This is a genomic window from uncultured Alistipes sp. (assembly GCF_949296715.1).
In the GTDB taxonomy this organism is placed as follows: domain Bacteria; phylum Bacteroidota; class Bacteroidia; order Bacteroidales; family Rikenellaceae; genus Alistipes.
Genome location: NZ_CASFQD010000055.1, coordinates 1 through 56,552, shown reverse-complemented (window position 1 = coordinate 56,552; position 56,552 = coordinate 1). Strand labels below are relative to the sequence as shown.

At 62.2% G+C, this 56,552-nt stretch carries 48 protein-coding genes, 2 tRNA genes, 1 other RNA gene and 1 riboswitch (1 of these 52 running past the window's edge); of the genes, 15 read left to right on the top strand and 36 right to left on the bottom strand.

The window, feature by feature from the left end:
• Positions 1-304: the 3' end of a hypothetical protein gene (locus Q1Y33_RS08300; RefSeq protein WP_300799269.1), read on the top strand. Its footprint begins 932 nt before the window's first position; the window shows 304 of its 1,236 coding nt (coding positions 933-1,236); its start codon lies beyond the left edge, outside the window; the stop codon is at positions 302-304.
• Positions 305-383: 79 nt separating this feature from the next.
• On the opposite strand, the gene Q1Y33_RS08295 is transcribed toward Q1Y33_RS08300, so the two are convergent.
• The 8 genes from Q1Y33_RS08295 to Q1Y33_RS08260 form a co-directional block, all read right to left on the bottom strand.
• Positions 384-1,418 (bottom strand): alcohol dehydrogenase, encoded by a 1,035-nt coding sequence (locus tag Q1Y33_RS08295; protein WP_300799301.1) that lies wholly within the window; start codon positions 1,416-1,418, stop codon positions 384-386.
• A 180-nt stretch (positions 1,419-1,598) separates the two neighbouring features.
• Positions 1,599-2,342: a hypothetical protein gene (locus Q1Y33_RS08290; RefSeq protein ID WP_300799268.1), complete on the bottom strand. Its 744-nt coding sequence runs from the start codon at positions 2,340-2,342 to the stop codon at positions 1,599-1,601.
• Between the two features lie 10 nt (positions 2,343-2,352).
• A complete protein-coding gene (locus tag Q1Y33_RS08285; RefSeq protein ID WP_300799267.1) occupies positions 2,353-3,090 on the bottom strand; it encodes an MIP/aquaporin family protein in 738 nt (245 codons plus the stop codon).
• A gap of 42 nt (positions 3,091-3,132) precedes the next feature.
• Complete coding sequence (gene glpK / locus Q1Y33_RS08280; protein WP_300799266.1) at positions 3,133-4,629, bottom strand: glycerol kinase GlpK; 1,497 nt, start codon at positions 4,627-4,629, stop codon at positions 3,133-3,135.
• A gap of 50 nt (positions 4,630-4,679) precedes the next feature.
• Positions 4,680-5,906, bottom strand: coding sequence for an anaerobic glycerol-3-phosphate dehydrogenase subunit GlpC (glpC, locus tag Q1Y33_RS08275; protein ID WP_300799265.1), 1,227 nt, complete (start codon positions 5,904-5,906; stop codon positions 4,680-4,682).
• Positions 5,903-7,168 (bottom strand): glycerol-3-phosphate dehydrogenase subunit GlpB, encoded by a 1,266-nt coding sequence (glpB, locus tag Q1Y33_RS08270; RefSeq protein WP_300799264.1) that lies wholly within the window; start codon positions 7,166-7,168, stop codon positions 5,903-5,905. The genes glpC and glpB overlap by 4 nt, the downstream gene beginning before the upstream one ends.
• Positions 7,165-8,787, bottom strand: a complete 1,623-nt coding sequence (gene glpA / locus Q1Y33_RS08265; RefSeq protein WP_300799263.1) for an anaerobic glycerol-3-phosphate dehydrogenase subunit A — start codon at positions 8,785-8,787, stop codon at positions 7,165-7,167. Before glpA ends, glpB begins: the two co-directional genes overlap by 4 nt.
• 937 nt (positions 8,788-9,724) lie before the next feature.
• On the bottom strand, positions 9,725-11,227 hold the full coding sequence (locus Q1Y33_RS08260) for a glutamine synthetase family protein (protein WP_300799262.1): 1,503 nt from the start codon (positions 11,225-11,227) through the stop codon (positions 9,725-9,727).
• A 277-nt stretch (positions 11,228-11,504) separates the two neighbouring features.
• Here Q1Y33_RS08260 and Q1Y33_RS08255 point away from each other — a divergent pair, with 277 nt between their 5' ends.
• Positions 11,505-12,185, top strand: coding sequence for a DUF6624 domain-containing protein (locus tag Q1Y33_RS08255; protein WP_300799261.1), 681 nt, complete (start codon positions 11,505-11,507; stop codon positions 12,183-12,185).
• A 256-nt stretch (positions 12,186-12,441) separates the two neighbouring features.
• Here Q1Y33_RS08255 and thiD read toward each other — a convergent pair whose 3' ends face one another.
• From thiD to Q1Y33_RS08195, 12 genes are all read right to left on the bottom strand, one after another.
• Entirely contained in the window at positions 12,442-13,263 is an 822-nt protein-coding gene (gene thiD, locus Q1Y33_RS08250) for a bifunctional hydroxymethylpyrimidine kinase/phosphomethylpyrimidine kinase (RefSeq protein ID WP_300799260.1), read from the bottom strand.
• Entirely contained in the window at positions 13,260-13,910 is a 651-nt protein-coding gene (locus tag Q1Y33_RS08245; protein WP_300799259.1) for a TenA family protein, read from the bottom strand. The genes thiD and Q1Y33_RS08245 overlap by 4 nt, the downstream gene beginning before the upstream one ends.
• Complete coding sequence (locus Q1Y33_RS08240) at positions 13,907-14,617, bottom strand: methyltransferase domain-containing protein (protein WP_300799258.1); 711 nt, start codon at positions 14,615-14,617, stop codon at positions 13,907-13,909. Before Q1Y33_RS08240 ends, Q1Y33_RS08245 begins: the two co-directional genes overlap by 4 nt.
• Positions 14,618-14,621: 4 nt before the next feature.
• Positions 14,622-15,350: a HesA/MoeB/ThiF family protein gene (locus Q1Y33_RS08235; protein WP_300799257.1), complete on the bottom strand. Its 729-nt coding sequence runs from the start codon at positions 15,348-15,350 to the stop codon at positions 14,622-14,624.
• Positions 15,320-16,429, bottom strand: coding sequence for a 2-iminoacetate synthase ThiH (gene thiH, locus Q1Y33_RS08230; protein ID WP_295907750.1), 1,110 nt, complete (start codon positions 16,427-16,429; stop codon positions 15,320-15,322). The genes Q1Y33_RS08235 and thiH overlap by 31 nt, the downstream gene beginning before the upstream one ends.
• A gap of 12 nt (positions 16,430-16,441) precedes the next feature.
• Positions 16,442-17,209 carry a thiazole synthase gene (locus tag Q1Y33_RS08225; protein WP_296114133.1) on the bottom strand — a complete coding sequence of 256 codons (768 nt, stop codon included), beginning with the start codon at positions 17,207-17,209 and terminating at the stop codon, positions 16,442-16,444.
• The gene (locus tag Q1Y33_RS08220) at positions 17,206-17,832 is read right to left on the bottom strand and encodes a thiamine phosphate synthase (protein WP_300799256.1); all 627 of its coding nucleotides are present in this window, start codon (positions 17,830-17,832) and stop codon (positions 17,206-17,208) included. The genes Q1Y33_RS08225 and Q1Y33_RS08220 overlap by 4 nt, the downstream gene beginning before the upstream one ends.
• Before the next feature lie 12 nt (positions 17,833-17,844).
• Positions 17,845-18,435 carry a thiamine phosphate synthase gene (locus Q1Y33_RS08215; RefSeq protein ID WP_300799255.1) on the bottom strand — a complete coding sequence of 197 codons (591 nt, stop codon included), beginning with the start codon at positions 18,433-18,435 and terminating at the stop codon, positions 17,845-17,847.
• Positions 18,432-18,632: a sulfur carrier protein ThiS gene (gene thiS, locus Q1Y33_RS08210; RefSeq protein ID WP_300799254.1), complete on the bottom strand. Its 201-nt coding sequence runs from the start codon at positions 18,630-18,632 to the stop codon at positions 18,432-18,434. The genes Q1Y33_RS08215 and thiS overlap by 4 nt, the downstream gene beginning before the upstream one ends.
• A gap of 37 nt (positions 18,633-18,669) precedes the next feature.
• Positions 18,670-18,815, bottom strand: a riboswitch (TPP riboswitch).
• Positions 18,816-18,947: 132 nt separating this feature from the next.
• Positions 18,948-20,330: an efflux transporter outer membrane subunit gene (locus tag Q1Y33_RS08205; protein WP_300799253.1), complete on the bottom strand. Its 1,383-nt coding sequence runs from the start codon at positions 20,328-20,330 to the stop codon at positions 18,948-18,950.
• Positions 20,327-23,422, bottom strand: a complete 3,096-nt coding sequence (locus Q1Y33_RS08200) for a multidrug efflux RND transporter permease subunit (RefSeq protein ID WP_300799252.1) — start codon at positions 23,420-23,422, stop codon at positions 20,327-20,329. Before Q1Y33_RS08200 ends, Q1Y33_RS08205 begins: the two co-directional genes overlap by 4 nt.
• 3 nt (positions 23,423-23,425) lie before the next feature.
• Complete coding sequence (locus Q1Y33_RS08195) at positions 23,426-24,676, bottom strand: efflux RND transporter periplasmic adaptor subunit (RefSeq protein WP_300799251.1); 1,251 nt, start codon at positions 24,674-24,676, stop codon at positions 23,426-23,428.
• A 476-nt stretch (positions 24,677-25,152) separates the two neighbouring features.
• Between Q1Y33_RS08195 and rho the strand changes: the two genes are divergently transcribed.
• The gene (rho, locus tag Q1Y33_RS08190; protein ID WP_300799250.1) at positions 25,153-26,841 is read left to right on the top strand and encodes a transcription termination factor Rho; all 1,689 of its coding nucleotides are present in this window, start codon (positions 25,153-25,155) and stop codon (positions 26,839-26,841) included.
• Between the two features lie 641 nt (positions 26,842-27,482).
• Complete coding sequence (locus tag Q1Y33_RS08185; protein ID WP_300799249.1) at positions 27,483-28,253, top strand: S1/P1 nuclease; 771 nt, start codon at positions 27,483-27,485, stop codon at positions 28,251-28,253.
• Between the two features lie 162 nt (positions 28,254-28,415).
• On the opposite strand, the gene Q1Y33_RS08180 is transcribed toward Q1Y33_RS08185, so the two are convergent.
• From Q1Y33_RS08180 to Q1Y33_RS08165, 4 genes are all read right to left on the bottom strand, one after another.
• Positions 28,416-28,501 (bottom strand) — tRNA-Leu (locus Q1Y33_RS08180).
• A 128-nt stretch (positions 28,502-28,629) separates the two neighbouring features.
• Positions 28,630-29,529 (bottom strand): tRNA (adenosine(37)-N6)-dimethylallyltransferase MiaA, encoded by a 900-nt coding sequence (gene miaA / locus Q1Y33_RS08175; protein ID WP_300799248.1) that lies wholly within the window; start codon positions 29,527-29,529, stop codon positions 28,630-28,632.
• A complete protein-coding gene (locus tag Q1Y33_RS08170) occupies positions 29,513-30,031 on the bottom strand; it encodes a hypothetical protein (RefSeq protein WP_300799247.1) in 519 nt (172 codons plus the stop codon). Before Q1Y33_RS08170 ends, miaA begins: the two co-directional genes overlap by 17 nt.
• Positions 30,032-30,088: 57 nt before the next feature.
• Positions 30,089-31,069 (bottom strand): acyl-CoA reductase, encoded by a 981-nt coding sequence (locus Q1Y33_RS08165; RefSeq protein ID WP_300799246.1) that lies wholly within the window; start codon positions 31,067-31,069, stop codon positions 30,089-30,091.
• Between the two features lie 88 nt (positions 31,070-31,157).
• Here Q1Y33_RS08165 and Q1Y33_RS08160 point away from each other — a divergent pair, with 88 nt between their 5' ends.
• From Q1Y33_RS08160 to Q1Y33_RS08150, 3 genes are all read left to right on the top strand, one after another.
• A complete protein-coding gene (locus Q1Y33_RS08160) occupies positions 31,158-31,772 on the top strand; it encodes a nitroreductase family protein (protein ID WP_300799245.1) in 615 nt (204 codons plus the stop codon).
• Between the two features lie 171 nt (positions 31,773-31,943).
• Positions 31,944-32,019: transfer RNA gene (locus Q1Y33_RS08155), tRNA-Gly, on the top strand.
• A 247-nt stretch (positions 32,020-32,266) separates the two neighbouring features.
• A complete protein-coding gene (locus tag Q1Y33_RS08150) occupies positions 32,267-33,484 on the top strand; it encodes a site-specific integrase (protein WP_300799244.1) in 1,218 nt (405 codons plus the stop codon).
• An 86-nt stretch (positions 33,485-33,570) separates the two neighbouring features.
• Here the strand turns inward: Q1Y33_RS08150 and Q1Y33_RS08145 are convergent, their stop codons facing one another.
• From Q1Y33_RS08145 to Q1Y33_RS08135, 3 genes are read right to left on the bottom strand one after another with little or no spacing between them, the layout of a single operon-like run.
• Entirely contained in the window at positions 33,571-34,395 is an 825-nt protein-coding gene (locus Q1Y33_RS08145) for a hypothetical protein (protein WP_300799243.1), read from the bottom strand.
• An 18-nt stretch (positions 34,396-34,413) separates the two neighbouring features.
• Positions 34,414-34,764 (bottom strand): hypothetical protein, encoded by a 351-nt coding sequence (locus tag Q1Y33_RS08140; RefSeq protein WP_300799242.1) that lies wholly within the window; start codon positions 34,762-34,764, stop codon positions 34,414-34,416.
• Positions 34,739-35,689 (bottom strand): WYL domain-containing protein, encoded by a 951-nt coding sequence (locus Q1Y33_RS08135; protein ID WP_300799241.1) that lies wholly within the window; start codon positions 35,687-35,689, stop codon positions 34,739-34,741. Before Q1Y33_RS08135 ends, Q1Y33_RS08140 begins: the two co-directional genes overlap by 26 nt.
• 338 nt (positions 35,690-36,027) lie before the next feature.
• On the opposite strand from Q1Y33_RS08135, the gene Q1Y33_RS08130 reads away from it, so the two are divergent.
• The 4 genes from Q1Y33_RS08130 to Q1Y33_RS08115 all read left to right on the top strand — a co-directional run bounded on the left by Q1Y33_RS08130 (position 36,028) and on the right by Q1Y33_RS08115 (position 42,594).
• The gene (locus Q1Y33_RS08130) at positions 36,028-36,150 is read left to right on the top strand and encodes a hypothetical protein (RefSeq protein ID WP_262481252.1); all 123 of its coding nucleotides are present in this window, start codon (positions 36,028-36,030) and stop codon (positions 36,148-36,150) included.
• Positions 36,151-36,315, top strand: a complete 165-nt coding sequence (locus Q1Y33_RS08125) for a helix-turn-helix domain-containing protein (protein ID WP_087362780.1) — start codon at positions 36,151-36,153, stop codon at positions 36,313-36,315. It abuts the gene before it with no gap.
• Positions 36,316-36,317: 2 nt separating this feature from the next.
• Entirely contained in the window at positions 36,318-36,608 is a 291-nt protein-coding gene (locus Q1Y33_RS08120) for a hypothetical protein (RefSeq protein WP_300799240.1), read from the top strand.
• Between the two features lie 124 nt (positions 36,609-36,732).
• Positions 36,733-42,594 (top strand): DUF3320 domain-containing protein, encoded by a 5,862-nt coding sequence (locus tag Q1Y33_RS08115; RefSeq protein ID WP_300799239.1) that lies wholly within the window; start codon positions 36,733-36,735, stop codon positions 42,592-42,594.
• A gap of 474 nt (positions 42,595-43,068) precedes the next feature.
• On the opposite strand, the gene udk is transcribed toward Q1Y33_RS08115, so the two are convergent.
• From udk to Q1Y33_RS08100, 3 genes are all read right to left on the bottom strand, one after another.
• Entirely contained in the window at positions 43,069-43,692 is a 624-nt protein-coding gene (gene udk / locus Q1Y33_RS08110) for a uridine kinase (protein WP_300799238.1), read from the bottom strand.
• A gap of 74 nt (positions 43,693-43,766) precedes the next feature.
• The gene (gyrB, locus tag Q1Y33_RS08105) at positions 43,767-45,722 is read right to left on the bottom strand and encodes a DNA topoisomerase (ATP-hydrolyzing) subunit B (RefSeq protein ID WP_300799237.1); all 1,956 of its coding nucleotides are present in this window, start codon (positions 45,720-45,722) and stop codon (positions 43,767-43,769) included.
• A gap of 109 nt (positions 45,723-45,831) precedes the next feature.
• A complete protein-coding gene (locus Q1Y33_RS08100) occupies positions 45,832-46,569 on the bottom strand; it encodes an ATP-binding cassette domain-containing protein (protein WP_300799236.1) in 738 nt (245 codons plus the stop codon).
• 174 nt (positions 46,570-46,743) lie between these two features.
• On the opposite strand from Q1Y33_RS08100, the gene ssrA reads away from it, so the two are divergent.
• The 3 genes from ssrA to Q1Y33_RS08085 all read left to right on the top strand — a co-directional run bounded on the left by ssrA (position 46,744) and on the right by Q1Y33_RS08085 (position 49,013).
• Positions 46,744-47,146, top strand: a transfer-messenger RNA (tmRNA) gene (gene ssrA, locus Q1Y33_RS08095).
• A gap of 214 nt (positions 47,147-47,360) precedes the next feature.
• Positions 47,361-48,536 carry a formate-dependent phosphoribosylglycinamide formyltransferase gene (gene purT, locus Q1Y33_RS08090; RefSeq protein WP_300799235.1) on the top strand — a complete coding sequence of 392 codons (1,176 nt, stop codon included), beginning with the start codon at positions 47,361-47,363 and terminating at the stop codon, positions 48,534-48,536.
• 36 nt (positions 48,537-48,572) lie between these two features.
• The gene (locus Q1Y33_RS08085) at positions 48,573-49,013 is read left to right on the top strand and encodes a peptidylprolyl isomerase (protein WP_295906829.1); all 441 of its coding nucleotides are present in this window, start codon (positions 48,573-48,575) and stop codon (positions 49,011-49,013) included.
• A gap of 72 nt (positions 49,014-49,085) precedes the next feature.
• On the opposite strand, the gene Q1Y33_RS08080 is transcribed toward Q1Y33_RS08085, so the two are convergent.
• The 6 genes from Q1Y33_RS08080 to feoB form a co-directional block, all read right to left on the bottom strand.
• On the bottom strand, positions 49,086-50,273 hold the full coding sequence (locus tag Q1Y33_RS08080; protein ID WP_300799234.1) for an aminotransferase class I/II-fold pyridoxal phosphate-dependent enzyme: 1,188 nt from the start codon (positions 50,271-50,273) through the stop codon (positions 49,086-49,088).
• Positions 50,274-50,348: 75 nt separating this feature from the next.
• Positions 50,349-52,013: a putative transporter gene (locus Q1Y33_RS08075; RefSeq protein WP_300799233.1), complete on the bottom strand. Its 1,665-nt coding sequence runs from the start codon at positions 52,011-52,013 to the stop codon at positions 50,349-50,351.
• An 89-nt stretch (positions 52,014-52,102) separates the two neighbouring features.
• Positions 52,103-52,801, bottom strand: coding sequence for an LrgB family protein (locus Q1Y33_RS08070; protein WP_300799232.1), 699 nt, complete (start codon positions 52,799-52,801; stop codon positions 52,103-52,105).
• On the bottom strand, positions 52,794-53,162 hold the full coding sequence (locus Q1Y33_RS08065) for a CidA/LrgA family protein (protein WP_300799231.1): 369 nt from the start codon (positions 53,160-53,162) through the stop codon (positions 52,794-52,796). The genes Q1Y33_RS08070 and Q1Y33_RS08065 overlap by 8 nt, the downstream gene beginning before the upstream one ends.
• Positions 53,163-53,198: 36 nt before the next feature.
• A complete protein-coding gene (locus Q1Y33_RS08060) occupies positions 53,199-53,357 on the bottom strand; it encodes a hypothetical protein (RefSeq protein ID WP_300799230.1) in 159 nt (52 codons plus the stop codon).
• Positions 53,358-53,360: 3 nt separating this feature from the next.
• Positions 53,361-55,877 (bottom strand): ferrous iron transport protein B, encoded by a 2,517-nt coding sequence (feoB, locus tag Q1Y33_RS08055; protein WP_300799229.1) that lies wholly within the window; start codon positions 55,875-55,877, stop codon positions 53,361-53,363.
• Positions 55,878-56,167: 290 nt separating this feature from the next.
• Here feoB and Q1Y33_RS08050 point away from each other — a divergent pair, with 290 nt between their 5' ends.
• On the top strand, positions 56,168-56,341 hold the full coding sequence (locus Q1Y33_RS08050) for a histone H1 (RefSeq protein WP_300799228.1): 174 nt from the start codon (positions 56,168-56,170) through the stop codon (positions 56,339-56,341).
• Positions 56,342-56,552 lie beyond the last annotated feature (211 nt).

The window sequence follows — 56,552 nt, the reverse complement described above, 5'->3', positions numbered from 1 at the left end:
CAAGCCCAAGTGTCTGACGGTCGAGACCCCCGAGACGGAAAGCTCCTTCTCGAAGCAGCAGACCCCCTCGGTGCTCGAGTACATCTCGATGAGCACGGTGCTCGACTCGAAGGAGGGCATCTACACCAACGAGGATTTCGAAGCTGCGGCCGGCAATGCGACCGACTACGTGAATGCGCTGACCGACGGCTACGTCGGTACGATTCAGGGTGGAAAGACCCTCTCCGACAGCTTCTTCACGACTGCGGCCTACAAGGGTGCCGTCTCCGCATCGGACGACTGGACCGCCGGCTGGACGCTGTAACTCCTTTAGATTGCAAACAGGGACGGGCTGTCGCATGACAGCCCGTCTTTTTTTGCGGCCCCGCGAAGCGGCCGCGGTGTCAGCACTCGATGGCGATTTTGATGACGCCGTCGCCGCGGCTTTCGAAGAGACGGTAAGCCTCGCCGATGCGCCGCAGCGGAAAGCGGTGCGTGATGAGCGGCGTGGTGTCTATGCGTCCCGCCTCGATCAGGCGGAGAATCTCGGCACAGTCGCATCCGTCCACACCGCCGGTCTTGAAGGTCAGGTTCTTGCCGTACATCTCCGGCAGCGGCAGCAGCTGCGGGGTGTCGTAGAGCGCCACGACCGTGACGATGGCGTTCGGCCGGGCGCATTCCCACGCCATGCGGAAGGTGTCGTCCGCTCCGGCAACCTCCAGCACGCGGTCGGCGCCGCCGTGGTCGCTGTGTTGCAGCACGAATTCGCGGCACTGTTCGGGTGCGGTGACCAGCACGTCGGGGTAGTGCTCCTGCACGAAGCGCCGGCGTTCGGGCGACTGCTCGCAGACGATGATGCGCTTCGGACGGCGCAGCTGCACGCAGAGCAGCGTGCAGAGCCCCGTCGGCCCGGCCCCGAGGATGAGTACGATATCCTCTTCGGAGATTTCCGAGATGCGCGCGGCCCAGAATCCCGTCGCCAGAATGTCGCCCACGAAGAGGGCCTGCTCGTCGCTCACCGTGTCGGGAATGCGGTTCAGCCCCCGGTCGGCGTGGGGCACGCGCACCAGCTCCGCCTGCCCGCCGTCGATGCGGCACCCCAGGGCCCAGCCGCCGTCGGAGTCGGTGCAGTTGTTCACGTAGCCGTGCCGGCAGAAGAAGCACTCGCCGCAGAAGGTCTCGACGTTGACCGTGACGCGGTCGCCCGGGCGGACGGTGGTTACCGCCTCGCCCGTCTCTTCGACGATGCCGACCATCTCGTGGCCGACGGTGATGCCCCGAACGGCGCGCGGCACGCTGCCGTGCAGGATGTGCAGGTCGCTCGTGCAGATGCTTCCGAGGGTTACGCGCACGATCGCGTCGCGCGGGTCCGACAGGGTGGGGCGGGGCTTTTCGCGGAGCTCGAAGCGTCCGCGTTCGACGTAGGTCAGGGCTTGCATGGTCCGGATGTTTTTCTTCATGCAAAGATAGCGCTTCTTTTCGCACGTTGCACCGTTCGGCCGCCGATTTGTCGTCGTTGCGCACTGCCGCTACGCACCGGAGTGTACGGCACGGCCCCGCACCTTCAGGGTGCAGGGCCGTGTGCGGAGTGCCGCCGTGGCGGCTGCGGAGTTCCCGGATCAGAAGGCGAAGAGGTTGATGCCCACCTGCAGGTAGCCGTTCCGCGTGTCGGGATTCCACATCGCGTGGGCGAAGACCGGCATGTCGAAGCGTCCCAGCTTGAGGTTGTAGGTGGTCCTCAACGAAATCTGGTTGATGCCGTCGTGGCCGTAGAAGTTCGCGTGCCCGTCCGCATCGTCGCGGTTGAAGGCGAAGGTGCCGCCCAGCCCCACGTCGACCTTCCAGTGCTCGTCGCGGAAGACGCTGTACTCCGCGGAGACGAACGTCGAGTAGGAGTTCTCTTCCGCGGCATTCAGGTCGCGCCCGGCGAAGATCGTCGCCCAGTAGAGCCGCAGGGGAACCTGCAGCTTCACGTCGAAATCGTAGGCGACGCTCAAGTCCAGGAAGTGGGTCGTCGAGAACTTGTTGTAGTTGAAGATGTCCTTGCTGAAGGGCAGCTCGGGCGAGAAGTTGAAGATGTCCCACACGGCGACGGTGAAGCCTGCCCGCGAGTAGGAGAGGTAGTAGTCGAACTCCTTGTAGTCGCCCGTGAAGTCGGAGCCTCCCCACAGTCCGACCTTGAGGCCGTCGTCGAGGAATCCGATATTGAGGTCTGCGGCCAGGACGCCGCCGTCGGCGACCTGCAAACCGCGCCACAGGTGCATGTTCTGGAGCGTTCCGCTGAAATGGAGCTGCTGTCCGTAGGAGGTTGCGCAGCAGAGCATGGCGCATGCTCCGGCTATCAGGTATTTGAGTCGTTTCATGGCCGTGGATTTAGAAACAGTAGACAGCGCAGTAAAGTGCAGCGGCGAGGAATCCGCCGATGATCGGGCCGACGACCGGCACCCACGAATAGGCCCAGTCGTTCGAACCCTTGCCCTTGATCGGGAGCACGGCGTGTGCGATGCGCGGTGCGAGGTCGCGGGCCGGGTTGATGGCGTAACCCGTCGTACCGCCGAGCGACATGCCCAGGGCGACGATCAGCATCGAGACGGGGAAGGCGCCGAGTGCGCCCATGCCCATTTCGGGCGCGTTGCCGCGCGAGGCGAGGGCGAGGATGACGAAGACGAGCACGAACGTGCCGAGGATCTCGCTGAAGAGGTTGCGCCCGTAGTTGCGGATGGCCGGAGCCGTGCAGAAGGTGCCCAGCTTTGCGGCGGGATCGGGCGTGGCGTCGTAGTGGTCCTTGTAGAAGGCGTAGACGAGCACGGCGCCGACGAAGCCGCCGAGCATCTGTGCGATGATGTAGGGAACGACCAGGCTCCAGCTGAAGGTCTTGGCGGCAGCCAGACCCAGCGTGACGGCCGGATTGAGGTGTGCGCCCGAGTAGGGGCCGGCGATGAAGACGCCGAGCATGACGGCCAGACCCCACGCCAGCGTGATGACGACCCAGCCGCCGTTTTCGCCCTTGGATTTTTTCAGGCAGTTCGATGCGACGACGCCGTCGCCGAAGAGAACCAGAATGGCCGTGCCGATAAATTCGAACAGGCACTTTACGAACACTTCATTCATGTCAGTACGGGTTTTAGGTTTTACTTACGGTTGGTTTCGCGGTTATTTCTTCGTGTAGTCGCTCAACGTGCGCTTCACGGCGTCCTGCCAGCCTTCGCGGGCTTCGCGGACCTTCTCCTCCTCCCACGTGGGCTCGAAGACGCGGTCGATCTGCCACTGCTTGCGGATTTCGTCGATGCTCGACCAGTAGCCGACGGCCAGACCCGCGAGGTAGGCGGCACCCATGGCCGTGGTCTCGACGACCTGCGGACGGATGACGTGCGTGCCGAGGATGTCGGCCTGGAACTGCATGAGCAGGTTGTTGCGCGAGGCGCCGCCGTCGACCTTCAGCTCCTTGAGCGGGATGCCGGCGTCACGCGACATGGCCGCCGTGATGTCCATCGTCTGGTAGGCGATGCCTTCGAGCGCCGCGCGGGCGATGTGCGCCGTCGTGGTGCCGCGGCTGATGCCGATGATCGTACCGCGGGCGTACTGGTCCCACCAGGGGGCGCCCAGACCCGTCAGGGCCGGTACGAAGTAGACGCCGTTCGTGTCGGGCACCTGCGAGGCCAGCGTCTCGACCTCCGACGAGGAGTTGATGACCTTCAACCCGTCGCGCAGCCACTGCACGACCGAGCCGCCGACAAAGATGCTGCCCTCGAGGGCGTAGTTGACCTTGTCGCCGATCTTCCAGGCGACGGTCGTGATGAGGTTGTTCTTCGAGAGGATGGGTTTCTCGCCGCTGTTCATCAGCAGGAAGCAGCCCGTGCCGTAGGTGTTCTTGACCATGCCCGGCTCGGTGCACATCTGTCCGAAGAGGGCAGCCTGCTGGTCTCCGGCGATACCCGAGATGGGCACCTTGTGGGCGAAGATCGTGGTCTTCGTATGGCCGTATATCTCACTCGAGGACTTGACTTCGGGCATCATCGAACGCGGAATGCCGAACAGGTCGAGTAGCTCCTGGTCCCACTCGAGCGTATTGATGTTGAAGAGCATCGTGCGCGAGGCGTTGCTGACGTCCGTTACGTGCACCTCGCCGCGCGTCAGGCGCCAGATGAGCCACGTGTCGACCGTGCCGAAGAGTAGCTTGCCCTTCTCGGCGCGCTTGCGGGCTCCGGGTACGTTGTCCAGAATCCACTTGATCTTCGTGGCGCTGAAGTAGGCGTCGATGATCAGACCGGTCTTCTGGCGGATCATGTCCGTTACGCCCTGCTTCTTCAGTTCGTCGCAGTAGTCCGACGTGCGGCGGTCCTGCCATACGATGGCGTTGTAGACGGGCTCTTCGGTCTCCGAATCCCAGACGATGGTCGTTTCGCGCTGGTTCGTGATGCCGATGCCGGCCAGGTTCAGACCGTTGATGTCCATCATCGTGATCGCCTCGGCGATGACCGAAGCCTGTGACGACCATATCTCGTGAGGGTCATGCTCGACCCAGCCCGATTTGGGGAAGATTTGACGGAACTCCTTCTGTGCTACGGCGCACGTCGTGCCCTTTTCGTCGAAGACGATCGCGCGGGAACTGCTCGTCCCCTGGTCAAGCGCAAGAATGTACTGTTTCATGTTGCAAGTAGGTTTAGGTTGTTAAGGTTTGCTTCCTTGTGTGTGTCTGTTCATGCCAGCCGCGAGGCGAGGATCGTCAGCGGGTGCTCGCAGCGCTTGCTCGTGGACATCTCGATCTGCCATTTGCAGGTCTCGCAGTCCGTGGCCACGAGGTCGGCGCCCGAGGCTTCGATCTGCCGGAAGAGCCCTTCGCCCACGGCCTGCGACGTGGCGTAGTTCTCCTTCTTGAATCCGTAGGTGCCGGCGATGCCGCAGCACTGCGAGTCGAGCACGGTGACCTCCACGCCCGGGATCATCCGCAGCAGTTCGATCGAGTAGTAGGCCCAGCCCATCTTCTCCATGTGGCAGGGCGTGTGGTAGGCGATGCGCAGCGGGGCGGCGTCCTCGCGGAAGCGGAGCCGTGCGCCCTGCTCCGTGATGAGCCGGTAGAGGTAGCGCGTGGCCAGCTCGACGCGGTCGCGCACGTCGTCGTTCTTCATTTCGAGCAGGTGCGGATACTCGTCGCGCAGCGTGAACGTGCAGGTCGACGAGGTGGCCAGCACCGTCAGCCCGCGGTCGCTCACGGCCCGGCGGATCGACGCGAGGTTCGTCTCGGCCTGGCGCCGCGCCTGCTTGTAGAGCCCGTTGGAGATGAGTGCCACGCCGCAGCACTTCTCCTTGTCGAGCAGCTGCACGCCGTTGCCCAGGGCGTTCATGATGCGGATCAGGTCCTTGCCCAGCTGCGGGTTGTTGTAGTTGACGTAGCAGCCGTGGAAGTAGGCCACCTGCTTCGCGTAGGCGGCCTGCGCGGCGGCCGCATGCTTGCGGTACCACGAGGTGAAGGTCCCGTGGGCGTATTTGGGGAAGACGCGCCGGTGGTCGATCGCCATCACCTTGTCCATCACGTAGCGCACGGGTTTGAGCGCCACGGCCGAGTTGACGATCGGGGCGAACGGTGTGGCGAGCGAACCCACCAGGTCGGTGTTCGACAGCACGAAGTTCCGCAGCGAGGTGTTGCGCTGCGGCCCGTACTTGATGCGGGCCGACTGGATGATGTCGCCGATGCGCACGTTCGAGGGGCATGCCACCTCGCAGCGCTTGCAGTTCATGCAGTATTTCAGGGCGTTGTCGTAGAAGTCCGGTTGCTTGAGCCGCAGACGCTCGCCGTCGGGTCCCGCCTGCTTCGGCCCCGGATAGTCCGGGTTTGCGGCCGCCACGGGGCAGTAGACCGTGCAGATCGTGCACTTGATGCACTGCTCGAAGTTGTTTTCGCTGACGCTGTTCTGCTGTATGTTCATGACTGTTTGTCGTTTAATATCCTGTCCGCAACACTGAGAGCCGAGAGGAGCGAGACGCCGGCGCCGCATCCGTCCTGTACGGGATGGAATCCGGCGAGGCCTGCCCCCGCGCAATAGAGGTTTTCGATGACGGCGCCCTGCCGCAGCGCGTGCAGCGTGCGGTCGGTGCGCACGCCGAAGGCCTGGTAGTTCTGCCGGTCGAAGAAACGCAGCGTGTACCACTCCGCGCGGTCTGGCACGTACTGCGTGTCGACGCCGAAGACGGGTTCGAGAATCCGGTCGGGCGTGGCGACGAGGCCGCGGCTGAAGAAGCTGCCCGAGGCCAGGACGAAGTGGTCGGCCTCGAAGGGGATGTCGCCGTGGTTGGCCGTGTAGATCCGCTTGACGCTCGGCCCGTCGAAGTCGGCCCGGAGGACCGAGTCGCCGAGGAAGTATTCGCCGCCGAGGGCGCGGAAACGGTGCTGGAGCGCCTGCTGGGCCCGGATGCCGGGGATCGACGGCGGAAGCGTCGGCAGCAGGTAGACGGGCTGTGCGACCTGCCGGCGCAGCACCTCGAGCGAGTCGTTGCGCGTGATGCCGATGATGGCGGGCAGGATCACCGCCTCGCAGTCGCCGATCACCTCGCGGATGCGCGTGGCCAGCGCCTCGAGGTTCCGGTCGTGGTCGAAGACGCGGGCGATGTTGGCCGAGCGCATCTCGCTCGGGTTCTTGCGGATCTGCTCCAGGTCCGGGAGGTTGATCGTGCCGAAGCGGCATTCGACGCCGTGGTGGCGGAACTCTTCGGCGATGAATTCGGGATAGAAGTCCAGAAAGCCCTCCACGTTGACGATGCAGACCTTGCGGAAGGGCAGCTTGCCTGCTTCGGCGGCCGTGAGGTAGCCGTCGATGGTCAGCCACGTGGCCTTGGCCTTGCCCATGGGAGTGATGCGCCAGTGGTTGCGGCGGCAGTCGCCCGCAACGCGGATGCCGACCCGGCGCAGCAGCTCGGGCGCTTCGGCGGCGTAGGCGGCGCAGGCCGCGGCGCCGATCCGGGCATAGGGGTGCTCCGGATCGCTCTGTTCGAGCGAGGCGATACCCGCCAGCGGGTCGGTGACGGGCTGCCCGTCGGGCAGGCGGCCGAGCAGGTCGAACGATCCCGATGAAAAGTGCAGGGCGCTCTGTCCCTGCGAGACGATGGCGCATTTTTGTCCGGCTTCGGCCAGTCGGATGCCGCAGGCCATGCCGGAGAGCCCTCCTCCGATGATTACAGTATCGAATCTCATTTTGCAGCTGTTTTTTCCGTTTCGTCCGTTAATCCGCATACGCTTTCGTAGACCCACGTCGTGTATTCGCTCTCACGCAGCGTGTCGCCCCAGGCGATGGGCTCCATGCCTTTCCAGCGTTCGTTCAGGAAGCGCACCAGGTCGGCCTTCGCCTTGCGGGCGCAGATCGGGTTCCGGCGGCCCATGATGCCGGCGGCGCGGCAGGCGCACAACTCGCCCTGGCACGTGCCCATGCCGATGCGCGTGCGGCGGCGCAGGTCGACCAGGTTGTTCACCGAGAGGTTCTCCAGCGCATATTCCACCTCGCCGATCGAGACCTCCTCGCATTCGCAGACCAGGCTGTTGCGGATCGAGTCTCCGTCGCCGATCTTCGTGGCGAGGGCGCCGTGGCGCGCGATCGTCGAGCGGCGCTGGGCGAGGGGCTTGTTGCGCAACTTGCGGTCGACCTCCCTGCGGTTTTCGGTCGAGCCGGGCAGCGGGATTTCGGCCGTGCGGCACACGGCGTCGATGCCGAGTTTTTTGCAGACGAGGTCTGTGGCCCACTCGGCCATCAGACGGTAGGTCATCAGCTTGCCGCCCGTGATGGTGATGAAGCCCTCCAGGCCGTCGCGCTGCGCGTGGTCGAGCAGCACGATGCCGCGGCTCACGGTGCGGCCGCTCGGATCGTTGTCCGAGGCCACGAGGGGCCGCACGCCCGCATAGGCGCGCAGGATGCGCGTCTGGGCCAGCTGTGGGGCGAGCTTCTCGCCTTCGCGCAGCAGGATGTCCACCTCGTCGGGTGTGATGACCATGTTGTCGATCTGGTCGTAGGGAATCTTGCTCGACGTGGTGCCGATGAGCGAGATCGTATCGCCCGGCACCAGGATGTCGGCGTCGGCCGGCTTGCGGCAGCGGTTCAGCACGAGGTTGTTCACGCGGTGGCCGAAGATCAGCAGGGCCCCCTTGGCCGGGAGCATGTTCACCGTGATGCCCGCCTTGGCGGCGATGCCGTGGCCCCAGATGCCGCCGGCGTTGATGACCACCTGCGCGCGGAACGTCACTTCGCAGTGCGCGCGGTGGTCGTAGGCCTTGACGCCGACGATGCGGTCCTGCTCGCGCAGGAGCTCCCGCACTTCGGTGTAGGTGCGTATTTCGGCACCATGGGCCGTGGCGTCGAGGATGTTCGACGAGGTGAGGCGGAAGGGGTCGACCGCTCCGTCCGGCACGCGCACGGCGCCGACGAGCGCCGGGTTGACCGAAGGCTCGAGCCTCCGCGCCTCGGCCGGGTCGATGATGTCTGCCCGGATGCCGGCCTTGCGGCAGGCGTCAACGAAAACGGACTGATACTCCAGCCCGTCTTCGGGCAGCGAGATAAACAGTCCGTCGGTCTCCTCCACGCAGTGTGCCGCGATCCTGCGCAGAATCATGTTCTCCCGGATACACTCCACGGCAGATTCGTGGTCCGTCACGGCGTAGCGTGCTCCGCTGTGCAGCAGTCCGTGGTTGCGGCCGGTTGCTCCGGTCGAGATGTCGGAACGCTCCAGCAGCAGCGCCCGGATGCCCCGCAGCGAGCAGTCCCGTGCGATGCCTGCTCCCGTGGCTCCGCCGCCGATGATGATGACATCATACGTTTTGTCCATAGGTTGGTCGGTTAATTTACCGCAAATATAAGGGATTATTTCGGGAAAACAAATCAAAACGAAATATTTTTTATTTCATTTTGTTTCGATATGGCCCGAACGGGTGGTTTTATCTCGAAATATTGGGTGGTGTGTGGTGAAATAAAATCGGTATTATTTCGTTTCATAAACCGTTTCGGCGCGTTTGTGGCATATCCGGGCAGTCGGGCTGCCGCCGGGTTTGTGTCGGGACAAAAATTCCGGCAAGCATGGATTTTGCAGTTGTTTTTCGTATATTTATCACGACAAACCTCTAAAACCACCTGCCATGAAGACCGGAAGAGTGCTGTTGTGTCTCGGCATCGTGTTGTCGGGACTGTTGACCACCTCCTGTGCCGTCCGCCCTCCGAAGCCGGTGCCTGTGCCGCCGACGGCGCATCATCGGTACAAGCCTCCTCACGACAAGGAGCGGCCGCGGCCCCCGAAGCCGCATGACAAGCCGCCCCGGCCCGGACACGGCCCCGAGGTGCCTCCTCCGCATCCCGACGGCGATCCCCTTCCTCCGCCGCCTCCGGATGCGAACCCGCTGCCGCCCGGAGCGGGTCCCCGTGTGACCGCTGCTTCGGCACCTGCCGGGACGGGTACCGTTCCGCCTCCTCCCGCAGCACCGGACGATCCGGCCGCGCCGCCTCTGCCTCCGCCGCCGGGCGAAGTTCCCGGAACACTGCCACCGCCTCCTCCGGGCGGTGAAGCCGCAGTCTCTCCCGCATTGCCTGCCGGGACGGACCCCGTTCCGCCTCCTCCGACTCCGCCTGCCGATCCGGCCGGAACACCGCCCCCGGCCCCCGGTGTATAGCCGCCCTTTCCCGAGCATCGGACAGCAGACAGCAAAACGAAACAGCCCCGCATAAGAAGATGCGGGGCTGTTTGCGTATGATCCGGTGCTTTTCCGCGGCGGTTATCCGCAGTAGAAGTTGCTTTTGACCAGTTCGGCGATGCGTTCCTTGTCGTCCTGCAGTTCGCTGCGCAGGTTGGCGTCGCGGAAGGCCGCAAGGCGCGCGATGAGCCCGTCGATCAGGCGCGGAGCGAAGACGCCGTGCCGCTCGTAGATCGCCCGCTGCTCCTCGAGCCGCCGGGCCGACTCCTCGCACGAGGCGGGCAGCTGGCTCAAACGTGCGAGCACCTCCTTGTGCTTCTCGTCGAAGATGTTGACGTCGACGTAGCGGTCGCGGGCGTATTGCAGGCCGTTCTCCATTTCGAAACCGTGACGGGCCGCCACGGCCAGTCCTGCCAGCAGCAGGTAGATGTCCGCCGAGCCGTCCGGGCAGCGGAATTCGACCGTCTGCTTGAGGTTCACGTCCAGCGCCGAGGGTTTCTCGTTGGGGTTGGCGTCGCAGGCCATGCGGTTGGCTCCGGCGCTCCAGCCCAGCGGCACGCGCACGAGCACCGAGCGGTTGCGGTCGCCCCAGCAGATGTTCGTCGGGGCCTCCTGGTGCGGCACGAGGCGGAAGTAGGAGGTGGGGTTCGTATTGCCGAAGGCTGTGAGCGACGGGGCCAGCGAGAGGTACCCGGCAATGGCCTTCAGGGCATTGTCCGAGAGCGTGCCGTCGTCGGTGACCATGGCGTTGCGGCCCTGCCGCATCAGGCGCGTATGGATGTGCAGCCCGCTGCCGGCCTTGCCGACGGTGATCTTCGGCGCGAAGGTCACGTCGACGCCCTGTTCGCATGCCAGCGTGCGGATGATCCACTTGGCGACCATCAGCTGATCGGCGGCATCCTCCAGGTCGGTGGGCAGGAACTCGATCTCGTTCTGCTCGTACATCCGGTCACCCTGCGTGAAGTTGCCCACCTCGGAGTGTCCGTATTTGATCAGTCCGCCCGCCTCGGCGATGTACTTCATGGCCAGCGTGCGGAAGGCGGCTCCCTTGTTGAAGGGGGTCGATTCGTGGTAGCCCTTCTGGTCGTCGGCGAGGAAGAGTCCCTGCAGGGGGCTCACGACGTAGAACTCCAGCTCGCCCATGACGTGGAAGTCGAGCCCCGTTGCGCGGCGCAGCTCCTCGTGGGCGCGGCGCAGCGTCTGCTCGGGGGCCATGTCCAGCGGCGTGCCGTCCTTCGTGTAGTAGCTGCAGAGCAGGTCCACGGCCGGAATTTCGCTGAAGGGGTTGCGGAAGGCCGTGCGGTAACGCGGCACGACGTAGAGATCGCTCGCCCCGGCTTCGATGTAGGGGAAGAGGCTCGACCCGTCGACGCGCTCGCCACAGGTGAGGATGCTCTCGAGATACTCCTCGTCGTTGATGATGAAGTTCAGGGTTTTCAACCGTCCGTCGGCACCGGGGTAGCGGAGGTTGACCATTTCGATCCCGTTCTCCTTGACATAGCGGACGATGTCCGCGCGGGTGAATTCGGCCCGGGGCTTTCCGAGAAAGCGCACCAGCGGATCGGGGTTCAGGTTGGTCGTCATAACATTTATGAAGTTTACAAAATCATTTTTGCGTCGATTCGAAAGTTAAATTGCCCTTAAAGATACAAAAAATTAATAATACGGCAATTTTTGGACGATTTTTTTAAGGTCTGCGTGCCGGAATCCGGCAGATTTTCGGAACGCAGGGCGAAATGTCCGCTGCGCCGCCTGTTTGGAGGTGTGCGTGCGCCTGCCGTTCAAAAAAAGCGCGGATGCAGACCGGATTTTTCAAAAAAAACGTAACTTTACCTAATGTAACGACAAGTTCCCGGTGAAGATGAAAAGACTGTTTTGCACGCTTCCCTTGTTTCTGTGTCTGCTGGCGCTTCCGTTTCCGGGCCGGGCGCAGAACCCCGATTCGCTGCTGCGTGAGGCGGCCGCACGCGACCAGCAGGTGCGCATGCAGCTTCTGGAGATGAACCGCCGGGTCAACGACGGGGAGTATTCGGCCGCGCTCGTCGATTCGCTCGTGGCGGCCGGTGCCGAGATGGAGCGCATCGACCGCGAGAACATGCGGCTCGTCGCCTCGCTGCTGCGCGACGGTCTGCCCGAAGGGCTGGCGGCGGAGTCCTACGATGCCGTCTGGCTCATCATCGACCATGCTTCGCTCAAGGAGCAGAAAAAGTTCCTGCCGCTGCTGCGTGAGGCGGCCGGGCGGGGCGTGATCTCGGCGTACAAACTGGCGACGCTCGAGGACCGGGTAGCCATGTACGAGGAGCGGCCGCAGCGCTGCGGCACGCAGTCGTATCAGACGAATGTCGGCGGCGAGACCGTTATCTATGTCTGGCCCGTCGCGCATCCGGAGCGGCTCGACTCGCTGCGCGGGTCGATCGGCACCTGCCTGATGGCGGAGTATGTCCGGCTGCTGGAGGAGGCCTCGGGCGCAAGGGTCGTCTACGATCCGGCGCTTACGGTCGACAGCCTGAAACGGATTGTCGGGAAAAAGGCCCTTTTCTGATCCGCCCGGCGGCAGCACCATCCCGTCTTCTGGAATGCAAGACATGGCCGACCGCTCGGACAGGGCAGAGCTGGCTGCTGCCGGTCGCACACGCTGACGACGCACGCAGAACGCCGGTGTCGGCATGCCGGTGATGATGCGTCATGGCCCGTTTGTGCCCGTTTCGGCAAGGAATGCGGCGGGCACTGCAACCGAAAACGCCCGGGAGAGGTCCAACTCTCCCGGGCGTTGCCTTTGCCGGTGCTGCTTCCGGGGGTTACTCCCAGAAGTTGAAGAAGTGGTGCACGGGTCCGTGGCCGTGGCCGATCTCGTAGCGGGCTCCGGCGGCAATCGCCGCGGCGATGTACTCCTTGGCGCGTGTGGCCGCCTCGTCGAGCTCGAATCCGCGGGCCAGGAAGGCCGCGAAGGCCGACGAGATGGTGCAGCCCGTGCCGTGGGTGTTGACCGTCACGACGCGCGGCGAGCGCAGCGGCAGGATGCGGTCCGTCTCGGCGTTGTAGAAGATGTCGGTCAGCATGTTGTCCTGCAGGTGCCCGGCCTTGAGCAGCACCGAGACCCGTCCGTCACGCGAAAGGCGCCGCGCGGCGTCGGGCAGCTCCTCCTGCCGCGTGAGGCGCTCGCCGAGCAGCAATTCGGCCTCGGGAATGTTGGGCGTGATGACCCGCGCGCAGGGGATCAGTTCGTCGCGCAGCGTCGCCACGGCGTCGCGCTGCAGCAGGGCGTCGCCCGACGTGGCGACCATCACCGGGTCGAGCACGATGTTGCGGATCGCATAGTGGGCGAGGGTCTCTTTCACGGCGCGGATGAGCTCCGAGGAGTGGAGCATGCCGATTTTGATGGCGTCGGCGCCGATGTCGTCCAGCACCGAGCGGATCTGTCCCACGACGAACTCCACCGGGACGGGGTGCACGCCCGTGACCCCCACGGTGTTCTCGTCGACGACGGCGACAATGGCCGAGGTGCCGAAGCACCCGCAGGCCGAAAAGGCCTTCAGGTCGGCCTGGATGCCCGCGCCGCCGCTCGGGTCGCTGCCGGCGATGGTCAGGGCGCGTTTGTAGGTTCTCTTCGCGTTGCTCATATCTTCCATGTTTCGAGTTGCCATGCGCTCTCCCAGAAGAGCCACTCCATGCGGGTGCAGCGCACGAAAATGTCGGTCATGCGGCGGCGTGTTGCGTCGCCCGCCGCGTCGGCCAGCGCATCGCAGATGGCCGTGGCCTCGGCCGTCGAGGCGGCGAAGGCCGGGTCGGCGTAGGTCTCGATCCATTGCCGGTAGGGATTCTCCGTTCCCTGCTGCCGCGCATGGATCGCTTCGCCTACGCGCTGGTAAACCACGAAGCAGGGCAGCACGGCCGCAGCCTCGACCTCGACGGGCGCCGTGGTCTGGCTCTCCAGCACCGAGGTGTAGAGCAGGCACGCGGGGCTGATCTCTTCCGGGGCGGGGTGTTCGCCTCCGAGGAACTGTTCGTGCAGCGCCCGCTCGACAGCGATGCCGTCCGCCGCGAAGCGCAGGAAGGCCTCGGTGTGCTCCTTGCGCCCGAGGCGTGCGGCGATGTGTGCCAGGCGGCGGGCATAGCCGTCCAGATAGAGGGCGTCCTGCCGCAGGTAGAAGCGGAAACGCTCCGCGGAGAGCGTTCCGTCGGCCAGGGCACGGACGAACGGGTGTTCGAGAATCTTCTCGTAGACCGGGCGCGCCGCCTCCCAGGCGCTGTCGCTCCAGCGGCTCATGACCGGACGGGTTTGCGGGCCACGACGGCCACGTAGTCACCCCGGTCGTAACCCTCTGCGGGCTGCTCCTCGGCCTCGTTCGAGCAGAGCGGGTGACGGGTGAGCGTCTGTGCGAAGTTCAGCTCGCTGAAGCCCGCCGCCTCCAGCAGCGCCACCTTCTCGGCCGTCGTGCGCCAGACGGCCACGTCGACGAACTCGATGGGGTAGGGATCGGGCGGGTAGCACCCCGCAAGCAGCGGGTGATCCCACGTCCCGAGCGCCTTGGCCAGGTTGTAGAGGATGCCGTAGGAGCTCTCCTTCGGCACGTCGATCAGGATGATCCGCCCGCCTTCGGGCAGTGCCTCGTAGGCCTTGCGGACGACGCCCTCGAGGTCGCCGATGTAGCTCGGCGTGCCGTTGAAGAGCAGCGTGTCGTAGGTGCCGCGGCCGAAGTCGGCCTCCTCGGCCGTTGCGATCGTCACGTGCATGCCCCGCTTGCGGGCGATTTCGGCCATGCCCGTCGACGGCTCGATGCCGTCGCGGATGTCGATGCCGTACTCTTCGCGGAGAATCTTCTCGAAGAGGCCGCTGCCGCAGCCCACCGAGAGGATGCGTCCGGCGTCGCGCAGCGTCGAAGCCACAAGGTTGACCTCCGAATAGAGGACGTTGCGGTTGTTGAGAAACCACGCATCGTAAGCCGATGCGTACTGGTCGAATCCTTTTCCCATGGTCTTAAAATGCTATTGTTTGGGTTTGTATAGTTTTCAGGTCGATGACCAGGAGCCGCCCGTCGAGCGGCTCGCCGAAGCCGGCGAGCGCCTTGAGGGCCTCCGTGGCCTGGAGCGTGCCGACGACGCCGGGCACCGTGCCCAGCACCCCTTCGGTGCGGCGGGGCCGTCGGCAGAGCGCCTCGCGGTCGGGGTAGAGCTCCGCATAGCGGCGGTGACGGGGCCCGTTGAAGAGCGACACCTGTCCCTCGAAGGCGCCGATCGAGCCGTAGACCCACGGCTTGCCGCACGCCGCGCAGACGTCGTCCAGCAGGTAGCGCGTGGGGTAGTTGTCGCAGCAGTCGACCACGAGGTCATACTCCGCGACGATCCGCCGGGCGTTCTCTGCCGTGAGCCCCTCGTCGTAAAGGTCGAAGCGCGTATGTGGCGAGAGTGCCGCGAGCCGCTCGCGGGCTGCCCGCGTCTTGGGCTCGCCCACCTGCTGCGCGGTGTAGAGCACCTGCCGCTGGAGGTTGCTCAGCGAGACGACATCGGCATCGGCCAGCCCGAGGCGCCCGACACCGGCCGCCGCGAGGTAGAGCGCCACGGGCGAGCCGAGCCCCCCGAGCCCCACGACGAGCGCCGAGGCCTCGGCCAGGCGCCGCTGCCCCCGCTCGCCGATCTCCGGCAGCATCGTCTGCCGCGTGTAGCGCTGTGCCTCCATCAGTCGAAGACCTTGTCCCAGTCCTTCCATACGACTTCGTAGCCCTCGCGGCGGATGGCCGCCTCGACCTCCGCCGGGGTGCGCTCGTCGCTCACGACGAACTGCTCGAGCGACTGCGGGTAGGTGCAGTAGCCTCCCGGGTCGGTCTTCGACCCGGCGCTCATCGACGTGGCGCCCAGCGTGGCGATGTGGTTGCGGAAATCGGGCCGCTCGCGTGTCGAGAAGGAGATGTCGACGTCGTGGTCGAAGATGCGGAAGGCGAAGGTCAGCTGCGCGAGCTCGCGGTCGCTCATCACGACGTTGGGCTGGAAGTGCCCCTCCGAGGGGCGCATGCGCGGGAAGTTGACGCTGTAGCGCGTCTTCCAGTAGTGCTTGCGCAGGTATTGCAGGTGCAGGGCCATCATCGTGACGTCCGTGCGCCACTCCTCGAGGCCGATCAGCACGCCCATGCCGATCTTGTGCACGCCGGCCTGTCCCATGCGGTCGAAGCCGTTGACGCGCCACTCGAACTTCGACTTCATGCCGGCCGGGTGGTAGATGTTGTAGTTCTTGCGGTTGTAGGTCTCCTGGAAGCAGACCACGCCGTTGAGCCCCGAGTGGGTCAGCCGCTCGTACTCCTCGGCCGCGAGGGGCATCACTTCGATCGTCAGGTTGTTGAACCACGGGCGGCAGACGTGCAGCGCCTCCTCGATGTAGTCGACACCTGCGGCGCGGGGATTCTCGCCCGTGACGAGCAGCAGGTTCTCGAACGGCCCCAGCGCACGGATCGCGCGGCACTCGGCCTCGATCTGCTCCATCGTGAGGATCACGCGCGGAATGGCGTTGTGGCGGTTGAAGCCGCAGTAGACGCACGAGTTGGTGCAGGAATTGGTGATGTACATCGGGATGTACATCGAGATCGTCTTGCCGAAGCGCTCCTGCGTGTAGCGGCGGCTCAGGCGCGCCATCGGCTCCAGGTAGGGCGCCGCGGCGGGCGAGACGAGCGCCATGAAGTCGTCGAGCGTCAAGTGCTCCTTGCCGAGCGCCGTTTCGACGTCGGCGGCCCGCTTCGAGAGGATCCGCGCCGTGGTCTCCTCCCAGTCGTATTTGGCTAATTCCTCGGAAAACATGGTGCGTCAGGTTTAGTCGAGGAACGAGGTGAGGGGGCTGCTGGCCTCGGCGCTGCGGGCCTGCGCCCCGAGTCCGGCTTCGTAGGCTTCGCGTCCGGCGACGACGGCCTGCGCGAAGGCGCGGGCCATGCGCACGGGGTCACCCGCCACGGCGATGGCCGTGTTGACCAGCACGGCGTCGGCACCCAGCTCCATGGCGGCCGCGGCGTGCGACGGGGCGCCCAGTCCGGCGTCGACAACCACCGGCACGCGGCTCTGCTCGATGATGATCTCGAGCATCTCGCGCGTCACGAGCCCCTTGTTCGTGCCGATGGGTGCGGCCAGCGGCATGACCGTGGCGGCACCGGCCTCCTCCAGCCGCTTGCAGAGCACCGGGTCGGCCTGCACGTAGGGCAGCACGACGAAGCCCATCTTGACTAACTGCTCCGTGGCCTTGAGCGTCTCGACCGGGTCCGGCAGCAGGTATTTCGGGTCGGGGTGGATCTCCAGCTTGATGAAGTTCGTGCCGAAGGCCTCGCGGGCGAGCTGGGCCGCGAGTACGGCCTCCTCGGCGTCGCGCACGCCCGACGTATTGGGCAGCAGCTGAATCTCCGGGCGCCGCACATGCATGAGCATGTCGTCCTCGGGATTCTCCATGTCGACCCGTTTCATCGCCAGGGTAACCATCTCGGTGCCCGAGGCGGCGATTGCCTCGGCCATCAGGTCGTTGGAACTGAATTTTCCCGTGCCTACGAAGAGGCGCGAACGGAAGGTCCGTCCGCCGATAATCAAATCGTTCATTGTTTATGCTGATTTAGGATTGTCATGATTCGTCGTGTCTCCTCCGCGGGGGAGGTTGCGCCGAGCAGCGCACCGGAGAGGGCGATGCCGGTGACCCCTGTCGCAAGGATCGCCTCCACGTCCGCGGCCGTGATGCCGCCGATGGCCACGACCGGCAGGGCGATGCCCGCCGCGCGGCAGCGCGCCAGGATGTCGCGGTAGCCCTCCATCCCGAGGATCGGGCTCAAATTGCGCTTCGTCTGCGTAAAGCGGAAGGGCCCCAGCCCGATGTAGTCGGCACCGGCGCGTGCGGCGCGCTCGATGTCGGCGAAGGTGTTGGCCGTGGCGCCGATCAGCCGTCCGGGGCCCAGCAGGCGCCGCGCCTCGGCGACCGGCATGTCGTTCTTGCCGAGGTGCACGCCGTCGGCGCCGAGTTCGTCGACCAGATGGACACGGTCGTCCAGCAGGAACGTCGCCCCGAAGCGGCGGCACAGCGCCCCGACCTCGCGGCCGACGGCTGTCACCTCCTCGTCCGAGGCATCCTTCATGCGGAGCTGAACCCAGCGGCAGCCCCCCTCGAGCACGGCGCGCGTGCCCGTGACCTCGTCGTAGCGGTCCGTATGGTGTGTGATGAATTGCAGCATGGTTTCTGTTTTTTATATGTTGAATCGGCGGATGCTCTCCATCGTGCGGTGCAGGGCGGCGGGGGAGGCGTCGCGCCAGACGGCCCCCAGCAGCGCCGCGCCGCCGAAGCCGAGTTCCCGGACACGGGGCAGCAGTTCGGGCCGGATGCCCCCGAGCGCCACGACCCGCTCTCCGAGCAGGCCGCGGGCCGCCGCGTCGTGCAGCGCCGCGTCGGTGAAGGCGGCGCGGTAGCCGCTCTTCGAGATGCTGTCGAAGAGCGGGCTCAAAAAGAGGTAGTCGCATTCGGGATGGGCGGCGATCTCGTCCAGCGTGTGGCACGAGCGGCTCACCAGCCCGCGGAACCCCGCGGGCACGGCCGCATTGCGGCGGTTGAGATGCACGCCGCCCAGACCGTACTCCACGGCCAGCGGCAGACGGTCCTGCAACGTCAGCCGCGGATAACACTCCGCGGGCAGCGCCTCGATGAGCCGCCGCAGCGCCTCCTCCGGTGCGTCGGGCTTGCGCAGGTGCACGCGCTCGACACCCTCGTCCAGCAGCTGCCGGATCGCCGCGGGCTCCGTTGCCGTGAAGGGCACGTCGGTGATGACCAGAATGCGCATCATCCTCCGCAGACGGCCCGGATGACGGTGATCTTCATCTGCTCCCCGAGCGGCGTGGCGGCCCACTCGGCGCGCGGCACGACGCGGTTGTTCACCGCGACGGCGACCCCTTCGGCGGGGATGCCCTCGCGGACAAGCAGTTCGGCCAGCGTCATCGGTTCCCCGACCTCGACCGGCCTGCGATTGACGAATACTTCCATGCGGATACCGTAATTTACAGAGATGCCCGCGAGAAATTACGGTCTATGAACAAGTCCTTTCGGCGGTACGGACCGCATCAAGTTCATAGGGTCTGATCTCAGCCTTTGCGCGGAGAGTTCCGCTTGCGAAGCGATACTTTTCATATCGTCGCCACTTTCTCCAAGGCACCCCTCTTGTTTAACGTTCTGCAAATATAACAAAAAAATGGTTCCCCGCACCGAAAAAAACGCTGCGTCCCGCGATTTTGCCCCGAAAAGCGAAGCCCCCGCCGCAGGGCGAGGGCTTCACAGGCTGCACGGGTGCGGCTGCCGGGGTTATTCGCCGGTCTGCCAGCCGCCGCCGAGCGACTTGTAGAGCTGCACGAGCGCAAGGTACTCGTCGCGCACGGCGTTGCTCAGGCCGATCTGTGCGTCGAAGTAGCGGCGCTGGGCGTCCAGTACGTCGATGTAGTTGATGCTGCCGCCGCGGTACTGCACCTGCGCCAGCTCAACATATTTGAGTGCCGCATCGCGCAGGGCGACCTTCAGTGCCGCCGTCTCGCGGGCCTTGCGGTAGGTGACGACGGCGTCGTTGGCTTCACGGAACACCACGAGCACCTTCTTCTCATACGCCAGCCGGGCTTCGTCGTAGGCGGCCAGCGCCGCGCGGTATTTGGCTTTCTTGCGGCCGAACCCGAAGACCGGCGAAGCGAGCGAGCCGATGGCGTAGGAGAAGGGCGAGCGGAAAATCTCGCTCACGGAGTTGTTCTCCACGCCGCCCTCGAGCCGGAACGTCAGCCGCGGGAAGCGGTCGGCATAGGCTACGCCGACGGCGGCCATCGCCGCGCGCAGCTGCTGCTCCGCCGCGCGCACGTCGGGGCGCCGCTGCAGCAGCTCGGAGGGCAGGCCGACGGGGACGTTGTCCGTCATCGGGGCTTCGAGGTCCATCTTGGCCCGCTTCACGCGCCAGTCGGGATATTCGCCCATGAGCAGCGAGATGCCGTTTTCGGTCGTCTCGATGCTGCGCTCGAGTTCCGGGATGAGCGATGCCGTGGTGGCGTACTCCACCTTTGCCTGCTGGAAGACCGTCTCGGAGGTGAGACCGCCCTCGAAGCGCAGGCGGGCCTGGTAAACCCCCTCGCCGCGCGTGATGAGCGTGCGTCGCACAATCGAGAGTTCGTTGTCGAGCGCTACGAGCCGGAAGTAGGCCGCGGCAACCTCCGCGACGAGCGTCATGCGCATGGCGCGCTCGTCCTCGACCGAAGCGAGGTATTCGGCGCCGCCCTGCCGCTTGGCCCAGCGCAGGTTGCCCCACATGTCGAGCTCCCAGCTCAACGAGACCTTCGCGGCCAGCTCGGGGTCACGCACCGACTTTTCGCTGTAGTAGTCGTTCGTCTCGTACTCGGCATAGACCGGCAGTCCGACCGACGGCAGGCGGCTCGCCTTGTCGATGCGGTAGAGCTGCCGCATGCGTTCCACGCGGGCGGCGGCCGACAGCAGGTCCTTGTTGTATTCGAGCGTGCGCTCGATGATGCGGCAGAGCGTCGTGTCGCCGTAGAACTCCCACCAGTCCAGGTCGGCCAGCGTCAGCGAGTCGCTGCGTCCTTCGACGATCTGTTCGGGGAGATTCAGCTCGGGGGCCTTGCAGTGCCGGACGGCTGAGCAGGAGGCGAGCCCGACGGCGGCAAGGAGCGCAAGTATGATCGGAATGCGTTTCATCGTTTCAGTTTGGCTTTGATGCGGTAAATCCATACGAAGAAGAACGGCACGAAGACGATGCCCACGGTGATGGCCACCAGCATGCCGAAGAAGACGCCCGTGCCGATGCCCTGGCGGCTTGCCGAGCCCGGGCCCGAGGCGAAGACCAGCGGCAGCAGGCCCAGGATGAAGGCCAGCGAGGTCATGACGATGGGGCGGAAGCGCAGGTGCGCCGCCGTGATGGCCGCCGAGACGATGTCACGCCCCTTCTCGACCTCCTCCTTGGCGAACTCCACGATCAGGATGGCGTTCTTGGCCACCAGACCCACGAGCATCACCAGACCGATCTGGAAGTAGATGTTGTTCTCCAGTCCGCAGAGCCAGATGCCGAGGTAGGCGCCGATGCCGGCTACGGGCAGCGAGAGGATCACGGCGATGGGCACGGTCCAGCTTTCGTACTGTGCCGCGAGGAAGAGGAAGACGAAGAGGAATGCCAGCGCCAGCACCGTGCCGGTCTGTCCGCCCTCGTGTTTCTCCTGATACGAGAGGCCGCTCCACTCGACACCCACCGAGGCGGGCAGCTCCCGGCGGACGATGTTTTCCAGCACGTCCATCGCCTGGCCCGAGCTGTATCCGTGCGCCGCCTCACCCGAGATGGTCGCCGAGTTGAACATGTTGAAGCGCTTGATCGTACCCGGTCCCGTCGTGTAGTGCGTCGTGCCGAGCGACGTGATGGGGATCATCGCCCCGTCGGCGCCGCGCACGAAAAAGAGGTTCAGGTTGTCGCGGTAGGCGCGGTAGGGTGCCTCGGCCTGGACGTAGACGCGGTAGATGCGGTTGAACATGTTGAAGTCGTTGACGTAGATCGAGCCCGTAAAGGCCTTCATCGTCGAGAAGACGTCCGACATCGAGACCCCGACCATCTGGGCCTTGTCGCGGTCGACGTCGAAGTAGAGCTGCGGAATGTCGCCCTGCATCGACGAGGCCAGACCGGTCAGTTCGGGCCGCTGCGAGGCGAGCAGCATGAGCGTGTCGACGGCGTTCTGCAGTTCGGTGTAGGTCGTGTTGCCGCGCGCCTCGAGCACCATTTCGAAACCGCCCGACTGTCCCAGACCGGGGATCACCGGCGGGGTCGAGAGGTAGACCTTGCTCTCGGGGTAGCGCGACAGCTCGCGGCGCACGCGGCCCATGATCTCCGACACGTCGTCCGTTTCGCGCTCGTCCCACGGCTTGAGGATCACCGTCAGCTGGCTGTGCGCCTGGTTCGTGCCCACGCGGGGGCTCGAACCCGTGACGTTGAGCACGTACTCCACGTCGGGGTCCGCCATCAGGAAGTCGATGGCGCGGTTGGTCACCGTGCGCGTGCGCTCGATCGTCGCGCCTTCGGGCAGCTCGAGCTCCACGGTGAAGTAGCCCTGGTCCTCCTGCGGCATGAAGCTCTGCGGCAGCAGGCGGTTCATCAGCCAGATGCCGATGAGCACGATGCCGAAGGCGGCGAACATGCGCCGCGAGTTGGCCAGCGCCCGGGCAATCGTGCGGCCGTAGAGGTTGTTGCCGAGGGCCAGTCCGAGGTTGATGCGGCGGAAGAAGCGGTTTTTCTTGCGTCCGTCGTCGGGGCGCAGGAAGAGCGAACACATCACCGGCGAGAGGGTCAGCGCCACGATCGTGGAGATGACCACCGACACGGCGATCGTGATGGTGAACTGCCGGTAGAGCTGTCCGGTGATGCCCGACAGGAAGCTCACGGGTACGAAGACGGCGCAGAGGACGAGCGACATGGCGATCAGCGCGCCGCTCAGGCTCCGCATGGCCTTCTTCGTGGCTTCGTAGGGCGAGAGATGTTCCTCGTTCATGATGCGGTCGACGTTCTCGACGACGACGATGGCGTCGTCGACGACGATGCCGATGGCCAGGATCAGACCCAGCAGCGTCAGCAGGTTGAGCGAGAAGCCGAAGATGAGCATGACGCCGAATGTACCGATGAGCGAGATGGGCACGGCGACGATCGGGATGATCGTGGCGCGCCAGCTCTGCAGCGAGAGGTAGACGACCAGGATCACCAGCAGCAGCGCCTCGAAGAGCGTGCGGTAGACGTGGTGGATCGACTCGGAGATGTAGGTCGTCATGTCGAAGGGGATGTTGTAGGTGATGCCCTCCGGGAAGTTGCGGCTCAATTCGGCCATCGTGCTCTTGATCGACGAGGCCACCTCGATGGCGTTGGCGCCCGGCAGCATGTAGATGTCGAGCACGGCGGCGTTGCCGGCGTTGATACCGCTCTCGGTGTTGTAGGACTGGGCCTCGAGCGAGATGTTCGCCACGTCGCGCAGGCGGATGATCGATCCGTCGGGGTTGGCCCGCACGACGATCTCCTCGAATTCGCTCACCGACGAGAGACGTCCCTGCGCCGTGATGGGCGTCGTGACGTCGACTCCCTCCATCGGAGCCTGTCCGAGCACGCCGGCGGCCGACTCGCGGTTCTGGTCCTTGAGCGCCGCCTGGAGGTCCTTGACCGTCAGTCCGAGGTCGGCGAGCTTGTCGGGCTGCACCCAGATCTGCATGGCGTAGTAGCGGCTGCCGACGTTCGAGACGCGGCCCACGCCCGGCACGCGCCGCAACATGTCGAGCACGTTGAGCGTGGCGTAGTTCGAGAGGTAGATCTCGTCGAATTTCGGGTCGTTCGAGAGCAGCGTGATGGTCAGCAGCTTGCTCGAGGCCTGCTTCTCGACCGAGATGCCGTTCTGCACCACTTCGGCCGGCAGGCGCGCCTCGGCCTCCTTCAGACGGTTCTGGATGTCGACGGCCGCCAGGTCGGGGTCGGTCGAGATGTCGAAGGTCACCGTGGCGGAGAAACCGCCCGAGTTGGAGCTCGACGACTCCATGTAGATCATGCCGGGCGTGCCGTTGAGCTCCTGCTCGATGGGCGTAGCGACGGCCTGCGTCACGGTCTGTGCGTCGGCACCCGGGTACGAGGCCGAAATCTTGACCACCGGAGGTACGATCTGCGGATACTGGTCGACGGGCAGCAGCGCGAGGCCGATGGCGCCGACGATGACGATGACGATCGAGAGCACCGTCGAGAAGACGGGTCTGTCAATGAAGAAATCGGCTTTCATGGGCTACTCCTCCTGCGCTTTTTCCTCTTCGCGGACGGCGGCGACAGGCTCGACCTTCATGCCGTGCGAGAGCTTGTGATAACCTTCCACCACGATGTGCTCGATCGACGAAAGACCGCGCTCGATGACGGTGTTGTTGCCCAGTTCGGGACCCGTCTCGACAAAACGCTTCTCGACGACGCTGTCCGGGCGCACCACGAAGATGTAGGCGCCGCCCTTCTCGATGACCAGCGCCTTCGACGGCACGACGATGGCATCCTCACGCACGTCGAGCAGCAGCTTGACCTTCGTGAACTGGCCCGGCAGCAGGATGTGGTCCGGGTTGGCCATTTCGGCGCGCACGGAGAAGGTTCCCGTCTGCGGGTCGACCTGCGGGTCGGCGAAGTCCACCAGACCCCGCATGGGGTATTCCGAACCGTCGGCCAGCGTCACGGTGATATAGGGGTCCCACTTGCGCGTGGAGTCCTTGTGTCCGAGGTTGACGTTGCGGGCCTTCGAGCGCAGGTAGTCGAGGGCCGTCATGCTGAAGTCGACGCGCACGGTGTCGCTCTTGACGACGGTGGCGAGCAGCGACTTGCCGCTCGGGCCCACGAGTGTGCCGATGTCGGCGTAGCGCTCGGAGATGTAGCCCGCGATGGGGGAGATCACGCTCGTGTAGCCGAGCGTCATTTCGGCCTGCGTGAGGTCGGCCTCGCCCACGACGACGTCGGCCACGGCGCTCTCGTAGGAGGCGATGGCGTTGTCGAGGTCGAGCTGGCTCGCGGCGCTCTGCTCGTAGAGCGGGCGGATGCGGTTCAGGTCGCGCTCGGCCTTCTGGGCCTGGGCCCGGGCCTTGTTGAGCTGGGCCTTGGCCTTGTTCACGCGGGCGCGGTAGAGTTTGGGGTCGATGATGAAGAGCGTCTGGCCCTTCTTGACGTAGGTACCCTCGGCAAAGAGCATGCGTTCGAGGTAGCCCTCCACGCGGGCGCGGATCTCCACGAACTGCTGGGCGCGGATGCGGCCGACGTATTCGCCGTAGATGTTCACGTCCTCGGTCGTCACGGGCTCCACGGCCACCACCGGCAGTTCGATCACCTCGGGCCGCGGCCGGAAAATCACGTAGAGCACGGCGGCGAGGACCACGACGCCGCATGCCACGGCGATCCAGCCTTTGCGGTTCATCCGCACGCGGACGTGCGACACGCGGGAGGCCGTCCGTTTCAGTGCGGCCATGTTCAGTTTCGTCAGGTCCGGTTTGAGTCTGTCCAAGTTCATATCGAAATGGTGTTTACAAGGGTTTCATTGCATGTTTCCAATCCTCGGGCCATCCTGTCATGAAAATGGCAACATGCTTGCGGACAGCCCTGTAGCGGTATTTGCGGGCTCAAAGATACGCAAAAGAATGTAGAATTATTCCACAGGGATGTGGAATAATTCTACACCTTGCGGTGCAAAACGAAAAAACCTCCCGCCGAGGGGAGGTTTTCCACACACAAACATTAACAATACAAACAATGCGATGGCTGAATCGAACTTCATTGTTTCCGGGACAAAGATCGTCCGAAAACTCCTGCCGCGCAATCGCAACAAATAGGTATTTCCGCTTCCGGCCCTTTGCCGGATGCCGGTTGTGGGCTGCCGTGAGGTACATTTTATTTTGAAATTCAAAATTATGCACTATCTTTGCATGCGAATTCCGAAAGGCCGGGCGACCGTCCGGCTGCGAAAATCTCACGAAAAGAAATATCCGTATGCAAGATCTGAAAGCGCTCGAAGGGAAAAACCTTGCCGAACTGCGGGAAATAGCCAAAACGCTCGGCATCGACAATGTGATGGTGAAAAAGCGCGAACTGATAGAAAAGATCGTCGGGGCGACCCGGCCGGAGGAACCTGCCTCCGAGGAGGCTCCAGAAGCGGCTGAAACACAGGCTGAAGCAGCCGATGTCGGTGCTGCGAAGCAGAAGACCCCGCGCACGCGGCGTCCCCGTCTGGCCAAGACGGCGCAGGAGACGGCTCCCGTGCCGGAGGATGCCGCAGGTGCGGAGCAGGCTCCGGTCGAACAGCCCGCATCCGATGCTCCGGCCGAAGCGGTTTCTGCCGGGCAGCCGGCGAAACCCGAGCCCAAGCGTCGGGGCCGCAAGCCGAAGGCGCAGCAGACGCAGCCCCGGGAGGATGGCGGGCAGATGCCGCAGGAGGGCCCGCAGGCCGAAGATGCGGAGCCGTCGCAGGAGCAGCCGCGCCGCGACCGGCACGAACACCGCGACCGCCGCGAGGGCGGTGAGGCGCCGCACGCCGAGGAGGAGGTGATCACGAAGGACGACTTCGCCGGCGAGATCGAGGGCGAAGGAGTGCTCGAGGTGATGCCCGACGGCTACGGATTCCTCCGCTCGGCGGACTACAACTACCTCAATTCGCCCGACGACGTCTACGTCTCGCCGTCGCAGATCAAGCTCTTCGGACTGAAGCCCGGCGATACGGTCAACGGCACGATCCGTCCCCCGAAGGAGGGTGAAAAGTACTTCCCGCTGGTGCGTGTCAACGAGATCAACGGACTGAAGCCCGAGTACATCCGCGACCGCGTGCAGTTCGAATACATGACGCCGCTCTTCCCGAGCGAGAAGTTCTGCCTGACGGGCAACGGACACAACAACATGTCGACGCGCATCGTGGACCTCTTCTCGCCCATCGGCAAGGGGCAGCGTGCGCTGATTGTCGCCCAGCCCAAGACGGGTAAGACGATGCTGTTGCAGTCGATTGCCAACGCCATTGCGGACAACCATCCGGAGGTCTACATGATTGTGCTGCTGATTGACGAGCGTCCCGAGGAGGTGACCGAGATGGCGCGCAACGTCAAGGCCGAGGTTGTCGCCTCGACCTTCGACGAGCAGGCTTCGCGCCACGTCAAGGTGGCCGAGATGGTGCTCGACAAGGCCAAGCGCATGGTCGAGTGCGGACACGATGTGGTGATTTTCCTCGACTCGATTACCCGTCTGGCACGTGCCTACAACTCCGTGCAGCCCGCCTCGGGCAAGGTGCTCTCGGGCGGTGTGGACGCCAATGCGCTGCACAAGCCCAAGCGCTTCTTCGGCGCGGCCCGCAATACGGAGGAGAAAGGTTCGCTGACGATTATCGCCACGGCGCTCATCGACACCGGTTCGAAGATGGACGAGGTGATCTTCGAGGAGTTCAAGGGCACGGGCAACATGGAGCTGCAACTCGACCGCAAGCTCGCCAACAAGCGCGTCTACCCGGCCGTCGATGTCATTGCCTCGGGTACGCGCCGCGAAGACCTGCTGCTGCCGCGAGACGTGATGAACCGCACGTGGGTGTTGCGCAAGTACCTTTCGGACATGACGCCCGTCGAGGCGATGGAGTTCCTCCAGAAGCAGATGGGTCTTACGCAGAGCAACGAGGAGTTCCTCGCCACGATGAACCACTGACAGAAAGGTGAAAGGTGAAAAGTAAAAGGTGAAAGGTGAGGAGAGCATATTCATGAGATATCTACCCATTTTTTTTGCTTTCTGCATGTTGGCAACAGCATGTTCGAAAAATGAAACGCCAGCATCGGACGATTTGGTTGGTACCGTATGGAGCCAAACTGTCGACAATCGGACGGATACGTTTTATTTTTCGCTTGACCACAAATGTACGGTCGAATGGAAATACGATGGATTCGACGCAGTGAAACAAACTTGTCAATACATATATGCGCCCCCGATCGTGACGATATCGACTCTTGCAACTGAACATATCGGAAGGATTGAAGGAGATGTACTTTACATTCGATACGACGACAACGATCTCGAACTGCATCGGATTCGATAATAAAAAACCCGCACCTACAGTGCGGGTTTTTTATTCAAGAGCAACTCATTCGAGAACGAAAGGGTGTGTTTAATGGCCGTGGGTCCCTTTTGCGGGTTGAGCATACGGGTCGATCTGCTCGGCGCTGCATTATTCGGATAATACTTTTCGGCAGATCATGCCGCCGATTCGGAAATAAATCGTAGCTTTGCGGAAAACGATCTGCGGCCGTGCGGCAAAAAAACGCAGCAGGGACCGCACCCAACACAATGCAATGATGAAACGAATCCTGCTGTTGATTGCCTGCCTGCTGGCCGTGCGGAGTGCCGCGGCGTGGGGGCAGAAGGGACACGACGTGACGGCCTGCATTGCCGAATGCCACCTGACGCCCGAGGCGGCCGCACGCATCGACAAGATTCTCGGCGGACACTCGCCCGTCTACTATGCCAACTGGCTCGACAACGCCAGTCACACGCCCGAGTATGCCTATACGAAGACGTGGCACTACCTGAACATCGACGCGGGCGAGACGCTCGAGAGCATGCCCGCCAATCCCAAGGGCGACGTGCTGAAGGCCGTAAACGAACTGGTCGCGAGCCTCAAGTCGGGCGAACTGGACCCTGCCGAGGAGAAGGTGCAGTTGCAGATGCTGATCCACCTCGTGGGCGACATGCACTGCCCGATGCATACGGGCCGTCTCTCCGATCTGGGCGGCAACCGGGTGCCGGTGGTCTATTTCGGCAAGGCGACGAACCTCCACTCGGTGTGGGATACGAACCTCATCGAGTCGGCGCACCGCTGGAGCTATACCGAGTGGCGCGAACAGATCGACCGGCAGCCCGACGACGAGGTGATGCGCATGCAGTCGGGCACGCCGCGCGAATGGCTGCTCGAGACGCAGGCAATCTGTACGGAGGTCTACGACCGCACGCCGGAAGGTACGAAGATTTCGTATGATTACGTCAACTGGGCTGCACCGATCCTTGAAATGCAGCTGTTGCGCGGCGGCGTCCGGCTGGCCCGGCTGCTCAACGAGATTTACGGATAGGCCGTGAAGAGATGGTGACGGCTCCCGGGACTGTTGTCCGTCCGCACGGTGACGGCGGCAAACGGACTGCGACGGCAGCGCTCCCCTTCGGGTGACACTCCGACCGGGACCCGGGTATGGAAAAAGCGAAGCGGGCAACCTTCGTGGTTGCCCGCTTTTCGGTACTCGGAGCGGGAATCGAACCCGCACGACCATTGCTGGTCACAGGATTTTAAGTCCGGCGTGTCTACCTATTCCACCATCCGAGCCACACATGCCTTTTCAGCGAAAGGCGACGGCAAAAATACGCAATATTCTCCGATTTTACAAGCCTTTGCGACTTTTGTCCGCGCAAAAAAAACTTGCGGGGCGTCGGACGTGCGGACGGCGGCATGCATCAGCCGATGGCGGCAAGGATGGCCTCGTCGTCATCGGGTGCGAACCACCGGATTTCGGGATCGCGCCGGAACCACGTGAGCTGCCGCTTGGCATAGCGGCGCGAGTTGCGCTTGATAAGCCGCACGGCCTCGTCGTAGGGTATCTTGCCGTCGAACCAGTCGAACAGCTCGCGGTAACCCACGGTTTGCAGGGCGTTGAGCTCCCGGTGCGGATACAGCGCCCGCGCCTCGGCTTCCAGTCCGTCGGCCAGCATCTGGTCGACGCGGCGGTCGATGCGCCCGTACAGCACGTCGCGCGGGAGGTCGATGCCGATCTTGACCACCTCGAAGGGCCGTTCGCGGCGCACGCCCGTGCGCAGCGACGAGTAGGGGCGTCCCGTCTGGAGGCAGACCTCGAGCGCCCGCACCACGCGTGCGGGATTCTGCAGGTCCGCACCGGCGCAAAAATCCGGATCGAGCTGTTGCAACTCACGGACGAGCGATGCCAGCCCCTCTTCGTCGAGCCGCCGCATCAGCTCCGCACGCAGCGCCTCGTCGGCGCGCGGCAGGTCGTCCATTCCCTCGCACAGTGCCTGCACGTAAAGCCCCGAGCCGCCGACCGCCACGACACGGTCGTGCGTGGCGAAGAGCTCCGCGAGGCGCGCCAGGGCCTGCTCGGCGTAGGCTCCGCAGCTCAAGTTGTCCGTAACGTCGTGCGATGCGATGAAGTGATGTTCAGCTGCTTGCAATTGCTCATCCGTGGGCTGCGCCGTGCCGATCGGCATGCCGCGGTAGAGTTGTCGCGAGTCGGTCGAGAGGATCGGCGCCCCCAGCCGCCGCGCGATGCGGATGCTCAAGTCGGTCTTCCCGCATCCCGTCGGCCCGACGATGACCGCCAGCCGTTTAGTACTCGTCGTCATAGGAGTCGTCGCCCTCGAAATCGCGGAAGTCGCCCATCATCTCGTCGAAGGCCGAACCTTCGCTGTCCTCCTCCTCGCGGTTCTTCGAGGGGTCGTACTGGTCGGGAGCATCCGCCCGGGCGTAGATCTCGCGCGGATAGACGGCTCCCTTTTCGGCCTCATACGCCCCGGTCAGCTCCAGATAGTAGGCGCGGTCGCCGAACAGGTCGAACAGGTAGATCAGCCGATCGCGCCGGTTGTGGATGATCTGCCCGAGGGTCACGTTCTCCATGAGTTCGGGCTCCTCGTTCGAGTCGTCGCCCATCTCGATCAATGTGAATTCGCGCTGTTTCTCCCAGCGCTCGTCGGCCGTGAAGAACGATGCCATGCACTCCTCGTATTCGAGCGTCTCGAGGATGAAGTGGTGGAAGTCGAGCAGCGTCATGTCGTACATCACCTCGTAGTCGCGCACGAAGTGGTCGTTCTCGTCGCTCAACATCCGGAATCGGAAAACCATCGACATATCCGTATCGTTTTTTGTCTGTTTGCGTACAAATGTAGTGAAAAAAGCGCCACGCGGTCACAGACCGCAGAGAAATTCCAGTACGTCGCGGTCGTCGGGCCAGTCGGTCAGTGCGGGCGACTGCGCCCGTCCGAAGTCCGCCCGGCGGCTGTGCGGCAGCAGGGTAGTGACGACACATTGCAGTTCGTCGTCGTGTTCGGCAAGCCACTCGGCGACCTCCTCCGTTGTGCCGTAGCGGCTGTATGCGATGCGGCTCAAGGCTGCGGGAAAGGCCCGCTGTTCGACGGCCACGGCGCAGCCGAAGTCGACAAAGGGCGTGCCGGTCATCTCGCAGAGGGATTTTTCCTGACGGTAATTGTTTATGTATTTCGGATTTACATCCGGCATCTCCAGCTTTGGTTCATATCCTTTGGGCAGGAACAGGAGCGAGACGCTGCGGCATCCCAGTCCCGAGTAGGCCCAGATGTCGTCCGCCAGCCCGCGGAGCTGCTCCGGCGTTTCGCGGCCCGACAGCACGGCGACGGACTGCCGGCTGCCGCGCAGCAGGGCGGGGATGCCGGCATACTGCGCCCGGAAGTGGCGGTTGGCATTGTCGCTGCCCGTGGCGATCACGGCGTCGACCGGCTGCGTGCCGTCGTAGAGGGCGACCCGGGCCTCGGGGTCGATGTCGAGCAGCTGCGCGACGACATATTCCATCAGCACGCGGTCCTTGGCCGAGGGCTTGACCAGGCAGCGGTCGCCCGCCGCCACGACGCACAGCAGGTCGAAGAAGCCCACGAAGGGGATGTTCCCGGCCATGATGACCAGCACGTTGAGCACCTGCGCGACGGGAAGCGGATAGGCGGCAAGCCACCCGCGGAGCCGCTCTTCGGTGAGCATCTCTGTCACCAGGGCCCGGGCGGCGCGACGCACTTCTGCGGGGGTGAACCAGCCGTTGGCCCCGCAGGCGCGGGCGATGACCTCGCGAGAGTCCGCATCCTCGCCGAAGCGTTCCAGCCGTCGGCCGAGTTCGGAAAAGAGTTCGATTGCGTGTTTCATTACCGCAAAGATAACGCTTCATGCAGAAAATTCGCATCCGGAGACAAAATTGCATTCAATTTGCAGTATGCCGGAGAAAACACCTGTCATGGAGAGAACATTCAGAGAGGCACTCCGCCACCGCCGCAGCTATTATGCGCTGGCCCCGCAATCGCCCGTAGCCGATGCCGAAATCGAGGAAATGTTGCGCTGGAGCCTGAAATACGTCCCGTCGGCCTTCAATTCGCAGTCGACACGCCTCGTGCTGCTGCTCGGGGCGCAGCACGGCCGTTTCTGGAGCATGGTCAAGGATACCTTGCGGCCGATCGTGCCCGCCACGGCCTTTCCGCGCACGGAGCACAAGATCGACACCGCCTTTGCCGCGGGATACGGTACGGTGCTCTTTTTCGAGGATGAGGCCGTCGTGCGCGCTCTTCAGCAGCAGTTCCCCGAGTATGCCGACCGATTCCCGCACTGGTCCGAGCAGACGTCGGCCATGCACCAGTTGGTCGTGTGGACGATGCTTGAGGATGCGGGCTTCGGGGCGTCGCTCCAACATTACAATCCGCTCGTCGATGACAGGGTGCGCCGCGTGTGGAAACTGCCCGCGACGTGGCGTCTCGTGGCCCAGATGCCTTTCGGCCGGCCGCTGGACCACCCCGCGGAAAAGAGCGTCGAGCCGCTCGATGCGCGCATCCGTATTTTCGACGACAAGGTCCGGTGACCGCAGCCGCCCGTGCCGAATATCCTTGCCGGTTGCGGGGTGGCAGACGGTTCCGGCAGGGCTTTGTTCGCCCCGTCGGAACGACCTGGACCGGAATTTTCGCATGAAAGGGACGAAAAAATTTGGAGATTCGGAATTTTTGTCTACCTTTGCACTCGCAAACGAAACAATGCGGAAATAGCTCAGTTGGTAGAGCGCAACCTTGCCAAGGTTGAGGTCGCGGGTCCGAGTCCCGTTTTCCGCTCCAGAGGGGGCCGAAAGAAACCCCGGTAGAAAGCAAAAAGCCTTGTATATCAGCGATATGCAAGGCTTTTTTTGTATTCCCTCACTTCTGTTGAAGCAAAAGGCAGCAAACATTTCAAGCCTTAATCGTGACCTTTTTTGCTCGGACCGAAAATAGGTCACGATTTAGCTCTATTTCGCTGATTTGCATCATTTTACTCTGCAACATTCCGGTGCTGAAGACGTTTAATTTATCCAAAAACCAAGCAGCCATGTTGCCACGAACCACCTTCAGCGTCGTCTTCTTCTGCAAGAAGACCAAAGTCACGAAAAAGGGCAAAGCCCCGATCTATGCCCGTATCACCACGACCGGCCAGTCGACCGAAGTCTATACACAATGCCAGATTGAGCCCGAACGCTGGAACCAGCGCCTCGAACGCTCTCTCTACAAGGATGAGATCGACCAGCAGATCAATCGCATCGTTGCCAGTTACCGGGCCTCGATCCTTGCCGCCTATGACCGCCTGATCCAGGAGAACAGGACGCCGACCTGCTTTGCCGTCAAACAGCTGCTGGGCTCCGCCTCTTCGAGCCGGATGGTGCTGGCGGAGTTCGGCAAATACTGCGAGAAACGTCAGCAGGAGGTCGGCACCCGCATCACACAGCTCACGGCCAACAAGTATCACCGCCTGCTGCGCTACATGACCGAATATATCCGGGATATCTACCACAAAGAGGATCTTCCGCTGGAGACGATCGACTATGCCTACGTCGATGGATTGAACACCTACATGCAGACGGCCTACAACTGCCACAACAACGGGGCGGTCAATCTGCTCTGCTGTTTGAAGAATTTCCTGCTCTATGCGGTCCGCAACGAATGGATCGAGAAGAATCCCTTCCGCTACTATAAGATGAAGATCGACAAGACGAATGTCAAGGTGCCGCTGACGAAAGCGGAGCTGGATTTGCTGCTAAGGCGACAGATGCCCAACGAGCGGCTGGACCGCATCCGGGATGTCTTCTGCTTTTGCGCGCTGACGGGACTGGCCTTCACGGATGTCGACCACCTGCGGCAGGAACATTTCACGACGGACGAGGAGGGGCAACTGTGGATCCATAAGCCGCGGGAGAAGACTGCGGTGATGAGCCGTGTTCCGGTGCTTCCGCAGGCAGCGGCCCTGCTGGAGAAGTACCGCGACGATGCCAACTGTCGGGCGCGGGGTAAGCTGCTGCCCGTCCCGTCGAATACGAAGATGAATGCCTACCTGAAGGAGATAGCGGATATCTGCCAGATTCAGAAGCATCTGACCACGCACTTGGCGCGCCATACGTTTGCCACGCTGGCGATTGAATACGGAATGCCGATCGATATCATCGCCAAGATTCTGGGCCATACGAATACGAACATGACGCGGCGCTATGCGAAGATCTCCGAGGCGAACATCAGCCGCGAGATGCGTCGCATCGGCAAGGTGTTGACGGCATAAACCGGTTGTTGAGTTGAAAAACGAAGACGAGGCGGCGAGGATCCATTGCAGATCCCCGCCGCCACACGTTATTTAAGCAGTTTCTTTTATAATCTGAGATTGGCAAAGGGAAGCCGTCCCTCGTATTGACATTTGAATGCTGTGAGCAATGCGGTTTCCTCCTTGGGTGGATTGCCCGATGGCAGCGGCTTCCAACAGAACAGCAGATCCTCCGCATCTTCAAGTTGCCAAATGTAGCGTCCGCCTTTGTGACCTCTCGGTTTTCCTGCCCCGAACTGCAAATATTGTCGCAGACGGCTCCGCAGGGTCGCTTGGCTGTGCTCGTCTCCGGCCTTTCCGATGTACAAGACACAAGTCTCCTCTACCCAATTCTTGCGCAGCTTCTCAATCGGAACGTTGGGATCCGTCCCTTTATAATGCCCTCCGCTTCCCGTTGCACGGAATTGCGGCCGGTTCCCGATCTTCCGAACGACCATGTAGACGCCCCGAATATCCGGAATCTGTGATAAATCCGGCCTTAATGCGGCTGCGGAGACAAATCCGGAGAAGCCGTTGCGACGCAGGTTGTCGATACTCTTGAAGTCGAGATCAGGACAGTCCAATCCTTCCGCTTCTTCATCCGTTTGGGCAACCTTGCTCGCCTCCTGTTCCCGTCCGCCGGGTTTGGTTGCAACCCCAGTCGGTCGATGCGCTGTTGCGCCAGTAACCGTGATTTGGCCGGAACGGATCAGTCCATCGAGATTTTCAAGCTGGCAATCTTGAATTCCCCAATCGTCCCGACCGTAAAATCCGATACGGCGCATCTTGTTCCGAATCTGCGTTTGTTTTCCTTTCGGGGCTTGCACTCGTTCCCTAATCAATTCCCGAAGTCGGACGATCTCCGATTCCGTAAATTCACGTTTCCCTTTCATAAACTAAAGTTCTGTTATTTAATCATGATAATATTCATATAACTCTTCGTAGTAGTCTTCGTAGCAGTTGGCCGGGTCGTCGTACATCCGACCATCCGTCGGCCATGAGAATGTCTGCAACGATTTCCGCGGCTCTTCGTCCCGATAAAGAATCCACCGACGATCGTAATCCAACGCCTTGACATCGGTTGTCGGACGCGAAGAATCGTAGTTCCGCCATGGGTTTTCCCGCCGGGGAGGTGCCTGTCGATTACGGTAGTAAAAGCCGAGACAGATCAGGCAGAACGCCACGCCGACAACAACCGACGCCCCCAGACAGCCAGTGAGCCGCCGTCCGGCCGGTTCATTCCAAAATCGCTCGTTGTTCATCTTCCGCAGGTTTGTTGCGCCCGGCGGCCCCGAGGCAGGTATCGTAGATGCGTTTTCGGAGTGAGGCGGGGCGTATGACCTCCAGCGAACGGCTGCGAGCCAACAAGGCCATGACAAAGTCGTTGGTAATACGTACGTGCAGACGGATGGTCAACGTGTCGGGCTTCTCTTCGAGAATCTCCTGCGTGGCATGCAGCGGCAAGGTTTTGATGAAGGCTCCATCCAGTGCATCGTATCGCAATACGACCTCTTCGACCGGATCGTTCGGGTTGTTCCAAATGCCGAAACTCTCCCGAAACAGCGCCGGAATGTCGATCTGTTCATTGCGTACAAAGCGCTCCCGATCCTTTATCAGCAGGTGCGAAATGCGATCCATGCCGAAGCAGCGCAACGAGTCGCCTTCGTCGGACTCGACGTATCCGATCAGATACCAGCGGTGCTGGGACTCCTTCAGATAGTGCGGTTTTGCCTCCCGGTGTACGATCTTCCCTTCGTGTCGGAACAGTTGGTAGTCAAAAACGACAGGATGCCGTTCACGGATGGCTTCGAGCAACTCCGGGATATAGGGAATTTCGCGGCTGCGCCGGTGTTCCGGCAGTACGTACTGCCGGATGTCGCTGTCGGCATCGATGGCATTCAGAATCTCGAAATTCAGCAACAACTCGCCATAGTCTGCACCGCTCCTTACCTGTTCCGCAAGGTAATATCCGCGCAGTTTGTTGTGCCGAATCGTGAGGCCGAACAACTCCTCGATGGTTTGAAAATCCCGTTGCAGGGTCCGCAGCGTGCATCCGGACGAGTTGGCGTACTGCGAATGCATCCGTTGGGTCACGTAATCCACCAGTTCGCCGGCAGGAACGTATCCTGCACCATGGAGTTTGCTGACGATGATCACCATGCGGCGTATTTGATCAACGAGTGTCATGGGTCGTACTCTTTTTCCACAAAGATAAAAGGGCTGCGCGACAAAATATGTCGCGATGGATTCTTTTTGAGGAATTGTTTGCACGATTTTGTCCACCCTCTCGACGCCAACCGACGCCAACCACTGCCACATCGCTTTGCGGGCGAAACTTTTGAGGGGCTGCGTGCGTTATCCGAGTGCAAGCTTGCAGGAATAAAGATTCATAAACCGGGAAAAAGATGAAACGCCGTGCCTTTCGGATCCGGGATCGCTGAATGTTCGGCGGCCTCATCCACACAGAGTGCAACCCTCAAAGACGGGTTGCAGCATAGTCAAACCAAACAGAAAAAAAGAAGACCATGGAAAAGATCGTATGTATCGGGGAGCGGAGTTGGCAACGGCTCCTCGAACGGGTGGAACACTTGTCTGCCCTTGCCCAACGCCTGGAACGCCGTTTGACACCACCGCAGGACGACGGGTGATTGGACAGCGAAGAGGTCTGCCGGGCACTGAACATCACCAAACGCACGCTGCAAAGCTACCGGGACCGGGGAGCGATTCCCTGTTCGCGGCTGGGCGGTAAATTCTACTACCGACGCCGGGACCTTGCCGCATGGCTCTCCCGCAAAACCGTTCAAACGCGATAGCCATGCCGCTGGATTATCTCAATGAAGCGAGCGACGAGGTACAACGCTTGTTCGCACGACTGGACGGCGTGGAACTCACACTGCGGAAGGCCTCCGAGGAGCGACGCCCGATGATCGGCGAGGAACGCTACCTGACCGGAGAGGAGGTCTGCACGTACCTGCACCTCTCACTGCGCACCTTGCAGACGCTGCGGATCGGCGGCAGATTCCCTTCACGGTGCTTGGTAACCGCCTGCTGCTCTATCCCGAATCGGGGCTCCGGGCGGTCCTTGACCGCAACCTTCGGGACGTAGACGATAAATAAAAAATAGTAAATCAGCATGAGTCTATGAACTTATGCTGATTTTTTTAATCCGACCAATTATCCTAAATATTTTATTTTGCTAACTTTATAGCCTCTTCTAATATTTTTAGGCCATGAATCTCGAAGTCCAGGTTGTACATGTTCCGGTCGTGAATTTTGCCATGCAGCAGAATCACGTTCCCGTTTTGCGGGAAATCTGTCTCAAAAATACCGGTGAAAATGATCTCAAGGGGGTATGTGTACATGTCTCCTTCGAACCGGACTTTGCAGAATCGTGCCGGATGCACATCGAGTCCATTCCCTCCGGATCGGAGGAGCGGCTATCCGCTATTCCCGTTCGATTGTCGACTGCCTTTCTGTCGCAGCTTACGGAACGACTGCTCGGACATATCCATATAGCGATCACATCCGACGAGGAGTCCCTGTTCTCGGAGACTTATGAGTTGTCGTTGCTGGCGTTCGATCAGTGGGGTGGAATCGCGGTCCTGCCCGAGATGCTGGCGGCTTTTGTCACACCGAACCATCCGGCCATAGCTCCGATTATCAAGCGTGCATCCGAGATTCTGGGCACATGGACCGAATCTCCGGCATTGGATGAATATCAGACCCGGGACCCGAATCGCGTCAAGAAGCAGATGGCAGCCGTGTATGAGGCGATCGCAGAACAACAAATCGCGTACTGTTCAGTTCCGGCAAGTTTTGAAGAGTCCGGGCAGCGGGTCCGGTTGTATGACGATATTCTGTCGTACAAACTGGCCAACTGTCTTGATCTCTCCCTGCTATATGCCGGCTGTCTGGAGGCTGTCGGCATTCATCCGCTGATTGTGGTCGTCCGGGGGCATGCATTTGCGGGCGGTTGGCTGATTCCGGATACATTCCCCGATACGGTGAACGACGATGTCTCGCTGCTCACCAAGCGGGCTGCCGAGGGGATCAACGAGGTCCTGTTGGTGGAGGCGACCTGCATGAATGCCGGAATGCCTCAGCCGTTCGATGCGGCCGTCGCCTCGGCAAACGACAAACTGAAGGAGACGGATGACTTTCTGCTGTTTGTCGACGTAATGCGGGCCCGGAATGCGCAGATTCGACCGCTGCCGCAGCGGGTAATTCGGGACGGAAAGATAGAAATCGAGGATACGGCTCCGGCAGAACGGGATTTGGCAGCACCTTCGGCTCTCTCCGCAACGGATATTATTCCCAATATCGATCAGGTCCACGTCGGCAAACAAACCATCTGGGAGCGGAAGCTGCTGGACCTGAGCCTGCGCAACAACCTGCTCAATACGCGCATCACCCGAAACACGCTGCAACTTATTTCGGTACGGATCGGAGAGTTGGAAGATGCGTTGGCTGACGGACAGGAGTTTCAGATTCTGGAGCGACCGCAGGATTGGGACAACCCGTTGATGAGCGCCGGAATCTATCAGACACTTCATGCCTCCGATCCTGTCATTGATCTGGTGAAGAACGAACTGAAGCAACGGCGGCTGCGAGCCTACCTGACCGACGAAGCGTTGCGTCGTTCATTGACTTATCTCTATCGGTCGTCGCGCCTTTCGCTGGAAGAGAACGGAGCCAATACGCTTTATCTGGCTTTGGGCCTGCTGAAGTGGCTGGAGACACCCAACAGCGCCCGTCCGCGTTTTGCTCCGATCCTGCTGCTGCCGATCGAGATTGTCCGCAAATCGGCCGCCAAGGGATATGTGATCCGGAGCCGGGACGAGGAGACCATGCTGAATATCACGCTGCTGGAGATGCTGCGGCAATATTTCGGCATTCAGATCGGAGGCCTCGACCCGCTGCCGCGCGACGAGAGCGGTGTGGATGTTTCGCGGATATTCAATACGATCCGCCGGGCCATCATGACCCGGAAAGGGTGGGACGTGGAGGAGCAGGCCATCATCGGCAACTTCTCGTTCAGCAAGTTCATCATGTGGAACGATATTCACAACAATGCCGACAAGTTGAGCCGGAACAAGATTGTGGCAAGTCTCATGTCCGGCAAGGTGGAGTGGAACGTGGATGCGGCCGATGCGGAGGACACCGACCTGGACGAGGCCTATCCGGCCGGAGAGATTGCCCTGCCTATCGGTGCGGACTCTTCGCAGTTCGAGGCGATATGTGCGGCCGTTGATGACAGAAGTTTCATTCTGCACGGTCCTCCGGGAACGGGCAAGTCGCAGACAATCACCAATATCATCGCCAATGCGCTGTACAAGGGCAGGAAGGTGCTGTTCGTGGCCGAGAAGATGGCGGCGCTGCAGGTCGTGCAACGTCGTCTGGAGGCCATCGGCATAGCCCCCTTCTGCCTGGAGCTGCACTCCAACAAGACGAAGAAATCCAGCGTGCTGGAGCAGCTCAAACGCACGACCGAGGTCGTGAAGCGCAAATCGAACGAGGAGTACCGCATCGAAGCCGGACAAATCAACTCGCTGCGGCGTGAATTGAACGATTACGTGCATGTATTGCACAGGCAGCGTCCCGCAGGCCTCTCCCTGTACGACTGTTTCTCGGGGTATGCGTCGACGGATTACGGGGAGGCGTTGATTCCTCTTCCCGAAAAATTCATACGGGAACTTGATCCTGCCGGACGGGTTGCCTGCGATCGCGTTGTCGGGGCGTACCGAACGGCCTGCCGCATCTGCGGAAGTCCGCAGTCGCACCCGTTGACGGGAATCGGGCTCGCCGTTTGCCCGCCTTCCGTCAAGAGCGAGGCCCGGGAGCGGCTGTCCGACCTGAACCGGCAGCTGGAGGAGGACAGCGGCCTGCGACAGACGATTGCCTCGTTGATAGGATTCGAACTCGACCATCTGGCTTCGGACCAGGACAAGGCGTTGACGGCTCTTGTGCGGCTGTTGCTGGAAGCCGACACCCTCTCTTCGGGATTGCTGACTGCGGACAATCTGACCGACACCTGCAAGTTGGCCGGTCAGGCAATTCAGAGCGGCGAAGAGCGGAATCGTCTGCGCGAGCAGATTCTCGCACGGTTCAATCCGCAGATTCTGACCGCCGACGCGGCCGCCTGGAGCCGGCAATGGCAGGAGTGCGGTTCGAAATGGTGGCTTCCGCGCATCCTGGGACAGCGCAGCGTGCTGAAACAGATACGGATTTATGCGAAGGCCGGCTCGAAACCGGACGCTGCCCGTATTCCTGAACTTTTCGCAACCCTCGAGGCTTATCAGGCGGCCCAACACCGGATCGGGGAGCTCGGCAAATCCCTGTCACCGATTCTGAGGCTGCTGTGGAACCACGGAGAAGCGGACTGGCAGCAGATTGCCGGGGTTTGCGCAACGACGGAACAGATAGAGCGGGCGCTGCTGCAAACGACCCGTGACGCAGCCCGGACGACAGCTTCGAAGCAAGCCCTGCGGGCCCATCTCGAATGCGGCCTGCAATCGTTCAGGACGCTGCATGCTGCCGCTTTGGAGCGTTTCCTCTCCCTGGAAAGAACCATAGACGAACAGGCGGAGGCAATCGGGCGGCTGTTGCAGACATCGGCCCTTACGGAGGTCGGGAGTGACCGAATCGGAACGCTGAAGGCCATTGCGGCCAGGTGGTCGGCACATTTGGACCTGCTGCACGATTGGACCGTATATAATCGGCAGCGGACGGAGATGTTGTCGGCGGGGCTCGAATCCGTCGTCCGGGCTGTCGAAGAGGGGCAGGTCGCAGCGGACCGGGTGGACGATTGCTACCGTAAAAGCCTGTACCGGGCATACGCCGAACATATCCTGTCGCAGGAACCCCGGATGAACACATTCCACGGCGAGCTGTTCGAGGAGAAGATACGTCGGTTCCGCGCGTTGAGCCGCCGCTTCGAGCAGCTTACGCGCGAGGAGCTCTATGCGAAACTGACCTCGGCGCTTCCGGCCCTGCAAAAAGAGGCCGCGCAGAACTCCGAGGTCGGAATCCTCCAGCGGAACATCCGGAACGGTGGCCGGGGAACCTCGATCCGGCGGTTGTTCGACCAGATTCCCGATTTGCTGACGCGCATGTGTCCCTGCCTGCTGATGAGCCCCATTTCCGTGGCCCAGTACATCGATGCCGGCCGTGCGCCGTTCGACCTGGTAATCTTCGACGAAGCCTCGCAGATGCCGACCAGCGAGGCCGTGGGAGCCATTGCCCGCGGCCGGAACGTCATTGTCGTCGGCGACCCCAAACAGATGCCGCCGACGGATTTCTTCTCGACAAATACCTACGATGAAGAGAATGCCGACAAGGAGGATCTCGAAAGCATCCTCGACGATTGCCTGGCGCTCTCCATCCCCTCCAAGCACCTGCTGTGGCACTATCGCAGCAAGCACGAGAGCCTGATTGCCTTCAGCAATGTCAAGTACTACGACAACCGCCTGCTGACCTTCCCTTCGCCGGATGATCTGACGACAAAGGTCCGTTTCCGGCATGTGGACGGGACCTACGACCGCGGTTCCACCCGTCAGAACCGTGCCGAGGCCGAAGCCGTCGTCCGGGAGATCAGGGCCCGGCTGACGAATCCCGTGACGGCAAAACGAAGCATTGGCGTCGTCACGTTCAACTCGAATCAGCAATCGTTGATCGAGGACCTGCTGAACGATTTGTTCCGCGAGAATCCCGCGTTGGAAACGTTGGCTCTGGAGTGCGAAGAGCCGATTTTCATCAAGAACCTCGAGAATGTCCAGGGCGACGAGCGGGATGTGATTCTCTTCTCGGTCGGATACGGACCTGACAAGACCAGACGCATCGCTCTGAACTTCGGACCGTTGAACCGTGACGGCGGCTGGCGCCGGTTGAACGTGGCCGTATCCCGGGCCCGTTACGAGATGATGGTTTTCTCGACGTTGCGCTCCGATCAGATTGATCTGAACCGGACATCGGCCGAGGGTGTGGCCGGCCTCAAGGCGTTCCTCGAATACGCCGAGAAGGGCCGCGAGGCACTCACATGCCAGACATCGGCGGAGCACCGGACGGATGATGCCTTGTTGCGTTCCATTGCGGCCGAGCTGGAGGAGCGCGGCTATCGCATCCGGACGAATGTCGGATGCTCCGGATACCGGATAGATATCGGTGTTGTCGATCCCGAATGCCCCGACACGTATCTGATGGGCATCCTGTGCGATGGCTACAATCACAATGCGGCCCGCACGGCCCACGACAGGGTCGTCACCCAGTCCGGCGTGCTGCAGGCGCTCGGATGGCAGCTGTATCATGTATGGGCCATGGACTGGTGGGAAAACCGTTCCCGGACAATCGAGGCGCTGATTGCTGCCATCGAAGAGGGGATACGGCATAAATCGGAGAGCAAAAGGGACGAACCGGACGGAGCCCGGACGGAAGAGCCGTTGGCTGTCGGGCCCAACGCCCCGGTCGGGTCGAAGCCGTGTGACAAGGCCCGGGTTTCGGATTCTTCCGGGCCCGCGGAGCAGGAGCCCGACATGCAGGCGCGACCTTACCGGGTTGCGGAACTGGAATGTGCCCCGGTGACATCCGATGATTTTGCCCAAGGCCTTTATGACACGCAGGCGATGGCCAAAATACGGGCCGTCATAAAGGCCGAGGCTCCGATCAGTCGTGCATTGCTTTGCAAGCGGGTGCTGAACTCCTTTGGGATTGCCCGCATGGGGACCCGCCTTGCGGCTCACATGGATTACCTCCTGAATCGGATGGGATTGACCGCCACGGGGACCGAATCGCTCTTCTACTGGAGCAAAGACCTTGATCCCAAATCTTATGACATCTATCGGCCCGATTCCAAGCGCGAGGCGTTGGACATTGCGCCCGAGGAGGTCGCCGTTGCCGTCTGCCGGATTCTGAAGGAACAGGGGGCCTTGCCCGAAGCGGATTTGATCCGCGAAACCGCCCGTCAGTTCAACTACACCCGTCTCGGAGATAATGTCACGGCGTCCATGACCCGAGGAATTGCGTTCGCTGAAAAATCCGGCCGCGTGGCAGGAGACGACGGGAAAGTAAAGCTGAAAGATGCGGCTGTCATAGAATAAAGCGGAATTGAGTTTTTGGCATCATTCCCATTTTTTGCGTTCGGCAAATCTCCAGGTCCCCGAATCCGACGGTTCGGGGACTTTTTTGTGCGGCAGCTGTCCTGCGTTCCTTCCGACGCATTCGGGAATTAGACGCATTCGGCGCTCTTGTCCGGCGTAATTCCCTCTGCGCCGGGATAACCCATATATCTCATCGGAAGGGAATGACGTCCCCTTTGATCGGTAATACCGGGCGGCGACGGGTGAAGATGCGGAAATATTTGTCGGCGGTGGGACGGTGCGGGAGCGACATCCCCCCCCGAACCGACGTGAATCCGCTTGTTGGCATACGGGCGGTTTAGGGAGTGCGGCGTGCGAAAGTTCGGATGTGGCCGAATGGCCGGAAATGATTGGAGTACATGGGAAAGGCGGGCCGGGGATAACCCGGCCCGCCTTCTGCACGCGTCGCATATCCGGCAGATGCCGTGCGGACGGTTATCTGTTCTCCTCGATGAGCGATTGGATGCTCTGAATCAGCATCGCCACGGCCACCGAGTTGAATCCGCCTTCGGGGATGATGACGTCGGCATACTTCTTCGAGGGCTCGACGAACTCCTCGTGCATGGGCTTCACCGTCGAGGTGTACTGCGTGATGACCGACTGCATCGTGCGGCCGCGCTCGCAGACGTCGCGCAGGATGCGGCGCGCCAAGCGGATGTCGGCATCCGTGTCGACGTAGACCTTGATGTCCATCAGGTCGCGCAGCTCCTTGTTCTCGAAGATCAGGATGCCGTCGACGATGATGACCTTCGAGGGCTTGACGCTTACCGTCTCGGGCAGGCGGTTGTGGTCGACGAACGAGTAGACGGGATGTTCGATCGGCACGTTGTTCTTCAGCGCCTTGATGTGGTCCACGAGCATCTGCGTGTCGAAGGCCTGCGGATGGTCGTAGTTGAGCTTCGTGCGCTCCTCGTAGGTCAGTTCGGGGTGCGCCTTGTAGTAGTAGTCGTGGCACAGCGTGACGACGTCGTCGCCCTCGAACGCTTCCTGCAGACGCTTGACGAGCGTCGATTTTCCCGAGCCGGTTCCGCCGGCGACTCCGATGACGGTAACTTTCATTGGATCAAAGGTTATAGGTTGGTTATATAAAGAAAAGGATCACCCTCTGCGGGCAATCCTTCTCCTGCGATTCCCTATGCGTCGATATTGGCGTAGTGGGCGTTCTTCTCGATGAACTCGCGGCGGGGCGGCACGTCGTCGCCCATGAGCATCGAGAAGATGCGGTCGGCTTCGGCGGCATTCTCGATGTTCACCTTGCGCAGGATGCGCGTGTCGGGGTTCATCGTCGTCTCCCACAGCTGGTGGGCATTCATCTCGCCGAGACCTTTGTAGCGCTGGACGTGCGTGCCCTTGCCGAACTCCTCGGTGATGGCGTCGCGCTCCTTCTCGGTCCAGCAGTAGCGCTCCTGCTTGCCCTTCTTGACCAGGTAGAGGGGCGGGGTGGCGATGTAGACGTGGCCGTTCTCGATCAGCTCCTTCATCTTGCGGAAGAAGAACGTCAGCATCAGCGTGGCGATGTGGCTGCCGTCGACATCGGCATCGGTCATGATGATGATCTTGTCGTAGCGCAGTTTCTCGAGGTTCAGCGCCTTGCTGTCCTCCTCGGTACCGATCGTGACGCCGAGGGCCGTAAACATGTTCTTAATCTCCTCGTTCTCCCACATGCGGTGCTCCTGCGCCTTCTCGATGTTGAGGATCTTGCCGCGCAGCGGCATGATCGCCTGGAAGTTGCGGTCGCGGCCCGACTTGGCCGTGCCGCCTGCGGAGTCTCCCTCGACGAAGAAGATCTCGGCGATCGAGCGGTCGCGGCTCGTGCAGTCGGCCAGCTTGCCCGGAAGCCCGGCGCCCGAGAGCACCGTTTTGCGCTGCACCAGCTCGCGGGCGTGGCGTGCGGCATGGCGCGCCGTGGCGGCGAGAATCACCTTCTGCACGATGGCCTTGGCGTCCTTGGGATTCTCCTCGAGGTAGTGGGTCAGGGCCGTCGTCAGGGCCTGGTCCACGGCGGCCGAGACTTCGTCGTTGCCCAGCTTTGTCTTGGTCTGTCCCTCGAACTGCGGCTCGGCCACCTTGACCGATACCACGGCCGTGAGGCCCTCGCGGAAGTCGTCGCCGTTGATGTCGAACTTCAGCTTGGCGAGCATGCCCGAATCCTCGGCGTATTTCTTGAGCGTGCGGGTCAGCGCGCGGCGGAAGCCCGTCAGGTGCGTGCCGCCCTCCACGGTGTTGATGTTGTTTACATAGGAGTGGACGTTCTCCGAGAAGGAGTCGTTGTACTGCATGGCCACCTCGACCGGAACACCGTTCTTTTCGGTGTCGAGGTAGATGATCTGGTCGATGATCGGCATGCCGCGCGTGGCGTCAAGGTACTTCACGAACTCCTTGAGTCCCTCTTCCGAATAGAAGTGATCCTCACGGGTGTTGCCCTCGTCGTCCCTGCGGCGGTCGTATATGTTCAGCCGGATACCCTTGTTCAGGAAGGCCAGCTCGCGCAGACGCAGCGCCAGCGTATCGTAGTTGTATACGGTCGTATGGGTGAATATCTCGCCGTCGGGCTTGAAGGTGATGGTCGTACCGCGGTCCGTGCACGAGCCGACAACCTCGACCTCCGACGTGGGCTTGCCCTTGCTGTAGGTCTGGCGGAAAATCTTGCCTTCGCGGTGCACCTCGGCGATGAGCAGCGTCGAGAGGGCGTTCACGCACGAGACGCCCACGCCGTGCAGGCCGCCCGAGACCTTGTAGCTGCCCTTGTCGAACTTGCCGCCGGCATGCAGCACCGTGAGCACCACCTCGAGGGCCGATTTGCCCTCCTTCTCGTGGAAGCCGGTCGGAATACCGCGGCCGTTGTCCTTCACGGTGATGGAGTTGTCCTCGTTGATCGTCACGTCGATGTCGGTGCAGTAGCCCGCCAGCGCCTCGTCGATCGAGTTATCCACGACCTCGTAGACCAGGTGGTGGAGACCCCGCTCGCCGATGTCGCCGATATACATCGCGGGGCGCTTGCGCACCGCTTCGAGGCCCTCGAGGACCTGGATGTTCGACGCGGAATATTCTTCCTGCTGCTTGTTCACGTTTTCTTGTTCGGTACTCATCGTTGTCTTTCAAAATATCGTACAAATATAGCGTTTTCCCCCGATATTTCCAATTATTCGGAGGAATACGTCGCCGAAAATCCCGCACGTGCGGCTCCGGGCCGCAGCCTTACGAAAGTTCGGCCTTGAGGTCTATTTCGCGTATCTTGCCCTGTGCGAAGAGGATGGCGCGCGCAGGGTAGTTCTCAATCAGCGAGGTGTTGTGCGTGGACATGACCACGGCGCACCCCTGTGCGGCAATCTGCTGGAAGAGCTGCATGATGCCGTCGGCCGTCAGGGGGTCGAGGTTGCCCGTGGGCTCGTCGGCCAGCAGCACCTGCGGGTCGTTGAGCAGGGCGCGGGCGATGACCAGGCGCTGCTGCTCGCCGCCCGAGAGTTCGAACGGCATCTTGTAGCTCTTCGAGCCGAGCTGCACGACGCCGAGCACCTTGTCGATGCGTTCGCGGATTTGTGCCTCGCTCTTCCAGCCGGTGGCCTTCAGCACGTAGTAGAGGTTCATGAAGACGTTGCGGTCGGTGAGCAGCTGGTAGTCCTGGAAGACGATGCCGATGCGGCGGCGCAGGTAAGGTATCTGCTTGCGCTTGAGGCGGCGCAGGTCGAATCCGGCGATGCGGCCCTCGCCCGTGAGCAGGGGCACTTCGGCGTAGAGCGTCTTGAGCAGCGAGCTCTTGCCGCTGCCCACGCGTCCGATCAGGTAGACGAACTCGCCCGGTGCCACATGCAGGTTGATCTCCGAGAGGACCATCTCGCCCTGGCGCATGAGCTTCTCCTCCGAACCGCGTCCGAACACGCTGTCGGCATGGTATATGGAGACGTTCCGCAGGCTCACCACGTATTTTTCATCCATAGTCGTCGCACGTTTTTTTCGAAAAACAAAGATACGCAAAATATCCGGATTTGCAATCCTTCGTGCGACTCCGCAGGCCGTGCCGCGCAAGATTTCGGGGCTCGGAGCATGGATTTTCGCAAAAAAAGCACTATCTTTGCATCCGGTTTCGACAGGCTTTGCGCCGAAAGACACGGGGGTGCCCGGTTTTGACAGCAGGCAGAGTTTGATTGTAAGCACGCCGAGCGCTGTGTGGCGGCTCGTTAATCCCGACGCTCGAACTACAAATGGCAATAACAGCTACGCACTCGCTGCCTAATTTTCAAGGAAAATTGGCTTAATCGCCGGACCCAAGGAGGCCTGGCGACGAGTATCCCGGAGAGATGTTCCGCTCCTTAACGTCTTTCCATACGGGGTATCAACTCTTTGGAGATAGTGCGCGGGGTGTCCCGGACCGCGTGCGAAATTCAAGGGACTGGGCCCCGTGTTCGGTTGCCGTCTGCCAGGCACGGGGAGGAGGATCAAACGACGGATAAGCGTGTAGAAAGCTTTCGGGTTCCCTGTTTGGACGCGGGTTCGACTCCCGCCACCTCCACAACCCCACGTGGGCATCATTCTGATATTCAGTATGATGCCTGTTTTGTTTGCGGGCTGTTGTATTGTTTGTTGTATTATTTTTGGCTTCGACGCGCCCGTTCGCGACCCCGGCGGGCGGTCTCTTTCCGTCATCGCGCGCTCTTTTTCGGGGAAAGTGGCGGCAAATCCCGCCGAAAGTCTTACATTTGTCTCCCGAGAGAAACCCTTATACGTTTATGACAAGGAAAATACTGCTGCTCGGTTCAGGAGAGCTGGGCAAGGAATTCGTGATTGCGGCGCAGCGGCTCGGTCAGACCGTCGTGACCTGCGACCGTTACGCCGGAGCTCCGGCCATGCAGGTGGCCGACGCCTCGGAGGTCTTCGACATGCTCGACGGCGATGCGCTGGCGGCCGTCGTGGAGCGCCACCGCCCCGACATCATCGTCCCCGAGATCGAGGCGATCCGCACCGAACGGCTCTACGACTTCGAGCGCCGGGGCGTGCAGGTCGTGCCGAGCGCCCGGGCCGTGAACTTCACGATGAACCGCAAGGCGATCCGCGACCTCGCGGCCAAAGAGCTGGGGCTGAAGACGGCCCGCTACTTCTACGCCAAGAGCTTCGACGAACTGAAGGCTGCGGCCGCCGAGATCGGCTACCCGTGCGTCGTCAAGCCGCTGATGTCCTCCTCGGGCAAGGGCCAGTCGGTGGTCAAGGGCCCCGAGGAGCTGGAACAGGCGTGGAAATACGGCTGCGAAGGGTCGCGCGGCGACATCCGCGAGCTCATCATCGAGGAGTTCATCCGCTTCGACAGCGAGATTACGCTCCTGACCGTGACGCAGCAGCACGGCCCGACGCTCTTCTGCCCGCCGATCGGCCACGTGCAGCAGGGCGGCGACTACCGCGAGAGTTTCCAGTCGCCCGTCATTGCACCCGAGCATCTGGCCGAGGCGCAGCGCATGGCCGCCGCCGTCACCAGGGCCCTCACGGGCGCCGGACTGTGGGGCGTGGAGTTCTTCCTGAGCCACGAGCAGGGCGTCTACTTCTCGGAACTTTCGCCGCGCCCCCACGACACGGGCATGGTGACGCTGGCCGGAACGCAGAACCTCAATGAGTTCGAGCTGCACTTGCGGGCCGTGCTGGGGCTCCCGATCCCGGCGATCACCTTCGAGCGGCAGGGCGCCAGCGCCGTGATCCTCTCGCCCGTGGCCACGGAGAGCGAACCCCGCTACGAGGGGATAGACGCCGCCCTCGCAGAGAATCCCCGCACCGACATCCGCATCTTCGGCAAGCCCTCGGCGCGCGTCAACCGTCGCATGGGCGTCGTCGTGGGCTACGAGCCGCACGGCAGCGACCTCGACGCCCTGCGCGAGCGGGTGAAGGCCGCCGCGGCCCGCGTGAAGGTGTGCGAATAACAGTAACGGACCGACGACAAACCAATACCGGAAAATATGAAAACCTATGCCATTATTTCGACCGAGAAGGGCGACATGAAAGCCGAGCTGTATGCCGACGAGACGCCCGGTACGGTAGCCAACTTCGTGGACCTGGCCGAGCACGGCTTCTACGACGGCCTGACGTTCCACCGCGTCATTCCCGACTTCGTCATCCAGGGCGGCTGCCCGCGCGGCGACGGGACGGGCGGACCGGGCTACACGATCAAGTGCGAGACCTCGGCGCCGCGTCAGCGCCACGACCGCGGCGTGCTCTCGATGGCCCACGCCGGGAAGGATACCGGCGGCTCGCAGTTCTTCATCTGCATGAACCGCGAGAACACGCAGCACCTCGACGGCGTGCACACCTGCTTCGGGCAGGTGGTCGAGGGGCTGGATGTCATCGACGACATCCGCCGCGGCGACCGCATCCTCTCGATCCGCATCGTGCGCGAATAGTCCGCGCTGCCGGAGACGGGAAAAGGGGCCTGCTCGAAAGCAGGCCCCTTTTCGTATGCGCGTTCGGTTGGCTTACCGGCGGAACTTGGCCACGATGTTGTCCGTGGCGCGCTTGAGCAACTCCTCGGGGCAGCAGAGCGTGATACGGATGTAGCGTTTGCCCTCCGAACCGAAGATCGCACCCGGCGTGAGGAAGACGTCGGCCTTCTCCATCACCTCGTCCGAGAAGGCGAAGCTGTCGCCTTCGTAATCCTCCGGCAGTTCGGCCCAGACGAACAGTCCGGCCTGGTGCTCGCGGTAGGAGCATCCCAGCGCATTGAGCAGGGCGTAGGCCTGGCGCTCACGGCCGTAGTAGATTTCGTTGAGCTCCTTGTACCACTCCTCGCCCAGCGCCAGCGCCGTCTCCGAGGCGGCCTGAATGGGGTAGAACATACCCGAGTCCATGTTGCTGCGGAAGGTCATCACGTCCTTGATCCACTCGGCCTTGCCGACCAGCACGCCGACGCGCCATCCGGCCATCGAGTGCCCCTTCGACAGGGAGTTGAGCTCCAGCGCCACCTCCTTGGCACCCTCGACGGCCATGATCGACAGCGGACCGGCCGAGTTGCGGATGAAGCTGTAGGGGTTGTCGTGCACGATCAGGATGTTGTGCCGCGCGCCGAAGTCGATGATCTTCTCGAAGAGCTCCATCGAGCCCACCTGCCCGGTCGGCATGTTGGGGTAGTTGACGAGCATCATCTTCACGCCGTCGAGCCCCGCACGCTCGATGGCCTCGAAGTCGGGATAGAAGTTCGTCTGCTTGTTGAGCGAGTAGGGGACCATGACGCCGCCCGCGAGCTTCACGCCGGCCGAATAAGTCGGGTAGCCGGGGTTCGGGACCAGCACCTTGTCGCCGGGATTGAGGAACGTCATGCAGATGTGCATGATGCCCTCCTTCGAGCCGATGAGCGGATAGACCTCGCTCTTGAAGTCGAGCTCCACGTGGTACCACTTTTTGTACCAGTCGGCAAAAGCCTTGCGCAGGATGGGTTCACCCTGATAGGACATGTATTTGTGCACGTCGGGGCGCTGGGCCTCCTTGGCCAGACGCTCGATGACCGACCGGTGGGGCGGGAGGTCGGGACTGCCCATGGCGAGTTTCACGATCTGGCGTCCCGTCGCCGCCTCGATTTCGCCGATCTCGCGCAGGCGACGCGAAAAATAGTACTCTCCGATGCCGTCCAACCGGTGTGAACGGGTGATGTTTACTGCTTTTGCCATAGTTATGATGTTATAAGAACTTGTCCGTCATTAAAAAACACGCGGGGCGGAGGACCTCGGTCGGCGGCTTCCGCGTCACAGTGCGAAAAGGATGAATATCTGCGCCGTCAGCACGCGCAGGAACATCACCACGGGGTAGACCGTCGAATAGCCCACGGCGGGCATGTCGTTGCCGGCCGTGGCGTTGGCGTAGGCCAGCGCGGGGGGATCGGTCGTCGAGCCGGCGATCAGGCCCATGAGCGTGTAGTAGTTCATCTTGAGCCACAACCGTGCCACGACGCCCACGATGAGCAGCGGCACGACCGTAATCAGCACGCCGTAGCCGATCCAGCGGTAGCCGCCGCCGACAATCGCGTCGACGAATCCGTCGCCGGCGCCGATGCCCACGGCCGCGAGGAAGAGCGCAATGCCGATCTCGCGCAGCATGAGGTTGGCCGACATGGTCGTGTAGGTCACCAGATGGAAATGGGTGCCGAAGCGGCCGATGAGGATGGCGACGATGAGCGGGCCGCCCGCCAGTCCGAGTTTCACGGGCTGCGGCACGTTCATCAGCGGAATCGACCCGAGCAGCACACCGAGCGCGATGCCCACGAAGATCGTGATGAGGTTGGGCTGGTCGAGTTTCTTGAGCGAGTTGCCCAGCACGTCAGCGACCTTCGCGACGGCCTCCTCGCTGCCGACGACCATCACGCGGTCGCCGACCTGGAGTTCGAGCCCCTGGTAGGGGATCAGGTCCACGCCGGCGCGGTTGACGCGCGTGATCGTGATGCCGTAGCGGGTGCGCAGGCGCAGGTCGGAGAACTTCTTGCCGTTGATCGAGGGCTTGGTGATGAGGATGCGGCGCGAGATGAGCACCGAATTGGGGGTGTTGTTGCCCCACTCCTCGTCGGTCATCTCGATGCGGCGGCCGAAGAAGGCCACGATGGCCTCGCTGTCCTCGGCGCGGCTGATGACCCACAGCCGGTCGCCCGTGCGGACCTTGCTGTCGGCGTCGGGCATCGTGATCCGGCCGTCGGCGTGCATGATGCGCGAGACGACGTACTGGCGGTTGATCAGCTCGCGGATATGCTCCAGCGTGCAGCCGTCGAGCATTGCGTTGGTGCACTCGACGGAGACCTTGTTGGCGAGTTTCTTCTCGTCCGAGAGGGCTGCGAGCCCCTCGTCCTCCTTTTCGAACTTCACGCGCAGGGCGTAGCGGATGAAGATCATCGAGAAGATGATGCCCACGACGCCCAGCGGGTAGGCCACGGCATAGCCCAGAGCGATGGTCGGGTCATTGTAGCCCGTAGCATCGGCATAGGCCTGCTGTGCGGCACCGAGCCCCGGGGTGTTCGTCACGGCGCCCGAGAGGATGCCGACCATCGTCGGGATGGGGGTGCCGGTCGCCAGGTGGATGACGTAGGTCGTTGCGACCCCCAGCAGCACGATCGCCGTGGCGCATCCCACGAGGGTCAGGCCGCCATGCTTGAACGAGGAGAAGAATCCGGGGCCGACCTGCAGGCCGATCGAGAAGACGAAGAGGATCAGTCCGAACTCCTGGACGAAGTGCCGTACTTCGCCGTCGATGGTCATGCCGAAATGGCTCATCACGATGCCGACGAAGAGTATCCACGTGATTCCGAGCGAGATGCCACCGATCTTGACCTTGCCCAGCAGGATGCCGAGCGTGATGACCAGCGCAAGGATCAGGACGGCATGTGCGATGCCGCCGCCGAAGAACAGGGTGTGTAGCCACTCCATAACGACCAGCTTTTTTGCGTGTGAATGCGCAAAAATAGTATTTATTATAGAATTTTAGAAACTTTGCCGCGTTTTTCTTCCCCGCTTCGTCAATAGAGGTATTTTTCCATGAGCGGCATGAGGAGTGCCGTAGCCAGTCCCATCAGGGCCATGGCCAGTCCGCTCAAGGCTCCCTCGACGGCGCCGAGTTCGATGGCGCGGGCCGTGCCGATGCCGTGTGCCGCGGCGCCGAGGGCGAATCCGCGGGCTTCGGGGTCCCGCACGCCGCAGCGGCGCAGGATCCACTCGCCGAAGATGCTGCCGAAGATGCCGACGCAGAAGACCACGACCGACGTGACGGAGACGTTGCCGCCGAGCGGCCCGGCCACCGACACGGCGATGGGCACGGTCACCGACTTCGGGGCGATCGAGTTGAGAATCTCGCGCTCGGCGCCGAAGGCCATGGCGATGTAGACGACGCTCAACACCCCTGCGACGCATCCGGCGAGCGTCGCCACGGCCACGGGCAGCAGGCTGCCGCGCAGCCGCTCGAGCTGTTCGTAGAGCAGGTATCCGAGTGCCACGACCGACATGCCGAGGGCGAAGTTGAGCATGCCGGTGGCTTCGCGGTAGCGTTCGTAGGGGATATCGGTGAGTTTCAGGAAGACGATCACCGCCACGAAGGTCAGCAGCACGGGGTGCAGCAGCGGCAGGTGCGTGCGGCGGTAGATGGCGCCGCCCAGGCAGTACAGCCCCACGGTGAGGGTCACGAGCAGCAGGTCCGACGAGAGAAAGGCGTGGTCAATCATGGTCTTCGGTGTTTTTGGCGTGGCGGATCATGCGCCGGTTCAGACTTTGGAACGTCTTGCCCGAGACGAGCAGCACGATGACCGTCGAGACGATGCCCGAGACGACGATGGCCCACAGGTTGTCCAGAATGACGCGGTAGGAGTCCATCAGCCCCACGCCGTAGGGGACGAAGAAGAGCGCCATCGTGCCGAGCAGGAAACGGGCGGCGGGGCGCACGGTCTCGGCCTTGACCCAGTGCAGGCACAGCGAGGCGAAGAGGAGGATCAGCCCGATGATGTTTCCCGAGACGTAACCTCCGGTCAGCAGGCTCAAGGCGTTGCCTATGAGCCAGAAAAGCAGGATGTAGAATAGTCCGAGCATGATGCTTTGCGGTTTTTTCGGCCGCAAAGATAGTATTTATTGCCCGTTTTTGATCTTCCGCAGCGGACATTGCGTGCTGGAACACGCGGTGCAGCCGCCCCGCGAGCGGCCGCAGACGATGCGCCACAGCCACCGCACGGCGACGGCCGCCGCGGCAATCGCGATGGCCGTCACGACATAATCCTGCCACTCCATCGGTCAGAAGAGTTGTACGATGTGATACGTCAGCCAGGCCATGCCCCACGCCAGCGCCGTGTTGTAGACGACAGCCCCGACGGCCCATTTCCATCCCGCCTCGGCGCCGATGGCGGCGATCGTGGCGATGCAGGGGAAGTAGAGCAGGATGAAGACCAGCAGCGAGAGTGCCGAGGCCGTGTCGAAATCGCCGCTCGCCTTCAGCCGTGCCGGGAGCGTCTCCTCGGCATCCGCGCCGTCGGCCTTGCTGGCGGCGACACTTGTGTCGGCGGCTTGGGCGGCTGCCGCATCGGGTCCGGCTGACCCGTTGCCGTCCCCGGCCGGTGCGGCCTGCACGTCGACGTCCGTGTAGAGTACGCCCAGCGTGCTGACGACGATCTCCTTGGCCGCGACGCCCGAAAGCAGCGCCACGCCCGATTTCCAGTTGAGCCCCAGCGGGCTGAAGACCGGCTCGCAGAACTTGCCGATCTCGCCGAGGTAGGAGTTCTCATAGTGCGGCACTTCGGCCGGTGCATCGTGCTTCGGTCGCGGATAGTAACTCAGGAACCAGACGATGAGCGAGGCGATGAGGATCATGCCGCCCATCTTCTTGAGGTACTGCGCGCACTTGTCCCACATGTGCGAAAGGGTTGTCTTCCAGGTCGGCAGGCGGTAGGGCGGGAGCTCCATGACGAAGGGGGTCTCGTCGACCGGGAAGAGGAAGCGCCGCATGAGGCGCGCCGTGACGACGGCCGCCACGATGCCCAGCAGATAGAGGCCCATCATGACCAGCCCGGCGTTGGCCGGGAAGAAGGTCCCGGCGACGAGGATGTAGATCGGAAGCCTTGCACTGCATGACATGAACGGCGTAATGAGTATGGTAATCAGGCGGCTGCTGCGGCTTTCGATCGTGCGGCAGGCCATGATGGCCGGGACGTTGCAGCCGAAGCCCATGATGAGCGGGATGAACGACTTGCCGTGCAGGCCGATGCGGTGCATCACGCGGTCCATGATAAAGGCTGCGCGCGCGAGGTAGCCCGAATCCTCCATGAACGAGATGAAGAGGTAGAGGATCATGATCTGCGGCAGGAAGACGATCACCGAGCCCACGCCCCCGATCACGCCGTCCGAGAGCAGGTCGCGCAGCGCCCCGGCGGGCAGCAGCGCGTCGACCGCCCGGCCGATCCAGCCCACCAGTGCGTCGATCCACTCCTGCGGGTAGACCCCGAGGCTGAACGTGCACCAGAACATGAGCCACATGAGCGCGAAGAAGATCGGGAAGCCCCACAGCTTGTGCGTCACGAAGGTGTCGATGACGGCCGTAGCCGTCGCCTCCTCGCGCTTGCCCGGGGTGAAGGTCTCCTTGAGGGCCCCCTGGATGAATCCGTATTTCTGGTTGGCGAAGGCCGTCTCGACATCCTCGCCCAGCGCCTCGGCGATGCGCCGCGCCTCGCGGTCGCGGATCGCCGCCCACTCGCCGTAGCGGGGGCATTCGCGCAGGCTCTGTTCGATCTGCCGGTCGCCCTCGAGCATCTTCATGGCGTAATAGCGCGGCGGGAAGGCCTTAGGCAGTTCGTCGCGGTGGGCGCTCATGTCGCCGTTCAGGCGCCGGAGGCTCTCCTCGATGACCGGCCCCTGGTTGATATGGATGTGGCGCACGCGCCCGTCGCGCCCCTCGTAGACGGCGATCACCGTGTCGAGCAGCTCCTCGATGCCCTTGTTGTTGCGCGCCTCGACCGGCACCATCGGCACACCCAGCATGGCCCCGAGCTGTGCGTAGTCGAGTTCGGCGCCGCTGGCCTCCAGCTCGTCGTACATGTTGAGCGCCACGACGATGCGGGGGTTGATGTCGATCAGTTCGGTCGTCAGATAGAGGTTGCGCTCGATGTTCGACGCCACGACCGAGTTGATAACCACGTCGGGGGTCTTTTCGGCCAGGTGCTGTCGCACGTAGCGCTCCTCGGGCGTGTAGGCCGACAGGGCGTAGGTGCCCGGCAGGTCGGTCACCTCGAAGCGGTAGCCGCGGTAGGTGCGGTGCCCGATCTTGGCGTCGACCGTCACGCCGCTGTAGTTGCCGACGTGTTCGTGGCCGCCCGATATGGCGTTGAAGAGCGAGGTCTTGCCGCTGTTGGGGTTGCCCACGAGGGCCACGCTGATCGTGCGGCTCTTGCGCGTCACGACCTCGTCGATGGTGCGGCATCCGGGCTCTTCGACCTCTTCGGACGGCCGTGCGCCGGCGTGCCGTCCGGCAGCATCCGGATTTGCTCCGTTTTCGGGGAGCTGCTGCTCGCGGGCCGCAAGGTAGGCGTTGGCCTCCTCGTCGGTCAGCACCTCGACCATTTCCGCCTCGCTGCGCCGCAGCGAGATGTCGTAGCCCATGATTCGGTATTCGATAGGGTCCTTCAGCGGGGCATTGAGGATCACCTCGACACGCTGCCCGCGCACGAATCCCATCTCCATGATGCGGCGGCGGAAGCCTCCGTGTCCCGTCACCTTGAGGATGACGGCCTCGTCGCCGGTTTTCAGTTCGGATAATCGCATGCTTCGGAATACTTCTCTTTCGGGTGCCAAAGATACGTTTTTCGGACGATTCCCGCAATCCTCTTTTATGGGGATTTCCCGTTTTTTCCGGACTCCGGTTTGCGTGCCGCGGCCGCCCGCGGTGCCGGTTGCGGAGGCGGCAAAGCCCTGTTCGGGGCAAAAAGTGCGCTTGAACTCGCTGCAAAGGCCATTTTTGGGCGAAAAAAAGTCGATTTTCCCGGTCCCGAAAGATGGAGTTTAGATAATTTTGTTATCTTTGCGATGATAACAAACCCAAAAAAGTTAACATCATGAAAGAATTGGTAGAAAAGATCAATGCCGAATACGAGGTATTCGCTGCGAATGCGGCTGCTCAGGCCGAGAAGGGCAACAAGGCTGCCGGCACGCGCGCCCGCAAGGCCGCTCTGGAGATTTCGAAGCTGATGAAGGAGTTTCGCAAGGTCTCCGTGGAGGCTGCAAAGTAGTCCGATCCGGCATGAAACGGGAAGGAGCGCTCCGTGTGGGGCGCTCCTTCCTGTTTTAGGCTGCGGGATGAGGTAATGATGCCAAAATTGGTTGGTATTATATTAGAACAAATGACCAGAATCGTATGATTCTGGTCATTTGTTTTTCATAATAATTCCATCATTGCTATTCAGAAAAAGATACCACTTTACGAAGTCCTTAAAATGTTGT

What these genes read in the sequence shown, in the direction of transcription:
- Q1Y33_RS08240 (WP_300799258.1), bottom strand. Translation starts at nt 14,617, where the DNA reads ATGGGAAAAGGATTCGACCAGTACGCATCGGCTTACGATGCGTGGTTT.
- Q1Y33_RS08065 (WP_300799231.1), bottom strand. Translation starts at nt 53,162, where the DNA reads ATGCTCGGACTATTCTACATCCTGCTTTTCTGGCTCATAGGCAACGCC.
- Q1Y33_RS08245 (WP_300799259.1), bottom strand. Translation starts at nt 13,910, where the DNA reads ATGAGCCGCTGGAGCGACAGCGCCTGGGAGGCGGCGCGCCCGGTCTAC.
- Q1Y33_RS08135 (WP_300799241.1), bottom strand. Translation starts at nt 35,689, where the DNA reads ATGACACTCGTTGATCAAATACGCCGCATGGTGATCATCGTCAGCAAA.
- udk (WP_300799238.1), bottom strand. Translation starts at nt 43,692, where the DNA reads ATGAAAGTTACCGTCATCGGAGTCGCCGGCGGAACCGGCTCGGGAAAA.
- thiD (WP_300799260.1), bottom strand. Translation starts at nt 13,263, where the DNA reads ATGAGCAACGCGAAGAGAACCTACAAACGCGCCCTGACCATCGCCGGC.
- Q1Y33_RS08225 (WP_296114133.1), bottom strand. Translation starts at nt 17,209, where the DNA reads ATGAACGATTTGATTATCGGCGGACGGACCTTCCGTTCGCGCCTCTTC.
- Q1Y33_RS08145 (WP_300799243.1), bottom strand. Translation starts at nt 34,395, where the DNA reads ATGAAAGGGAAACGTGAATTTACGGAATCGGAGATCGTCCGACTTCGG.
- rho (WP_300799250.1), top strand. Translation starts at nt 25,153, where the DNA reads ATGCAAGATCTGAAAGCGCTCGAAGGGAAAAACCTTGCCGAACTGCGG.
- Q1Y33_RS08185 (WP_300799249.1), top strand. Translation starts at nt 27,483, where the DNA reads ATGAAACGAATCCTGCTGTTGATTGCCTGCCTGCTGGCCGTGCGGAGT.
- Q1Y33_RS08220 (WP_300799256.1), bottom strand. Translation starts at nt 17,832, where the DNA reads ATGCTGCAATTCATCACACACCATACGGACCGCTACGACGAGGTCACG.
- thiS (WP_300799254.1), bottom strand. Translation starts at nt 18,632, where the DNA reads ATGGAAGTATTCGTCAATCGCAGGCCGGTCGAGGTCGGGGAACCGATG.
- Q1Y33_RS08080 (WP_300799234.1), bottom strand. Translation starts at nt 50,273, where the DNA reads ATGGCAAAAGCAGTAAACATCACCCGTTCACACCGGTTGGACGGCATC.
- Q1Y33_RS08285 (WP_300799267.1), bottom strand. Translation starts at nt 3,090, where the DNA reads ATGAATGAAGTGTTCGTAAAGTGCCTGTTCGAATTTATCGGCACGGCC.
- Q1Y33_RS08085 (WP_295906829.1), top strand. Translation starts at nt 48,573, where the DNA reads ATGAAAACCTATGCCATTATTTCGACCGAGAAGGGCGACATGAAAGCC.
- Q1Y33_RS08075 (WP_300799233.1), bottom strand. Translation starts at nt 52,013, where the DNA reads ATGGAGTGGCTACACACCCTGTTCTTCGGCGGCGGCATCGCACATGCC.
- Q1Y33_RS08165 (WP_300799246.1), bottom strand. Translation starts at nt 31,069, where the DNA reads ATGAAACACGCAATCGAACTCTTTTCCGAACTCGGCCGACGGCTGGAA.
- Q1Y33_RS08150 (WP_300799244.1), top strand. Translation starts at nt 32,267, where the DNA reads ATGTTGCCACGAACCACCTTCAGCGTCGTCTTCTTCTGCAAGAAGACC.
- Q1Y33_RS08200 (WP_300799252.1), bottom strand. Translation starts at nt 23,422, where the DNA reads ATGAAAGCCGATTTCTTCATTGACAGACCCGTCTTCTCGACGGTGCTC.
- Q1Y33_RS08255 (WP_300799261.1), top strand. Translation starts at nt 11,505, where the DNA reads ATGAAAAGACTGTTTTGCACGCTTCCCTTGTTTCTGTGTCTGCTGGCG.
- Q1Y33_RS08295 (WP_300799301.1), bottom strand. Translation starts at nt 1,418, where the DNA reads ATGCAAGCCCTGACCTACGTCGAACGCGGACGCTTCGAGCTCCGCGAA.
- glpK (WP_300799266.1), bottom strand. Translation starts at nt 4,629, where the DNA reads ATGAAACAGTACATTCTTGCGCTTGACCAGGGGACGAGCAGTTCCCGC.
- glpA (WP_300799263.1), bottom strand. Translation starts at nt 8,787, where the DNA reads ATGGACAAAACGTATGATGTCATCATCATCGGCGGCGGAGCCACGGGA.
- Q1Y33_RS08130 (WP_262481252.1), top strand. Translation starts at nt 36,028, where the DNA reads ATGGAAAAGATCGTATGTATCGGGGAGCGGAGTTGGCAACGGCTCCTC.
- Q1Y33_RS08290 (WP_300799268.1), bottom strand. Translation starts at nt 2,342, where the DNA reads ATGAAACGACTCAAATACCTGATAGCCGGAGCATGCGCCATGCTCTGC.
- Q1Y33_RS08140 (WP_300799242.1), bottom strand. Translation starts at nt 34,764, where the DNA reads ATGAACAACGAGCGATTTTGGAATGAACCGGCCGGACGGCGGCTCACT.
- feoB (WP_300799229.1), bottom strand. Translation starts at nt 55,877, where the DNA reads ATGCGATTATCCGAACTGAAAACCGGCGACGAGGCCGTCATCCTCAAG.
- Q1Y33_RS08115 (WP_300799239.1), top strand. Translation starts at nt 36,733, where the DNA reads ATGAATCTCGAAGTCCAGGTTGTACATGTTCCGGTCGTGAATTTTGCC.
- Q1Y33_RS08100 (WP_300799236.1), bottom strand. Translation starts at nt 46,569, where the DNA reads ATGGATGAAAAATACGTGGTGAGCCTGCGGAACGTCTCCATATACCAT.
- Q1Y33_RS08215 (WP_300799255.1), bottom strand. Translation starts at nt 18,435, where the DNA reads ATGATGCGCATTCTGGTCATCACCGACGTGCCCTTCACGGCAACGGAG.
- glpC (WP_300799265.1), bottom strand. Translation starts at nt 5,906, where the DNA reads ATGAACATACAGCAGAACAGCGTCAGCGAAAACAACTTCGAGCAGTGC.
- Q1Y33_RS08120 (WP_300799240.1), top strand. Translation starts at nt 36,318, where the DNA reads ATGCCGCTGGATTATCTCAATGAAGCGAGCGACGAGGTACAACGCTTG.
- miaA (WP_300799248.1), bottom strand. Translation starts at nt 29,529, where the DNA reads ATGACGACGAGTACTAAACGGCTGGCGGTCATCGTCGGGCCGACGGGA.
- thiH (WP_295907750.1), bottom strand. Translation starts at nt 16,429, where the DNA reads ATGTTTTCCGAGGAATTAGCCAAATACGACTGGGAGGAGACCACGGCG.
- Q1Y33_RS08195 (WP_300799251.1), bottom strand. Translation starts at nt 24,676, where the DNA reads ATGAACTTGGACAGACTCAAACCGGACCTGACGAAACTGAACATGGCC.
- Q1Y33_RS08070 (WP_300799232.1), bottom strand. Translation starts at nt 52,801, where the DNA reads ATGATTGACCACGCCTTTCTCTCGTCGGACCTGCTGCTCGTGACCCTC.
- Q1Y33_RS08160 (WP_300799245.1), top strand. Translation starts at nt 31,158, where the DNA reads ATGGAGAGAACATTCAGAGAGGCACTCCGCCACCGCCGCAGCTATTAT.
- Q1Y33_RS08205 (WP_300799253.1), bottom strand. Translation starts at nt 20,330, where the DNA reads ATGAAACGCATTCCGATCATACTTGCGCTCCTTGCCGCCGTCGGGCTC.
- Q1Y33_RS08050 (WP_300799228.1), top strand. Translation starts at nt 56,168, where the DNA reads ATGAAAGAATTGGTAGAAAAGATCAATGCCGAATACGAGGTATTCGCT.
- gyrB (WP_300799237.1), bottom strand. Translation starts at nt 45,722, where the DNA reads ATGAGTACCGAACAAGAAAACGTGAACAAGCAGCAGGAAGAATATTCC.
- Q1Y33_RS08060 (WP_300799230.1), bottom strand. Translation starts at nt 53,357, where the DNA reads ATGGAGTGGCAGGATTATGTCGTGACGGCCATCGCGATTGCCGCGGCG.
- purT (WP_300799235.1), top strand. Translation starts at nt 47,361, where the DNA reads ATGACAAGGAAAATACTGCTGCTCGGTTCAGGAGAGCTGGGCAAGGAA.
- glpB (WP_300799264.1), bottom strand. Translation starts at nt 7,168, where the DNA reads ATGAGATTCGATACTGTAATCATCGGAGGAGGGCTCTCCGGCATGGCC.
- Q1Y33_RS08235 (WP_300799257.1), bottom strand. Translation starts at nt 15,350, where the DNA reads ATGGAAGGACTGGGACAAGGTCTTCGACTGATGGAGGCACAGCGCTAC.
- Q1Y33_RS08170 (WP_300799247.1), bottom strand. Translation starts at nt 30,031, where the DNA reads ATGTCGATGGTTTTCCGATTCCGGATGTTGAGCGACGAGAACGACCAC.
- Q1Y33_RS08260 (WP_300799262.1), bottom strand. Translation starts at nt 11,227, where the DNA reads ATGACGACCAACCTGAACCCCGATCCGCTGGTGCGCTTTCTCGGAAAG.